Here is a 57671-nt window from a genome sequence, read left to right as displayed (position 1 = left end):
AGAAAAAGAAACTGAATAAGAAACTGAAATATCAAGTTAAGTTACATATCTATCGTAAAAAAATAGGGATGACTCAAAAGGATATGGCTAAGTTTCTTGATATAAATGTACGAACATATCACTTCAAAGAAAAAGGACTACAGGAATTTAAGGGTAGTGAGTTGTACAAACTGGCAAAACTGTTTGGAGTAACAATTGAAGAACTTTTCATTTTTGAGTTTGAGGATGAGTTTGAGGATGGTAGAAATGAAAATGAGGTAAATTCATGTGAAGAAAAAATGATGGCATAATGTATTTAATAGGCGATTTGTTTATTTTACTAGAATTTATTTATAAGAAACACCTAAAAATTGTTGAAGGAAATGGTGTATGAAGGTATGACGTAATAAGATGGCTTGAGGATAGTTCGTTATGACAATCAAAAATTTCAAACATTCAAGTAAGGTATAAGCCTTACATTGAAGTTTTTGCTTGTTAACGAACGGAACGGAAAACGTTTAACAACAAATCACTAATTTTTTATAAAGCCATAGATGGCTTTTCTTATATGGCAAACGATTAAACAAAAATGTGAAGTTCGAAAAATTGAATATCCTTTTGCTTTTTCTCAATCCTTATTGAGATGCATCAGCCTTCTAATCCTATTTTCTTTAGTAAATAAAGAGAAAGGGTGCATGAATGATGCAGGAAACAGTATTGAGTAAATGTAATGATTATTTCCAAACCATGTTACACGGTGAATTGCTATGACCGCTTCGACAGCAGTTCCTTATGGATCGCCTATAGTATGGGGTGGAAGTGATTTATTTACCCATATGTTGATAATCGGACCGACTAGGTGTGGTAAAACTTCAACTTTACTAAAGCCAATGGTTTATCAAATGTTAAAGGCAAGGAAAATGGGTATGCCACTTGGTTTATCTTTAGTAGAGCCAAAGGGTGATGTAGCATATATGGTAAGGGAAATGTGTGAGGTTATGGATATAGACATGACTCATATAGACCCTACACGTGAGGACACAGGCAAATTTAACCCATTTGAAGGTGAAGAAGATGATGTTGCAGAAGCAACAGTTGTTGTATTAAAAGGTCTTTTTGGTAAACAGGATGCGTTTTTTGCGACAGTGCAAGAATTATCAGCAAGAAGTGTAACAAAGATGCTAAAACGCCTACATGGTGATGATATGGACATTACAGATGTTGTATCAACACTACGTGATGAAGAACTAATGGAAGCTCAAGTAGATGAATTAATAGATCGTGATGGTTTGGATGATTTAACTTCATTTATGAAAACTGAATTACTTGGAACAATGCGTGACAAGTACCGACAATTTGTAATCGGTTTAAGGGCGCAACTTGAAAACCTTTCTTCAAACAAAGCTCTACAAAGGGTAATGTTAGGTAAAAGTAGTATCTCGATTGACAATCATTTTGAAACAGGTGGAATTTTATCAGTTAATACAGCACTTGGTATGTTACGTTCTTCGGGTGATGCGTTTGGACAATTCGTAATCATGCATTTACAAAATGGTACGTTTAGACGTAAAGGTACTGAATCTACACGTGTTCCCCATTTTATGATAGTCGATGAATATTCTCGTTACATTAATCCCGATGTAGAAATTTTCCTAAGTTTAGCTGCGGAGTATCGTGTAGCAGGGATTTTCGCTACTCAATCATTAGGTCAATTAGAAATCGAAGCAGGTAAGATTGGTGCAAAAGCTATGAAACGAGCTATTTTGGCATCATGTCGTAACAAAATCTGTTTCGGTGGGGTAACTTATGAAGATGCTAAAGACTTTGCTGACGTATTTGGTAAAGACAAGATAATCATGCGTCAAAACACATATAAAAATACGGTTATTATGCCTACATTATTCCCCGACAGCTATCGTGATACAGAAGTTGAAGAATATCGCTTTGCTCCAACCGACTTGCAAGACAATATTCCACGCTTTAATTTTGTACATCAGCTAATGAAAGAGGGCGTTGTACAAAAGCCAAGTATAGGACGTGGTGAGTTCGTTCCGCAAGATTGGAAGGATAAGCGTGAATGGGAACAAGGGTTTGCTAAAGCCGTTAAGTCTAACACGACTCGTGATAAAGAGAATGAACGTGAAATTTTTGGTCTAGTGCGTAAGTTTTGGCATGGATTCACTGCAAAATCTGAGACAGTAGAAAATAAAGCTACCGCTTCTGAACCTATGAATCCATTGCAAGAAGCGAGATCAAGACGTGGCGGTAATGATTTCTCCCATATGACTGAACAAGCCAAATATGAGTTTGATGTAAATGAATTGGAAAACAATCGTCCTCATAATGCCAAACAAAGAGGTCTAGTAGATGTAAATGGGAATAATCTAACATCCTTGAATATGAATCCGACATTAGACCAGAGTAGTTATGTTGCTAACCATGAGGAATCTTCATTTGTTATGGAGAAACAACCAATTAAAGAAAACCAAGTAACCTCTAATTCCATCCATGATGAAAATGATGGTTTGACGACTCAACAAATTGCTGAAATTGAAAGCATGAGAAGTCGCTTGGGTGATTCTGTTGCTAGTGCTATGAAAGATGCCATTATGCAAGAAAACGCTCTAAAACAGAAAAAACAACAAGATCAAATTGTTAGAGAACAGGATTATTTACAACAACAGCAAGAGGAAACAGATAAACATTTGCATGAGGATGCCCATTTAAACCATAGTATAAGCGATTATGAAGGAAGCGGTGACGCTTACGATACAAAAGCAATAGCTCCTATGCAGGAAGAACAAAGCTCATTTAAATTCAATTTGAGCGAGGAAGAAATGTCTAATCCGATTGCTACTGCTTCAAGTTCAAGTGAAAACAATGGTGAAATTAATTTTAAAAAGAAATCTAGGAGTAAAAAATCTCAAGATGGTAATAGCACTGTGAAAGCACCAATTGTTGAAGGCTTGAATACAGCAATCGAAGGTAACACCGCTAATAATCAGCAAGGGAATAAAACGAAAAATACAAATCGCTCATTTGTAAAAAATGATGGTGATGATGATTCTCATGAACATGAAAATAAAAATGAAAAAGCGATTCGCAATAATACACAGAAGAAGCGAGATAACTTTTGGTAGTAGTTAGAGAAATGTATTACAAAAATGATATATAAATGATATATAAACACGCAGAATGAAATGTGCAATTGTTACATTTTAGTTATTTTTTATGCATTTTATTTCACTAAAAGAAAATAAAATCATAAAAATGTATAAAATATCAATAAAATGATTTCTTTTAGACAAATAAGACTTTTATTATTCCAGTATTTGTACTATGATATTTAAAAAGAAATACCTTTTAAAATTCACTGGTGTATTTCTTGGAAGTCAAAAAAATACTACATAATTAGAAGCGAGGTGAATGTTACAGCTTGAATTGTAATGCAAACATTTCCAATCAAAGAGTATACAAAAACTCAAGGGAGGTTGTTTGAAATGGGATTAAAGAAGCTGTTTCAAGGTTTCTTTAAACAAAAATCATCTTCCCTTGAAAAACAGAAAGATGAATTGAGTTTCAAAGCATCACAACTAGGTTTTTATGTAGTAGAACAAGATGAATTTGCGAAACCACTACGATGTGTAGAACACCTACAGAAACTAATTTCTGAGCAAGCTTCAACCGCTTCAACAAATGGTGATAACGAAAAGTTAACAGATTTATCTTTAGAACAGTTACAGACTAAACTAAAGAGGATTATGTCTCATTCATATACCTTATTAAGAAGGTTATCATGGTCTGTTAATAGGGGTTCAACTACTGCGCTATATTATGCTAATACTGTCACAGGCTTCATTGCTGACACACTTCATAATGCCCCATCTATGTTAGATGGGAGATATTTTCCAAACATGAGTGAAGCAGAATGTAAGGAATGTTTAATCAAATTAATTCAAGAATATTTAAGTGTACAAGCAGTCTTGCGTGAACACTTAAATAATAATACTGAGTTAGATGAAAAAGTTAAACATTATATGCGAGCTTACTACAACGAATTAATCTGACGGAATGAAAGGAGTTGTTTTTATTGCAATCAAGTTATTTTTCTGAATTAGAAACGAAATATAATAAATTGTTTATGGAACAACAAAGAATAAGCATATTACAACAAGAAGTTATTTCTGCAAAAGATGAAGTTATTATGACATTGCATGAAATATCGGCTATCAAAAATCAGCCAAATGTAATGCAAGAAACAAAAAGTAGCATAGTTGGTGGAGTTATTGGTGGTGGAGCTGTTGGTGGTACTAAAGGAAGCGGTGCAGGAAGTGTTTGTAAGTGTACATTAACTTCTACCCTTGCTCAGATACATCAAAGTGAGAGTGAAGCAGAAGCAGTCCAAGCAACACTTTTATTTTTAGAAGGTATCTTTGGGAAACAAGATGCGTTTTATACTTCAACACAATCAACACTGATTTTAAAAGTAGCTGAACTGACCAAGCGTCTGTATGGTGATAAATTTATACCCTCTGATTTCATTAAAATTCTTTCCAATCAAGAATTATTAAAATCAAAGGTTCAAGAATTAAAGGCTCTTGAAGGTGAGAGTTCCTTAATATCGTTCTTTGAAGATGGAGAGCTTCTACAAACATATGTTTATCCAATGACGTTAGGTATCATTGCTTCTACTTCTCTTAGTTAGAATGTACTTTAAAAATTGAAATGAAATTTATACGAAATGAATAGGAGTGAATTAATTATGACAGAAAGCATTCAATCATTTTTAATCGAAGGTTTTGACCAAACCAAAGGTATTAAATCTTTCGGTTCAAGTTTTGAGAGTGATTTACAAAAAATCATCTCTGCTCAACAAAACGAAAAAATCCTGCAAAGTGAAGTAATTACAATTGATACAACTACAATCACAGTTGATGGAGAAGTTAAAAAAGTACCATGTGCAGTAGTCTATATTGGTGACTGTAAAGGTATTCTTCCAATCGTGAAGGCAGATGTACGTGTTGATGATGACGGTGTTTATAACGAAAGAGATTTACGCAACTTGCAAGGTCGTACTATTGCATTTGTTGTAGAGCGATATGAATACGATGAAGGAAGTCAAACTTGTACGTTCTTAGCTGACCGCTTAACTGCACGTCAACAAATGGCAGACCTTTTATTCCGTAAACTTGAAGAAGGCTCACATGCTATTGCGGTTGTACACCGTGTAACTGAAACTGTAGTTATAGCCGATATTGGCGGTGTAGACGTGTACATGAATGCACGTGATATTCGATATGGTTGGATTGATGATTTACAGAAAGAAGTCAAAGTTGACGATCAATTAGAAGTTGTAATAACTAAAATTAATGCTGAGAAACGCAAAGTAGAAGCATCTGCTCGTTTGGCACAGCGTAATCCGTGGGATAGCATCAATAAAAAATATCATCGTCAAAAAGAATACACCGCTACAGTTTCGGGTGTACGTCATTTTGGAGTCTTTGTCCGACTAGAACATGGTTTAGATTGCTTATGCCCACACTTAAAATTTGAAGCGTTGAACGTTGGAGATAAAGTCACTGTACGTCTAATCCGCATTGACCAAAAAGAAGAAAAAATTGACGGAAAAATCGTCAGAGTACGCTAGTACACACTATGAAAGTTGGGTGATTCTTACATGACATCAGCATCAATATCAACGTATAAACCTCATAAGTGTGTATTTGCCGAATCACTCGAATGGTCTTTTGAAAGTCAAATTATCCCCTCAAATAAGAGAATGAATGAACGAGCAGTAGTTAATATTAAAAACAAGAAAGTTTTCAATCGAATATTAAGTGCTATTCAGTTTATTCACTACACAGGCGTTGCAGAAAGTTCGCAATTATTCCGTCTGTTTGGTTTGAAGCAGGTAGATATTAAATACTTAGTTAAAAACCGTGTATTGGTACGACATGAAATCAAAACATCAGCAGATCGTAGGAAAAAGGGGCAAAATTTCAGGAAATCTATATATACGCTTGATGAAGGTGCGAGGGTGTTATGTGATACGGTTTATCGTGAGCAAAACTATTGGTTAAGCTTTACGACTCAAATGGTGCTTAAAGTATTAGCATTTATTGAACTGTTTATTGTTTTTAAAGAAGCCTTCCCACATTCAGAAAATCTATTCGTAGACGAATCCGCTACAATAAAACCATTTACAGGCGTAATAGATTTAAACGGCAAGCTGTTTCATGTTTATGTCGTGAGAGGTAAAACAAGTGATTTAGAAAGCTACATTCGGGTTAATAGCAATAAAAGTATTCGACTTTGCCTACTTGTCGAAAACCCTAATCATATTAAGCCACTAATACCAAGACTTACTTCAAGTAAAATGATGGTTCGAGTGATTGATGAAAATGAAATCGCTCAAGATGATGCAAAATTAGAAGAACTATTTTATTTTATTCAAAACGGTGGATTGATAAAAGAGCATTTGGTTATGGATTGATTAAGGAATGTATACGGCAGTAGAAATGAAACCAATTTAAATTTTCGATGTTGATAGCCTAGTGATTTAACTAGGCTATTTATGTACAGCCCTATTAAAAGGGCTGTTTTCTGTGGTAGATGGGGTTTTGTTATATGTCTTGTGGGATGGAGGGAATAACGATGGCAACTTTTGTAGCAAAAGAGAGTGGAGTACAAGATGTACACGTTTTTTGGTTGCGTGAATACGATGCAGTTGTAGCTCATTCGTTGGATGAAGCAATATCATGGTACAAAGATTTTACAGGTTTATCGGACGATGATTTATACGACTATAATGAAATAGAAATTATTCCACCTAATTATAAAATGCAAAAAAGTGAAGATGATACTCAATTAATATCTGTTAAAGAGATAGTAGAAAAACATTGGAACTTAAAGCCCTTCATCATAACAACAACTGGTGGTCATTTTCATATTAAGTTAAATCATTTTTTTGAGGGATGGAATGCAGAAACTAAAAATGATTTTTTCTCCAATCATAACCTTGATAAAGTAACAATAAAAACAGCATCGTATGTAGAAATAAAATTAAACAATAAAAATAAAGAATGTTATGTGACATTTAAGAATGATTCATTTGAAGCAATATCAAAGATTATAAAAGACGATTGGTGTGCAATAATGGATTCTTTATATAAAAATAAGTGGTATGGGAAATATGAATTAATAAAATGCGTAAAATTCATAGATAGTTATTGAAAAAATGAAGATATTTTTTATAAACATTACAAAATAGGCAAAAGCATGAAGTATTTGTGAATTTTAAATCGAAGGAGGTTGTTTGTGTTGTCAACATCGACAGAACAAGTAAAAACAAAAGTAAATTATAAAATGGTGTCATTGAATGACAGTCGTATACAACATCTTATTGGAGATTTAGAAAATGAATCCTCTTTAGAAATTAAGAAAAAAAGCGAATGGCTTCTTAAACACTATAGGGATTTGGTCGCTATATCTGCTAATTCAGCCAAACAGCAGTTACCTGTATATCATCAAGGTGGTACACTACATGCAATCGGTACATTGTTTATAAATACCAATCCTCAAGCCGTCTTAGATGCACTAAATATGTATAGTGAAATGCATACTGGAAGTAAGGATACGCATACCGATGTAGTACAGGAATCAAATGGAAGTCATGTAGGTAGTGCTTTAGGTTGTTCTGTTGGTAGTTCTAAGGAAAGCAATATATATACTTCTGTTAATACACCTATAGGAAAGGGAAGTAGTTTAGGAAGTGAAGGAGGAATGGTGCTTACTCACGTAGATGTAACACATCAAACAAATATTCATTTGCTTAAAAATGAAATTTTGGAAGTTACAATTTTAACTAGAGCGTTGTACCGACTTGTTGATGAACGTGAACGACAATTACTACAGTACAAATACCTTGAAAATGCATTACTGGACTATGAAGTGGTGCAAAGGATGGCAATAAGTGAGCGTCAATATTACAGGACTAAAAAAAGTGCGATTTTAAATTTTGCGGAATGTATGAAAAAAATGGGGTATTGGGTTGTGTCATTTGAATAACTTGCATATATTTGTATAAAGTAAGTAAATGATCTTACGCCAAAGCGTGTTTTGTACGTACTTTCGAACGTCTTTTTTCTTGTAGATTTGAGTGTTTGTGCTATAATAAAGACAAGAAAGACCGAATGGTGCTGTAACACCAAACGGTCACATGTAACAAAACAAACGCTTTAAGAGCGATTGGTCTAAAATAGGGAACAGTAAACTGCCTCTACCTTTATCCCAAAGGTATGTCAAGGGCGGTTTACTTTTTTTGTGTGAAAGTAAACGACAAAGCTAGTACAGCTACGATTAATGTACCAAAGCTAATCATAAGCGTGATACCTTCATACATTGTCATGGCATCCCCTCCTTTCTCTCCACATAAACAAAGATGTGAAGCGGATAGAGATAACCAATCGCCCATAAAAACCTCTATTTTGCTACTCCTTAATTATACCATTTTATTAGGTAGAAACATAGTTTTTTCACCTATAAAAGCCCAATAAATCTAGTGTTTTCAAGGCTTTCCATGTATTTAAATGAATTTAAAAACAGTGGGTTTTATATACATTTTACGATAGGAATTTTCTATTCAACACATGAATTTCAGTGAGTAATCATCTAAAAAAATAAAAAAAGCCAATCCACAATTATTGTGAAAAGGCTTTTTAGATAGATAGTATCCTTCAACAGTTAATAAGATATTATCATGATTTAGAACTTTATTCAATCCAATAAAGTTTTCTTTTAGTGAAAAGTATAAACTGAATATTCTGTTTAATGTCAGTAAAATGGCATAAAAAAATAGGGTGAAAAAATACAAATTTAATTTTAAATCTATATAATAGTAATTATAAATACTTAGTTTAAAAGGGTTTTTAAATTATTTTTACTAAGTGTTTTTTCTGTTTTAGTGAAAGGTTTGTGTATGCCTTGTACTTCACTTTATGGCAATTTAACATTCATATATTCACTAAACGAAATATTGAATTGAAAGGAGGTTTTGGTAATGGAGAAGGCACAACATGGAGATTTAACTCACACTCAATCTCCTATGTCATTTGCAACAAGTACACAATCAGAAAGTACAGATGTTGTTATGAGTACTGAAAAGGCAAGTGTTTTAACTTTACGTTGCTATAAAGTGGCTGTATGTCTTTGGGCTAATATTGAAGCGGTATTAAAAGAAAATATTCAAAGTGAAGTGTTCGTTACATCACACAATATAACTAACGAAGTAAAGCTTTATATTGAAACCGATGATACAAACTATTTGAATCCAATCTTAGATGAATCAAATTCCAATGAGGAAATTCTTATTTTCCCAACTACACTTCAAAAATATTACTGCTCTGCCCAAAATGATGAAGATTACTCTAATGAATATATTCGACATCTAATCTCCCAAACGCTTGAACGTCATTTGTTGGCGAAGGCACAGGCTGTAAAACGTGAAGATTGTGATGAATCAACGGTTCTCCGCTTCCCTATGTATTCATAGGAGCATGTAAAAAGAATATTTAGTCTCTGACTACTTCAATCAAAAGTAGATAAAAAAATGTGTTTAGAAAACTTGAGAGGAAGTAGTACATGGGAAATCAAATGAATGAAATGATGCAAAAGGGTTCAATCCAAAATAAGTTTTTTATAGTCACAATGATGCTTGTATTAATTTACAGTATGTTTGTTGCTTACATTGTCCCTGTTGAAGCTTCAACAGCAGATGAACCAACACTTACAGTATCACCTACAAAAGATAAATCAAAGGTATTAAAACATCTTGAATTAGCGTCGTTTACAGAATCGTTTACTTATACGATTGAAACAAAAGTGCCTAAAGATGGTAAAAGTTTCGCAATTGAAAATCGGATTGCTAGACAATTGAGCATTGTTCCAGATTCCGCAAAAATCAATCTTGCAGGTTTAAAAGCAACAATTGCAGATGAAGCAAATACTGTTTCAGTAACATTAAATGAAACTGAAATCGCTAAATATGCAGGAGAGAAAGCTATTTTAACTTTTGATGCAAAATTAAAAATTGGTGCTAACTTCTCTGAATTTAAAGATGGCAAAGTACCAAACGTAGCTAAAACTTGGGTTGATGAAAAGAGCCAAGACACAAACGAAGTTACAGTGAAAGTGCCAAGCTACAAAAAATTAGTGGATGGCAAAACACATGTTGAATTACCAACACGCTCAACACCATTCACATATACAGTTGAAGCTAGAATTCCTACTGAACGAAATTCATTTGTTATTTCAGATAAATTCGAAGATGTATTGGAGATCGTTGGTGCTGTAACTACTAATTTAGATAATAAATCAGTTGAAATCACTAACTCTAACGGAACAAAAGAAACGGTTAAAGCTCCAAAAGCTATTGTAGAAGGTAATACGGTTAAGTTTGAAATGGATGATACACAAATTAAAGCATTTGGCGGTACAGACTTAGTTATTACGATTCCTTCAAAAATTCGTGACAACGCTGTTTTAAAAGAAAATGCTCCTATTATTGAAGTTGCTACGATTATTGTTGATGGTGAGTCAATCAGCTCAAGCTATGCCACTGTTACAGTAAAAGAGCAAACTAAATCAGAAATCACTAAAACTGTAAATGGTAAAAATGAAATTACCTTAACAGATAATAAGGATGCATTTACTTACGAAATTCGTACAGCAGTTCCACAAGATGCGAAATCATTCAAATTAGAAGATATCCTTGTAAATGATTTACAAATCATTGGTACTGAATTGAATTTACGTGATGTTGCAGTAAAAGTGGAAGGTCAATCCGTTAAAGTTGAATTAAATGATGCCAAAGCAAAAGAGCTTAGTGGTAAGGATGTAGTTCTTACTATTAAAGCCAAGCTAAAAGAAGGCTTTGATATTACAAAATACAAAAATAACAAATTGCCTAACACTGCATCAGTATCATCTAACGACAATAATATTAGCAATTCAAACACTGTATATGTAATTCCGTTTACAGGTGAGGAAGTTGCGAAAAATCCAACGTTAACTGTAAATGGTAAAGATCAAATCAAATTAGAATCGTTTGAAGAACGTTTCGAATACATGATTAATGTTCCAGTACCAAAAGATGCAAAATCAATCTCAGTAACAAACCAATTAGCAAACGAGCTAAAAGTAATTGGCTACGCAACAACTAATATTAAAGATGTCTATGCTACTGTCAACGGTAATGAATTGTCGTTGAAATTAGGTGGAAGTAAAATCAAGGATTTTGCAGGTCGTAATTTACAACTTAAATATACAGCAGGTGTGAAATCAGATGCAGACTTATCTAAATTCTTCAATGATGGAAAAATCCAAAATAAAGCTACTGTCCAAGTAGATAACACTACAACAGATACAAACGTGGCAATTATTGAAGTACCTCAAATCTCTAAAACAGTTAATGGTAAGAGCGAAATCACTTTAACTAACAATAAAGACGAGTTTACTTATCAAATTCGTGCTGTTGTTCCAAAAGAGGGTAAATCGTTTGTCTTAGAAGATGTCCTAGTAAATGAATTACAGGTTGTGAGTACAGAAGCTAATTTACGTGAAATTCCTGTAACAGTAAGTGGACAAACAGTAAAAGTAGATTTTAACGAAACAAATGTTAAAACTTACAGTGGTAAGGAAGTAGTTCTTACTATCAAAGCTAAAATTAAGGAAAATGCTGACCTTACTAAACTTACTGAACAAAAATTAGTAAATGTTGCTACCGCTACTACAGATGCAAATAAAAAAGTATCTTCTAACAAAGTAGTTGTTATTCCATCAAAAACTTCTAGTGATGATGGAACTGGAACATTACCATCTAATTCATCTCAAATTACAAAAACAGTAAATGGGAATAAAGATGGCATTGTCTTAAAAGACAATGAAGAAACATTTGTTTATGAAGTTAAAACAAAAATTCCAAAAAATGCTAAATTTATGGTTGTCAACGATAAATTAGCAGATGAACTAGAGCTTCTAAAAAGTTCAACAAACTTAAATGGCGTTGAAACGAAATTCAATGACCAACGTGTTAACGTAACATTGACTCAACAACAAATCGAACAGTACGCAGGCAAAGAAATGGTAATTGAAATCCAAGCACGTTTAAAAGCTAATTTCAATTTAAGCAAGTCTCAAATTCCTAATACTGCAACACTGCAAGTCGATCAAAATAAGCCTGTTGAATCCAATACAGTTAATGTAACTCATGCCAATGGATTAGCCTTCGAAAAAACAGTTAACAACGCAAAAGAAGCTACAATTTCTAATGCTACTGACTCATTTAAATATGAGGTAAAAGTGAATGTTCCTTCGAATGCTAAAACATTTGTTGTTACAGATGAATTAGAAAAAGTATTAGAACTAGTCAATGCTAAAGCAACTGTTAACCTTGATGGAATTGAAGCAAAAGTTGATGGGCAAAAAATTGTTGTTCAATTAAATGAAGAACAAGTTAAGAAATTTGCCAATAAACAATTAATCCTTACTTTTGATGCAAAGGTTCTTGAAGGCGCAGATTTATCGAAGTATAACTCAAAAGTACCTAATACTGCTTATTACCAAGTCAACAATGAAAATAAGATGTCTTCTAATACAGTATTTGTGAATGCACAGGGTATTGATGGGGTAGGCAATGTTGAGAAGACTCCTTCTGATACATCGTCTGAACCACAAACTACAACAACAACTGAAACAAAAACTGTTGTTACTGAGGAACAAGCCGAAACATTACCGCAAACAGGTAATCAATCAACTAACGTTGTACTAGTAGTTGGTGGTCTTCTAGCAATGGGCGTAGCCCTTGCAATTGCTTTTGTGTTACACCGCAGAAATCAAATTGCAATTAAGTAACAAAAAGATATATTTCGACTTGTAAAGCGAAAGGACGCAACTGTAAAAGTGCGTCCTTTTTTAAAACAAGGTTATTTAAAACTGAATTTAAATTTAGTAGAAAGGAAGATTTTCAATTATGTCGTCAATTTTCAAAAGGTTTTTTAAAAACGATGAAGATGATGAATGGGATAACGAACATGAAAGTCCTTATGTAAATCAAAATCATTATCAGACAAATACTTACGAAGCGGAAGGGAGCAATCAACATTATGACCAAAAGAATCAAACATCAGAACACGAAAGCAAGGAAGCAGATTTTCCGAATCAAGAGAATACGTACCAAGAAAAAATTGAGCAATTCAGCACGAATGAAAATGAAGCCCAAGATAAATATGATGAAGACGAAGAAGATCACCGCTTAACGTTTCGAAAAAAGTTGGTTTTTGTCCTACTCGGAGTTGTATTTTTAATTGGCATTATTGCTGTAGCATATCAACCAATAATTAATTACATTGTCGCCCCCTCACAACTAGAAAAGCAACGACTAGATGCCTTTGCTTTATCATCAGATGAAATGAAAGCAAATTTAATTAAAGCTCAAGAGGATGGTACAGAAGAATCATTTAATTTTGAAGAAGTTCAATTGTTAGATACGTTGACTGTATCAACCACTATTAATAAGAAAAATGTAATTGGTGGCATCTATATACCTTCTGTGGATGTTAATATGCCTATCTTATACGGAACAAATCAAAAGAACTTGCAAAATAGTGCTACAACAATGAAGCCCGACCAAGTAATGGGTGAAGGTAACTATGCGCTTGCAGGTCACAATTCACGCAATCCTAAAGCTTTATTTACGCCAATCCGTAACTTACAAAAGGGTGATGCTATTTATATTACTGATAAAGATAAGTTATATAAGTATTCAGTCGTAGCAAGAAAGGTAGTTCAACCAACGGAAGTTAGTGTGATTGAAGATATAGAGGGTCTTCAAATAATTACTCTTGTATCATGTTACAGCCTAGATGGTAAAGATCGAATTATCGTTCAAGGGGAGCTGGAAAGTGTTATTGATTATGTAGATGCTAAAAAAGATATTTTAAAAGCATTTAATGATTTGTAATAGTGCAATTAATCATTGTTAAATGCCGTAGAAGGCGGTTTTCGGCATCGCATGAGGAATTAATCAAACATGTTTCAAAAGAGGGCGTAAACAGCTTCCTGCAATGCTAAAAGTGCAATTGAATTAATGCAGTCTATAAAACTATAAGAATTTATAAAAAATACTAGCTTGGAGAGGTGGATATTATGAGAAAAAAGGTAGTAAGTTCAAACGTTTTGAAATGTCATGTTAATCCTTATGGTGTCGATTATAAAAAAATGGGCATGGTGCTTGATAACATGCTAGATTACATTCCGAATGATTACTACAAGAAATTGCAACTAGGTAACATGAAGTATTCATTGAAAAAAGGACAGTATTCATTAGATTCATTGGTTGAAACATTACGCTGTTTAACAGAAGGGAAACGCAACAGGTTTAATTCTTTGTTTTCATTGATAATCAAGGTGGAGCATAAGCGGTTGAAAGAACGTCAACAAATTCTATATTCTTCTTTACCCAAAAAAGGGATATAGGGGGGATAGTCGTGGACGAAAAAAAATACTTCACTAACTCTCATAAAGATGATTTTTTAAAAGATATTGCAAAAATAATGAGGAAAGAACCTGTACCTGTTATAAGGAAAATTGAAAAGGTTTTTGCTCATGTGGAAGCGTCACATTTTTTAACTGAGAAAAAGGAAATGGCAATTTATGAGCCGACAGATGATGTCATAAAAAAGCTTACAGTTGAGGGATTAAAAATAGTGTCTTTTGGAAAATACCTAAATTTATTAGAAGCGGAATTGCTTTTGTTAAAAAATAGACAATGCAATGAAAAAATTAAAGTACACTCTACTGTGATCGAAGAAATAATAAATTGCATATCAAACCATAAAAATAAAGCATATTAATTTCTTTCAATCCGAATTAGAAATTAATATAGAAACCAACAATCTGTTTTATTGGCACTTTAAATGTGTTAAGTAATGCATAGAACCGATTGTTGGTTTCTATTCATTCATTAAAGAATTAATTAAGATAACATAAGTTTTTGGAGGATGGGCAAAAACCCCAACTATGATTGTATGAAGTATTCTATGGTACAATCTGTTAATTAATTACAATACTTTCTAAAAGGAGGATATATAATGAAAGCAACGAAATTCGTCGTATCATTAGCAATACCTATTCTATTATTAGTAGGTTGTGCGGTAGAAAATAAAGAGTCTACTCCTAAGACTGAGCAGTTAAGCAAATCAACAATGAAAACAGAAATATCAGAGAAACAGTATCCCTATTATATTTGTGAACAAATAGTAGAGTTTCAATACATGAAGGATTTATTCATAGTAAACTCGATGAAAGCTATGGAAGACAAAGAAAAAGAAAAAGATATTTTAAAAACAGCAAACAAGATGGATAAGATTTTAGACAATATGGAATATATAAAAGTTCCAGATAAATACAAAGAGATTCACAAAGACATACAAGTAGGGGTAACAGATGCAAGAAAAGCAACAAAGCTTATTAAAGACGCTAGTAAAGAGGATAAACCGAATATGCAAGAAGCTGTACTAAAAAGTACTCCACATTTATCGGGTACAGATGGGGAAAATTGGAAAAATGCACTTTATGAGTTAAGTAAGGAAAACAAAGATGCTTATGTTAAAGCACTTGAGAAATTAACGAAAGAACATTCGGAAAATGACTTCCGCTAACGATATTTATAAGGGAGTTATGCGTAAAATTAGTTCTTCAATGTAGTGTAGTGCTTTAATAAAAAAGTTACATTTTAAATAAGGGGCGACTTCCAATAAGACCTCTATATAAAAATCCCCTCTAAGTACGTTTTAAACGTCCATAGAAGGGGATTTTTAATTAACTATTAATGGATTAGACATACCATAACATGAGAACCTAAACAACTAGCACAAGCAACAGCACCTACAATATTCCCACCAAATATTACTGACGCACATGCAGCACTACAAATTTGTTTTGTTAGTTCTGGGGCATCATACCAATAGTTTTTTAAGCATTCCCATGAATCACTCCAATAACCTGCTTTAGCACTATTAGTTGATAAAAGGGAAACCTCTGAATTTTCATCAAAATATACTTGCTTATCAATTACTTTATTTGTACCTACTTCAAGAGTCATACCAAGCATATCTTCGTTATTTAATGTTGCATAGGTAACATTGATCTCATTACTCTCTATATCAAGAGTTGATTTCATTATGATAAATTCGCCAACTTCACCCGTTGTTTTATCATAAGAAGTTAATAATCGTATATCAAAATTTTCATTGTTCTTTTTATAAGGAATCATCAAACCATCTTTATTCTTACCATAATCCATGTACTCAGTGTTTTGCCAATCAAAGTCATCTCTGCTGTATTCACTATGATTGAACTTTCCTGCAATATCTAAATCCTCTTTTACTTCATTTACAACTATTGAGTTGTTAAGGAAGCCATTCTTTTCAATTTGTAAAGGTGCTTGCTGTGAACAACTATTACAATCAGTAGTTTCACTTGTTTCTTTAGCCAAAGCACCTAAATTCACAGATAGGGGTTGAAATGCTAAAAACATAACCATTACAAAAAAGATTAATTTTTTCTTCATTTACTATTCCTCCTAAATTTAAATTTACTTTTTGAAAAATTTGTACCACGGAACACCTATAAAGAAAACGGCAAACAATAGGATAAGAAAATCATAGGTTTGTATCCCATCTGAAAAAAGGATAAGCAATACGGCTACAAATGCCAATATTCTAAGTAGGACTGATTTTTTCATTTAAGACCCCCATTCTTTTCTGTTATTTCGGGAACGGTTGATATATAAAAACCATTCATAGAAAATTCTAACATTAAAAATATATAATTACCATAAAAATACCAATTATTTTATATTCTTTTATGCTATGAAGTATATTCTGTTCTATTATATAGGTGTAACATTAGGTCGTAATCACAAGAACTAATGTGATATATATTGTACATAAAGTAAATTATATGTTACAATGAATGTGGAGGTTAATATATGAAGAATCAAGTGAAAATTGCACGTGTCAAAGCAGATTTGACACAACAACAATTAGCCGATGCAGTAGGAATATCGAGACAGACCATACTACGGATAGAGAAGGGAAGTTTTAATCCATCCTTGAAGCTTTGTTTACAGATTTGCTATACACTGAATGCGAAGTTGAATGAACTATTTTGGGTCGATCAAGAAGATTTTGAATAGGGAATAAAAAACTTATTTTTTCGATAGAAAGGCAGGATATAAATATGAATCAATGTAAAGATTGTGGTAATCAAAATAATCTTGAAAATGTAGGTAGTGGGGAAGATTGGAATGGTGAATTTACAGATTACGAATGCAAAGAGTGTAATGGAATTACAAGGGTTTATGATGATGAAGACAAAAAAATTTTTGAAGGGAGTCAGAATAGTGAATATGAATGAGAAAGTTTCTTTCAATACAACTAAAAAAAATTTAGAAAGATTAAAAGCATTATCCACTGAAAATGAAATGCCAATAGGTAGATTTTTAAAACAACAATTAGAAAATTATTTCGATGAAAATAATTTAATTCAAACAGAAGAAATCAAATTTGATAAATCCTTAAATGTTGTTAATTTATCTCCGAAAGCAAAAGTTGCACTAGAACACTTATATAATGAAATGTTTGATAAAATTATTGATTCTAATGGATTGAATATTGCTCTAAAGCGTTTGAGCCAAGTTAATAATCCTATATCCAGTGAAGATTTCTTAAATATTTTTGAATCCGAAACAGAAGCCGATATCAGTGATGAAATTAAAGTTGCTATAAAATTTTTGAAGGATAAAGGATTCTCAAACAGAGTTATCTTAGTAAATTGTGTACGTGAAGTCGTTCACGAAGATGAAGCGGTACAACAAGCACTTTCTGTATTAGAAAAAGAATTTGTGACATTTGATGATAAGGATTTCGATAGGTTAGTAAAGCTGTTGTATAACTTTTAAATGTGAGCCGAGCAACTAAATTTTTTTAATAGTAGATGTAATATTATTGAATATAATGAAGGGTTTGGTGAGGTTGTGAGGTCTTATCGAGTGGTTATCCAAGAAGAAAAAGATGGAAAAGTAGAAGTGTTCGAAAATATTAGCCATAGTCAAATGCTTGAACATTTTTCTAAACATCATGATACGGCTTACCGCTTCAAAACATATGGAGCGAATGCAGGGGGGTTTTGGGAACTTGAATTAGTGCTTGAACACGGAAAGACACTTAAAAAACAAGCCAATCCACCTCAAGTATCTTACGGTTTGGGTAAAGATTTTTCGTTTGCTGATTTCTTTGAAAAACTTGCAAATGCATCTCCATCAAGAAAAGAAAATTTAGGTTCATTACTAATGGATGTTATTAATAATGAGGACATATCAAAACCTAAGTTAACAGTAGTTAAAAACGATTAAGGAGAAGGGAGGGCTTTATGTGGAAACACCTTCTAATGATGAAGAATATGTAATTACCTATATTGATTTGGACACAGATAGAGAGCATCTATTATCTTTTAATTCTAAAAAAGAAGCGGAAAAAAAGTTTAAAGAAATAAAAAAGAATAAAAATTATATATCTGAGTTCCTTATGACAAGAAGCCAATATGACCAATTCCAATTAGATGTAATCATAATGGGTGAGTCAGATGAGGGGGAGTTTTAACATAGGGGGAAGTGCATTGGAAGAAAAATTCATTGTTACAACGGAACAGGTAGATAAATTAATATCCTTAACTCACTCTACGTTAGACATATTAAATTGCGAATTACTAATTGTAGATAATATGCACTTATTTAAAGAGACAGATTTCTATAAATCGTTAAATGATAAAAGTAAAGTCACGCTAGAAAATTTTATGTACTACACAACTTCACTATTTATTGCTTCTCATAATTTAATTGTAATCCTGCTAAATAATCTTAAAGGCGAAACAATAAGGGAGAATGCAATTTATTTTTCAAGCACATTATTTCACGAACTTCGTCATGCATGGCAGTTTAAGAAGGAATTATTTGATTTCAAAGAAGCAATGCAACCGAATGATGAAAACTACCTTAAACAACCGCATGAAATGGATGCACTAGCCTATGAAGTTTTTGCAACAAATAAATTTAAAAATGAGATTTGTGACTTATTTGAAATAGATCAAAATTGGGTCGTAACATATCCGTGGTCGTAATATAAAACCTCAAATAGAATGGAGATGACAGTAAAAGAATATGCATTATATCCATATCTACACTAAACAAATAGATTCATTTAATACACATGCTATCTTCCTATCAGACAAACAAGAAAAACGTTTTGTAGAGAAACGAGAAAAGGCAATAAGTGAAGGTTATGAGTTGTTTTATGATTGTGCAACATCTTTAGAACATGCAGTAGCTTATTGTGAAGAATTTGAGGTTTCACCCGATTATTGTGTGAATTGTGGTACGTATACATCAACTTGGTTATATAGAGGGAAAAAAATGGACTTGCGTTATGATGTATGGCGTGTTTTCAATGGATACCTATGTGAAGGCTGTGCAACGGATTCTTCTTTATTTGAAGTGGAATTTGTATCTAACTACAAACCTAAATTAAGTTAATATTTGAGGAGGAATAAGTATGGAATGTTGTCAATGTGGAGGAGTAATTGACTTAGATCAAAAAGGTACATACGAATACGATTATGTTGGCGATACATGGTGCAAACCATGTATGAAGGAAGAAATAGAAAGAGATTCTTAATAGAGAAAGGAAGTTTTTTTATGGAACAAACATTTGTAATTAGAACGGATGATAATAATTTTAAAGAAGCCCTTTCGATGTTCATATCTGAACACAGTGATAAAAACAGGCAGGCTAATTTTGAAATCTACGACTTGAATCAAGAAGGCGGAGATAAAGTAATGGAGATTGTAAATGAAAAACCAATTATTGAAAAGAAGAAACGGAACTTGTTTGCGTTAAGGTCAAAAAAAGGTGATATTATAACAAGTTGCGACATCGAGAACCCCGATGAAGAAGTGACTTATACAACAAAGGAAGAAGCGAACCAAGCGTTAATACAGCTTGAAAAGTCAATACCAAAAGGGATTTTCAAAGTAGTAGAAATCTAATTCTTATAGTAAGTTACATGCAGAAATCGGAGGTAATTATATGTACACATTATTCGTCAATAAGGCAGGAAACGAGTTGCAAGTAAAAAAAGCTCAAAAAGCACTTTTGGATAAAGAATATACAGATGAAGTTACTGCTTACAATGATTCTTATTACATTTGCAAGAATCGAAAAAATTAGTTGAAAAGGCTTTAGAAATAAAAGAACAATGGGTGAAAGAAATAGAGCAACAGTTAGAAGCGGTAAAATCAATTGAAATAAAGTGATTTCTAAGTGAAAAAGGAGATTTAGATAATGAATAGGACTGAACAAAAAGAAAGAGTTACAGAAATAATTGAATTAGCAAATGATATTATAAAATCCATTCTTGGAAAAAAAGATTGGTTATCTAAAACATTTGGGATGAACAAGTACTAAAGGATGCTATCACCAATCAACTTTTTCAAAATGAGCTTGAACAGCTATATGAGTTAACAGACGATTTTAGAAGTGATATTGAATCATATTCTTCTGATTTATCAGAAAGTCGTAGAGAAAAGTTAGAAGTTCGCTACAATATGCTAGAAGATGTTTTAGAAAAATTCAATCAATCATCTTCACAATATGATGATATCTCAGATGTCGTAGAGAATATTCAAGAAGCAATTACCGAATTAAAACAAATGAAAAGGTAATTAGCCTAAAGTTAGAAAGGTATGGTTTAAAAGAATGGGAACTAAGATGAAGTCAATGCCGTATCAACTTAAACAAAAACTAAGACAATATGATAAAGCTGTAAGAAAAGCAAAAGTCTTACATGAAGAATTGTCAAAAGAATTTAGTGATTATAATGTTCCATATGATTATCTTGTAGCAAATGGGGAGGATTTCGGTGAACACCCACAAACAGAAGGCTTGGCATATGTTAATAATGCAGAAGGTAATATTGAAGATAATATAGAGGAAATTGAAAAGATATTTCTATATTTTACTAACTTGGATGAACCGTATGAAGAAGATTGAAAATAGATGGATAAATCAAAGAAATTGGGAGGAGATCAACCAATGAAGATACATTTAAAAAATGTAGAAGATTTAACTAAAGAGATACTTACTAATGAATACAATAGTATTCAAAATCCAAATTTTACAGAAGAAGAATTAATGCTTTGTTTAAAAAAATTCTCAAAAAATGATATGCATTTTATGGTCACTTCTGATACAAATGGTGTGTCATTCGTATGTCTAACAGGCAAAGCTTATATTAATCAACAATGTGTATTAAATTACGATTATGACAGTAATGTTCAGACTGTTAAAGATATGATTTCAAGTTTAATAGTCGAAAAGGTATTTGTACCATTAATTATTGATTATTGTTATTGTTCAAAAACAACTGAAACATGGATGATAGAGTTAATCTGATTGTCTATAAGGAGGAAATAGAATGAGTGGAATTTATTTTATAAATGAACAACATGAAAGGAATTTTAAAGAAACTTTAATCAAGTGGTCTATGGCTAAAAGTGATGCTGAATATAGATCAGCTTGTTACATTTTAACTGTGCCAATGATTTATGAAAAAGTTGAAAGTTTAATACCTGCTTATGAAAAGCCTGTCGATTGGATATGGCGATGGGAAACAGCATATAACTCAGAATTAAGAGAAAGTCTTGAAATAACAGAAAAAATAAATGTAGATTACGATTTAACAAGCTCTATGGTAGGTATGGGAAAACTTGCATTGAATTTGTGGAATAGTTACCCACATTTTAATTTTTTAGATTGCATTTCAAGTCTGGATTCTGAAAATTACAATGTAGTGAAATGTGCAATTGATATAAGAATGCGTAAAGTTTAGTGAAAAAATACGATTGGTTTCGAAAAAACATTATAAAAATTGTATTTCAGTTGAAAGAAAATGCGTAACAAAGAGGAGTTGTGTATTTATGAAAGGGAAACAATATGAAGGTTTTGTTCAAGGGATTGCATATGCAGCAGCGCGAGTAAAAGAAAACAATATGGATGCTTACGACTTAATAAAAGCTTCAAGCATTCCATTAAAAGATTTCAAAAAGTATGTAGCAGAAGAAGACTTGGCAGAAATAGAGGAAGAATTAAATATTGCTACACAATAATGTTTTATTTTTTACTGAACAATTTGATAAAAGTGAGGTGAAAGAATTATGGATTTTATGACACGAACAGAAGCACAAAAAGCACTTGAAGTAGGGAAAAGAGTGTACTTTCATTGGCGAGGGAAATCCGTTGAAGTAAATAAAGAAACCACTCTTGCTGATTTACGATGGGCATTGGCGGACAAAAAGGCAGTGTTTGCATTGAGAGTTGTTGATGTAACGAATGGTCATTATTCGATTATTTAGCACAATACCAACATCAGTTAAAAGGGAGGGTAATGATGGCTGTCAGAAAACAACGTGCAACAACTAGGAAAGAAATAATGGAATCAGATATTGAAGTCGCAATAAAAAAAGCAAAAGTCAGATATAGAGATGAAAAGTTGTTCTATATCTTGAAGTATCAATTTTATTTTTTTGCATCTGGGTATCCAGAACTCGATAGTGATAAAAATGAAATTTATTATCAAAAATGGGTATTTGATGGTAAATGGAAGAAAGTTGATGATAGATGTTCTTGATTGAAATAAAAATTTAAAAAAAGAAGTGATTAAGGATAAAATGGGAAAAATTAGCTAAACAGAGTTATAAAATACTTCTCCTTCTAAACTATGTCAGAAGGAATTGTGCAGGAGGATTATATGAAAATAGGAGATATAGTTGTCGAGTGGTCTTATGCAGGTTGGGGTGATAAGGATAAACACTTTATATCACATACAATCACGAAAATCACACCGACAGGACGTATTAAAACAGATACAGGAATTGAGTTGGATGAACATTTAAGACTACGTGGTAAAAATCGTCGTCCTTATAAATCGTATTTTTCACTATTTAACGATGAAATTAAACAAGAAATCAAATGGCAACGCATGAAAGATGCAATTAAGAAAAAGATGAACGACTTAGATGTACATTCTTTGGATGAAAATGAACTAGAACTGCTATTAGATGCACTTAATCGCATTGAAAGAAGAAAAGAGACTGATTGAGGAGAGAATATGACCAAAAAACGTATGGTAGTTGGCAATGTAAAAAAATAGAAAATCATCTACACAAAGCATTGTCTGAACTTGAACAAGCAAAAGTATTATTCGACTGTATGAGTTTTGAAGATCAAGAATCTATTCGGAAAATGAAGAAAGTGAATAACTATTATGACGAATTACTCTTTATATGGGGGCATTTTAGAGATAAGGCAGAAGATATGAAATTGAAGAAAGGAGTGTAGTACGTGGAGAAGGGTATTAGCTTAACTGAACTTTGGATAGGAACATCAATCATCTTTAGTTTGATACTTTTTGTTTTTGGCATATTCATATTAATAATAGGGCTTTATTTTAAAATGAAGAAAAAGGCAACAGTTGGTGTGAGGAATGGGTCACTTTCAATGGTTATCTCTGCTGTGCTTCTAATCGCTATTTGGTATATGTCTTCAAAAATGCTATAAACTTAAAAAACTAGTAGTGAGGTGGGAAATGGTTAATTCATTACCGTATGTATTGCAGGGTTGTTTTTCCCTAATTAAAAACACAATTAAAAAACGATACGCCAATAATATCAATACATTAAAATCAGATGATGAATGGTATAAAAATGTAATCATTGAGTCAAATAATCAATTCAGTTTTTTATACAATGGAGATTTTGTGTGCAGTGATTTAGAAGCAATTGTAGGGTACATAAAATCTAAATTAACATTGTCAGATATGCGCTATATAAAAGAAAAATATGGAGAATTACATTATTACTATATTGCATTAGAATTTGTAATTATACCAATCTATCAGCGAAGCTATGATAAAGCACTTAAAGAATTGGAAGGATAGTAGGAATGGTAATAGAACTTGTAATGAAAACACAAAAAAGAGCAGTAGTTCCACCTACTACTCAGCCAAGCTATACACAAATTTATAGTAACATATTATAACACAAATTACAAAACATGATAAATAGATTAAATAGGGAGTGAAAAATGATGGATACTTGTAAAAAATCTAATAGCATCTCTATACATGATGTGTTCTTTTATAGCAGTTTATTAATTCTTAATGGTTCAGCTATACTAGTTTTATCATATTCTTCTTTTGCAATAGCATTTGGAGTAACATTCGGAACAGTGGATATGACATTATCAGATGTAGCGGATATGTGCATTCAATATATCATCGTCATATCAACATTTTTAATTATCAATTTAATTTTGATTTTTGCTTATCGTTCGAAAAATTTATCTAGAAGACTATCGAATCCATTTAAAAGGAAAAGAACGATAGGAGAAATAATGGCACAAGAAGATAAAATAATTGGGAGAGATATAGATGTATAAAGGAACTGATTTGTCTTGGATTGAAGCGGAAGCATTGATGCTTGTAAAAAAACATTGGGGTATTGATTTTATTCCAAACATCGTTTTCGATAGAAGTACAGATGAAGAATGGGATAATAATTTTGGTAAAGACGATGATAAATGTACTTTGTTAGGTGTATATTGGAGCAAAGATATGACAATTGAATTTAATACAAAGCAGAATAGCAAAAGAACTTTAGCTGAAATCAAAAAAACACTTTTGCATGAACTATGTCATTGGTATTTACACTATAATGAATTACCATATCATGACTCAGATGTTCGTTTTGGTCATGAATTAATTCGTACAGGATTGCGTCCAAATACTACTCCTGCTCATTACAATGCCTATAAAGAAGCAAAAAAAGATACACGATATCATACTTTTGAGTTAGTTGATAATGGAGAGGAAAAAATAGTAACAAGATTGTGTCACAAACGAAAAGATCAAAATGATTTTAAAAAAGATTTAAAAGATGTAATGAAACGTTTAAAGGCTGAATTTATAAAGCAACAAGAAGAATATGAAAAGGGTGAGTATGATTCTGTTGATGATATTTGGGTTGGAGAGGTTGTAGGTGCTTTATGCGAATGGCATGGATATGAGGAAATGGAATATCCTATTTACTCTATAGTTATTGGAAATGAAAATGGAAGATTCGAAGATGAAGATGATTTTAATAGTGTAATTGATTCACTTACGAATATAAAATATGTTTAATTTTTCAATAAAGTAAAAGGAGATTTATATGATATTGGACAAGTTTTTAAACCGACGCAAACTTAAAAGTCCTAAGAATGTTGTAGCTTCAATTTCCAGTAAAAGATCGAAAGCAACTGGCACTAATAAAGAAAGGTTATCATTTATTACTGTAAGAGTGGAAAATCGTGAGTTTTTATTTTTCTCTAATATAAATGAGCATTATAAAATAATTTCATATCCTTTATATGCAGTTGAGCTAGTAAATAAAGTTGATACTTCACAATTACTTTATAATTTAAAACAAGATTCTAAAATGTATTTTGAAGTTAATGGACAATATTTCCCTACATCAATATTAAATAAATTGCTTTAGCAATATGGGAAGGGATTTATTAACTTAATCAGAAATAAATGAGGGTGAATGTTAATGAAATTTGACTTACGAAAACCTTGCCAAGACTGCCCTTTTGTGAAAGGAAGTAGCACAAATATAAGTTTAGCAGAAGGTCGTATCAAAGGTATTATAGATGATATTACCTATGAAGATACTTCCTTTACATGTCACAAAACTCTTGGTTATGATGGGAAAAAAGTACCCCAACAACATTGTGCAGGTGCTATGATTTATTTAGAAAGAATAGGTGCAGAAGGAAGACCCAATCAGATAATGCGTATTGCAGAAAGAATGGGATGGTATAAGCGTTCTAATTTAGAATTGAATTTTGAACCTCTAATCAAAGAAAGTGAGTACAAATAACAATCTGTACAGTTTAATAGAAGCAGATTACAGTATTAAGTAATGAGTATATGGTTCATGAATTTTTTAGGAAATGTAGGTAAGAACAACATGAATAATCATCAAATTTTAATATTTAACTATTTTATTAATAATTTAGCTGTCCTTGAAAAAGGAAATTTTGAAAATGTTCCAAAAGATATCGTTAACGCTATACAAATAGTATCCGATGAACAATATCATGAAATAGTTAGTAAATTGTCTAACTATATTCTTGAGGAAGGAAATAAGTGGATAAAAGAAATGGACGGCTTTGGTCATGTATCTTAGAGAGTTAAGAGCAGGCAAAACAATTCTATTAAAACCGCTTCTAAAGGAGAATTAATATGATAGGGATAAAGGGTAAGAATTTTCTTGATGCAGTATGGGAAATAGCTTCTGAAAGAGGATGTGCATGTGAAACAGATGATAGGTTTTCACAAGATTGTTTGGGAGAATTAAGATGTGATGGATGTAATAATATTATTGTTTCACAATCAGAAGTAGATGATTTAGAAAAAAATAGCTTGTTACCAAAACCTAATATATCAAAGGATAAATTGAATAATTGATTTAATCAATAAAGAAACAGGTCTAAATAAGAAGACCTGTGATGTTTAGGATATTGAGTTTAAAAACAATGCAATCGTAACAACATTAGCAACTAATCCTATAGTTGAGAGTATAACCGATAACACGATCATTAGTTTTTTCATAAGTTAACGCACCTCCTAATCTCTTGATGCTTTATTCTAGACTGATAGAATATAAAATATTCCAAAAAACATGTCTTACTACAAGTTTTTGTGTCGTATATTATCAAGTTAATGAAGAACCTGCAAAAACGATTTATATAATACTGGGGTGTTTGACATGTGTAGATGGCTAACATGTTTTAAACATGGTCTTTTTATGGATTTAACTTCACTTTAAGAAAAAATATCAAAACAAATAATTTCGTAATGAAATGTAAGGAGGGTGGTTACTTATGATAGGGGTAGGAATTGGTTTTATTTTGAATGGCTTAGTACCGATCATTGTTACCAAAAAATTAAAAGGCGAAATGAAGGAGGAGGTAGTAAAAATTCATAGGGGCTTTATGGGCTGTGGTGTAGCTATATTATTTCTATACAGCATAGGTTACTTTTTTGATAAAACCTATCAGATCATTATTTCTGCATTGCCTGTAATGGTATTCGCCCTCTATATGCTTAGTTATATTAACAAGCTACTTAAACAGGGAAATGTTTAAAAAGAATCAATATGAAGGGGATAAGCAAAATGAAATCATTACAGATGCTTGTTACTATTATTTGTTTTATTTTAGGAATGGTGGCAGTTTTATATTTTGGGCTAACATATCCAGTTGAAGATAGAGTTACAACAGGAATGAAAAAAATTGGGTTAATAATTTATGAAGATGAATTATTTCTCCATCTCATAAAATTGGTGCTAACAACAATTTTAATTATAGTTTACGGTTTGATAACGACCTATTTAGTGAGCTTCAATGAGAAAAAAAACAATTTGAAACATCTTGAAGAAATGGATAAAATATTGACACGTAGGGGAGCAGGGTATTAAGAAAATATTTGTTCAATATTACGATATAAGAAATGAACAAGCCCCTTAGTATCGAATTGATGCTGAGGGAATACATAAACTTTGAATCTATACTTACAAATGAAAGGATGAAATAAAAAATGAAACGTATTTTCAAAAATATTATCTTAGTTAGTATACTACTTGGTGTTTCTGCTTACATTTTACTTGGAGCAGATATAAAGAGCTTAGTGAATATTACTCCTCTTAAAGGAAAGGGAAATACCGATGTTATATTAGTAACAGATATTGAATCATTAGATAATCTTTGGTTAGATAATTACGAAAAATATTTATATGAATACGCAATAGGTAATACAAGTAGATCGACACTAGTAGCAAATTATAAAAAATTTTATGAATCGCTATCTGCCGTAAAAATGAATAATAAATATAAAATAAAACTTGAGGAATTACTTCTATTAGAGATTAACTATATAGAAAAAGAACCTAATCTTAGTTATATTGACATTATAAGAAGGGCTGAACAATTAGGATTAGAAAAAGAACGTTTTAGAGACAGTTTAAATGTAAAGAAAGTTTTATAAAATACAGTATTCAAAATTAGATAGAGAAAGGAAGGCAAGAAATTATGGAGGATGTAAAAAAAGCTTTAGAATTATGGACAGAATTAACAGGAGTTGACCCTAACACCACTAACTTCAAGCTAGGTGATTGGGAGCTACATAAACTTAATCATGAATTAAAAGAGTCACTTAAATTAGATACAACCTATCTAACAACTTTAATGTTATTAGATAACTTTGCTACAGATTACTTAAATCAAAGGACTTTCACAGTCAATCAAATGATTATGGATTACGATAATGTATTAACTTATTTGGAAAAGAGTAAAGAGTTATATTCTATTCTAAAATCAGAAGAATTGGTTGAAAAAAAAGAGGAGTTTAAACAGTGGTTATTAGATGCTTTACATCACTATAGCATTCAAAACGAAAAAGTATTTGAAATGGCTCAATCATTTGAAGAATTAGGTTTCTTGCGTAGAGATTCCTTACGTTCTATTGAAACATTAGAAGTTCATCAATTTTATCAAGGGCAGGAAGATTCATCAGAAACAGTAAAATATGTAACGGAAGTGCATGAATTTTGGAATATAAACTCATTAATTCGTGCTATGCAAAGTGATAGTACTCTTTCGGGAATATCTTTAAATCTAATACGTGATCCATTGGATACATCTTCTTATTTTGCTTTTGGAATAAAAAACGGTGAAACGATTTCGATTTTAACGGATAGACCGACATATGTACATCCGTTACAAAAACATATGTCACGAAGACCAAATAGGGCATTTGCAGACCGTATTTTTAGAAATCATTTTCCGTATGATTTGTTAGATATTGATTTTACACACGATGGAGATGCATATGTTAAACCTAAAAACACTACAGAGCTAACCCTGTATCAAGATGAACTGCGCCCATTAAAGAAGATAAAAGACATTGAAGAACCAAATGAAGTTATTTGGATAATCATGATGTTTTCACTAATCAAGGAACGTTTTTGGGATAAAAAATTTAGAACAAAAGAATTATCTTATACAGGGGAAATGACATATAACAAGGATGCAATAATTGAAAATCGAAGCCTTGTTGATATGGACTCATATAAAAAGTTAGAAATATCTCCTGTGAAAAAAACTGAAATAACTACAGATAATTTAAAAGAGGATTGGAGTGAGACACCTACTGGAAAAAATAGATGGTTAGAAAAAAGGTTTGAAGATAAAGTAAATGAAAAATATCTAAACTTTATTGGAAATAACAGCAATGTACTGTATTTAACAAAAGAAAATGAATTTTTAACACTAACTCCCAAAGAATATGAAGAAAAGACTCGGTTTAGATCATTTGAACAAAATGGTGAAGAACTGATTAAATTAGATACATCAATGTTTGGTAGCAAAAATGATATTGAGAAAACACAGAAATGGGTAGCTCGTTATAACCAAGCAATTATAATTAATACTGAAACTAAATTGGAATTTGAAAAACGTGAAAGTGAAGTCTTAAATTTTGTAAATGAAAAAATTGAAGAAAACAGAGAGCAATTGTTAAAAGCTATTGGTTTAGGTGTTTTTGAAGCACCTTTCCATCCCGAAAAAGAAGGATTTTTGGTTTTTGGAGATTCCGAAAAAACAGCCGTTAAAAACATCCTTTCATTTACCTTAGAGACAGAAAAAAGGTTCTCCGATTCATGGGGGTCAAGAAAATTGTGCAAAATGCTTGAAAATGGGAATTATGCTTGTTATTTGACAGGAGCAAAGGCTACTATAGTTGCTACGTTCAAACCTCAAACAGCAGAAGCGGTAGCTATGTTATGTGGATGCAAAGTAGAAGAATTACCCGATGTGCTACAGCATTGGACAAAAGCTCATTTCTATAGCGGAAACCATATTTTAAGTAATATCGACCCTATGGAATGGGCAGTAAATAATCCGTGGAATAAACTCAATTTAAATGTAGAGGTATATTTAAGTAAGTCGAGCTATAATACCCTATGTAGAAATGTTAATGCAAAGCCTAATAAGTTTTGGTTAGAGTCAAATTGATGTTAATGAACAAACTTATTTTAAAAGGAGATGTAGAGATGGACGAAGTTGTATGGAATGCTAAAATTGGGGATACATCATTTTTAGATATAATGCTAGAAAATGCAAAACGCCCACGTAAATATAATTGTAAAATCATTGTTGGAGAAAATAATAAAATTAAAAATAAAGAACCGTTGCTGATCGAATACAATGGCAATAAATAAAGTTATATGTTCACATGGTGATAAATTGAATATAAGGATTGTCTAAATACCTTGTTCCATTAAGTGGCATAGATTAAGAAGAAATTTCTTAATCTATGTCACTTTTTTTAATTGAAAATAAATTAAAGATATATATTTTCTTTTCGTGAAAAATGTTGTTGAAATGTCGCCAAAATGATATTATTTTCATATGAAGTACACGAAAAGAAATGTATTATTTTCTTTTAGTGATTATAAATGGAGATGAATTGTATTCATGTCAAAAACACAACTAATAAGTATGACTGAATTGCTAGGTTTACCAGTCGGAACAGTTTTTAAAAAGGGAAATCGAAAAAGAATCTTCATTAAAGTGGAAGGCTTTTTTGTTTTTTATAAAGTACCTTCAAAAAAAGGAGAGACAAAAGGGGAGAATATTCTTATTTTTGAACGTTGGATGAAGGGTGCAGAAATAATAAAACAGGAAGTTTAAAAGAAGTTCCAAATGTGACATTAGTGACGTAAGGAAGTTGAAATACCTTAAATACGGTGACGTTGATAATTATTGATAAAACAACAAAATTTTAAATCATGTTTTATTTATTTGTGACGTTTGGTGACGTATTGATGCATGTTATTTATAAATGTGTGACGTTAAATGTGTTTAGCTAAAAAAGGTAAATTAAATGTGACGTTATTAATGGATTTATTTAATTTTGGTGACGTTTGTAAATTCATTAATAACAAAGTATTTTATTATATGAAAGCGTCATTAAGTGACGTTTATTTATTTTTAATACCATGATTTGTGACGTTAAAATTTTGTGGAAGGTGGTGAAAAAATGGATAAGAAAAAATTGGCGATATCATCTTTTATTTTAAGTGCAGGTTTAATTATGTCTGCGTGTGGTTCTGATTATGATGACAGCAATCAAAAGAAGTCTGCTAAAAAAGAGTGTAAAGAAGAACTAACTGAGTTGAGCAATGGTGGTTATAAATGCGAAAAAACTCATAGTAGTGGAGTACCTATGTGGTATTTCATGGGGAAAAGTTATACCAATGAATCTTCTTACAATAGTGCAGTATCTTCCTATAAAAATCCTTCATCACAGTCCAAGAAGGATGCAGGTATTAGTGAAAGTAATAATTCATCATCAAAATCTAATTCGAATGCCAATAAATCAAATACAAGTTCATCGAAAAATTCGATTGGAACAGGAGGAAGCAGTCGTGGTTCTTCAAGTGGAGGTTAATGAACAATCTACTTTTGATTCCATTATGAATGGGGTGATGTTTAATCACCCTCGTTTCTTTTGGAATGTTTTAAAAACAGATCAATCTACTAGTTTGAATAAGAAAGAATATCGACCCTATGTATATAATGGCTTCTTGAAATTAACATCAGCACAAAAAGAGGAAATTCAAAAAGCATCAGAAATCATTTATGACATAATTGCTCGTTCTACAAAAAGTCTCTTGAGTGTTATAGATGAACAAACTTTAAAGGGGTTGGGCTTCCCTGAGAATGCAATGCAATTAGCAAAAGTGCCGTTTTTAAAAAACGTTGTTTCTTATATATCAAGATTAGATTTAGCTGTGAATGAAAAAGGGGAAATTAAATGCCTTGAAATAAATCCTACAACACCTTTTATGATAAATGAAGGTTTTGAATGTGCGGATATGGTTTGTACAGCATTTGGGAAAGTTCCAGTTAATCTTCAAAATAAAACTCTTTTTAAACTCAATCTGATTGATCTATTAAGGAAATCTACCAATCATCTCGGTAAAGATGCAAGTATTACTCCAATCCATTTATGCACAGCAAGTGTAACCGCTTCGGAGTGTTATGAGGAATATCGTACTGTTGAGTTCTATCGTGAAGCTTTAGTTGAAATGGGTTATGAAGTTTCGCATGTAGAATACAAAAATTTAGATGTTCGTGAAAACGGTTTATTTATTAGAAATACAGACAATAAAATTGATGTCCTTTTCTTACCTGCATATCCTTATGAATTTTTATTAAATGATGATGGTGGAGGTCAACTTATCCAATTACTTGCTGAACGGCAACTTGTAGTCCTTAATCCACCTTCTAGTTATTTTATGCACAACAAAGCTTTGTTTGCACTGATTTGGGGGTTGAAGGATAATGAGGACGTTTTTTCGGAGGAAGATAAGTTAAATATAGAAAAGTATTTTATTCCTACATATTTAACACCGCATTCATTTTCTGAAACATCAACTCCATATGTTCAGAAAACGATATTTGGAAGGGAAGGTAATTCTGTATTTATTTTTGATAAAGACAATGTTTGTACCAACTCCCCTAAAGATATAGATTATATGGATTTTCCATCAATATTTCAGAAATTTGTAGACATGCCAAAACATGAAGGAAAAACGATTGTCATTGGGTCTTTTTTATTGTCGGGGTTTGCAAGTGGAATAGTTGCTCGTATAGGTGAAGCAGTTACAGATGGTGAAGCTTATTTACTACCTGTTTGCTTATAACAAATATTTTTAAAATTTAATTTCAAGGAGGAATAGTATGTCTATTTCAGTTGTAAGCGGTCAAATGAGCTATAAATTATTAACAAATAAAATGCCTGCTGTAGAGTATGCAACAGCAAAAGTGCATATTTGGATGAATATGTTGAATCGAGGTCAAAGACCGAAAAAGTGGTTAAAAGCCAATAGTAAGGGAACGAAAGTTAATTTTGATTATATTAAATCAGAAGCGGAATACGAAAAAGGATTAATTGATTTACAAGTATACATTGATGAAATAAATAGCGAGTTTGGACTAGAAATAAAAATAGCTAGGAAAGAATTATAAAAGTTGATTTAAATAAAGGAGTGTTGGAATTGTTAAATGCAATAAAAGAAGAAGAAAAAATGATATATCGTATAGTAGCACAAAGAGAACACATTACTATTACAGCCGATACAGTAACAGAATTAACTATGGATGAAGCTGAAAAAACTGCAATAGCAGATGTTTTAGGTGGCGTGAATGCATTAGTAGGTTTAAAACCATTCGTAGCATTACCAATCACAACGAAAGAACGTTGGGATGCAGGTAAAATGAATTTCTGTCCACGTTGTGGGATTAATCTAAGTGATTGTGATTTGGAAGAAACTGCTTATACCGATTGTTCAAACTGTGATGTTTCTCTAGAAGTGCATATACAGCTTCATGATGAAGTCGAAGATTGAATTAAACCCAAAGGAGGAAATCAAAATGAAATTTAAAAAAGGATTAAATTATATTGTCGTTCCTACAATAATCATTTCGTTGACAGCATGTTTACTTGAAAGAAAAGTAGTGAGTAAAGAAGTTAAGAAGATGATTGAGGATTTAAAGTTTCTAAACAATTTGGGAAAAGAAAAGAAATCTAATACAAAAGAGGAGCGAAATGCAGTAAGTAACTCTGAAAATGATGCAATTGCAATAGCTACGCAGGCAATAATACAAGCTGAGTCTACTCATTTACAAACAGATATAGAGCTTTACCAATATTTAAAAGATTGTTCGATTGATGAATTAAATGAATTAGCAAGTGAATTAATTCGAATAGGTATTTTAGATATAAGAAATAATTTTAGGGATGGTGTAAGTATAAAGTTTTTAGCTGATTCTCTGCATAATTTACCTGTTTATTTAAATCATTTCACATTATCTAGGGAAAATGTAGGGTGGCTTAATTTGGAGCAATATCATAAAGAAATTCTTTATGCTTGTACTCAACTAGTCAAGATGGATATGAATGCTGATATATGCGGAAGTATTAGGGGAGCTAAATTTTATAATGATTGGAATGACAATGGTTATATAGATCAAATAAAAAACAGCTTTAAAAGAAAGGCTGTATAGAGAGCTGTTTTTAAAAAGAAAACACTAGATTTTCAATCTATAAAGAAATTGAATTTGGGAGTGCTTTTAATTGAAAAAATTATTGAAAATTCTAATTGTAGTGTCGCTAATTGCTATACTAACAGCTTGTAACTTACTGGAATATGAAGTAGGGAATTTAAAAGAAGAATTAAATGGTAGAGAAATGTTAATACAAACTTACGATGAAAACAGTCAACTTATTGACCGTGTACAAGGTACAAGTATTGGAATAAATGCAGATAAAAAATTCTCCTTAGAAGATTCAGAAGGTAATACAGTTGAAAAATCATCAGTTCTAAATATCGTAGTGGGAGAAAAGCAAATGCTCCACGTTGGTAGTAGCCTTATTGCTCATGAAACAGGTCTTCAAAATTTGGTTGAAGAATATGCAAAACAAGTAGATATCAATAACTTCGATAGGTCAGTTCCTTTTCTCAATCGCATGGTAACTGACTTGCAAAATATTACCACAGGTAAAAGTAAAATTATATTGATTCGTAGCCAAAGTGGACAACCATTAGCAACTTTCGCAGGTGATGAAGTTAGTTATTTTTCTACGAATATTGATAAATCAACAGCATTATTAGTAGATGGGAAATTTCTATTAATCTATCGTTGTGACTACAGTATTTATGATACAGCTTTATTGAAATAAGGGTTGAACTATGGACAATTCAAATCACAACAAAATTGAAAAATATGAAGAAGGGATAGACCTTTTTGGTTTTTCATACATCACTTTCAAAATACGCATACCTAACAAAAAACGTGTTATTGAAATGGAATGGATTCTTTATATTACACCTAAAGAGTAAGGAAGGTGAATTGAATGGAATTGAAACCTAATTTGATGAAACCATATCTAAAAAATTATTACCTTAATTTGTTGGAAGAAACAATTTTAGATCACAGTATACCAATGGAAGAAAGAATATTGGCAATGGATAAACAAGAGGAATGTCTCTCTAAAATACGTGAAGAAAATCGAATTAAGGTTATTAAGTCAGGAAAACTACTAAAATACCAATCATTAAGAGTACCTGTACCATTGATTAGGTTAGAAATGAGTGAGTATGCAGTGGGGAATGGGGAGTTTTCTTTTCCCTTCTTTTTAATGAAATGGGGGAATGAAGGTATTGAAACGATTACTTTTCATGAGTTCCCTAAAGCTTATAAATTAGTACAAGCGTATGAGACTTGTTTCAATATTATCAGTGAGGATGTATTAGTAAATGATGCTTTAATTAGCCAATGGCTAGATGTAGAAGGATACAAGTGGTTTCACTCTTGTGAAGATGTATTACCAACACCCTCAGATTGGCGATATTGGCGCAAGAACGGAAATCCAATGAAAAAGAGTGGAATAATTAGCGAGAATACTAGTAAAGATAAAGTTCGAATTAAAGAAATGGATACCAATACATTGATGATATCTATAAAAGATCAAAGGTTGATAACCTTGCCACTTACATTGGTTTTTTCACAAGTAACAATTGCAGGGGTGATTCCTGTTTCTTCTCTAAAGGCTACATTTTTTCCTCCACTTAGTAAATTTAATATTGATTCAAAAGAACGTAAGATTAATTTTCCTTCACGTAAGGAAAGGGTAATCAAAGCTAATTTTTTCAACGGAGTGATCTTCAAAGTGAAAAAAGATAAAGATAAAAACAAATTAATTTCTTTGATAGATGATGCTTTTTATGCCTTCCAAAAAGAACACAAGTCTTGGTTTTAATTTGGTTTTATTAATTCTAAGAAATGGAGGAAGTGAACGTGAAGATTACGGACATCATATTGCCAACCTTAGATGAAATGGATGCAATGAGTTTGGTTGAATTAAAAGAATGGGCAATAAAATTAAAGCCGTTTTATAATACACGATTTGAAATCAGTGAAATTTATGGACATGTGGAATATAAAAAAGCGATTAGGTATTTATGGTTTGAACAAATGATTGAAAATATTACGAGTGGGATTGGACGTTGGGTACGAGTTGCGGATTATCCTAAAATTTAAAATGAATTTTAAAAAATATATAGTAAGGAGATATATTCGTTGGGCTATGATGAATGGTTGTTAATAGGAAGCGAACCAAAGTCGTCAAAGATTTTTGAAGAAATTTATGATGATGGAAATATGCTCTGTATATATTGTTTTACTAAATTGCCAAAGACGCATCCTGTAACTGTTTGTGATGATTGCAATGAAGTTAATGAATGCAAATAAATGTATTAGAAAGAGGAAAATGCACGAAATGGGACATTATTTTTTTATCTTTATGGGATTATGTTTAGGTTTGTTTTGTGGGATCGGACAAGGGTTAGGGAGAAAAAATAATTCACGTGTTTTATCGGTTGTTGCTTTTGGCATATTAGGTACGTCAATAGGCGTAATGCTAGGTGTTGTAGTGCATTTTATGCATATACAATTTAATCGGTTGTTAAATTTCTAGTCGAGGAAAAGGAGAGATTTTATGTGGAATGAAGTTAAATCTCAATACCGTCAAATTAAAGAGGGATTGTACGTTATAGCAAACAAAGAACTTGTGAATGGGGATATTGTGATTCCTAAAGGGACTGGCGGTAAAATTGTACACGCTCAAAATCAAGTAAGTGCTGATATTTGGTTTTATGATAATTCGAAATATCAAAAACATTTAAAAGTCGAAACAGACCATTTTAAATCTACTCAATTTAGAGGAGTAGTTTTGACTCTTAAAGGCACTGATTTTGCAATTAAATATAAGCACGAAGAACACAGTGAAATGACGTTTGATGAAGAACAATTAGCAACAATACCTTATTTAGATTTAACACAGTTACCGTCACAAGAGGGTAGGAGATACAACGGAAATGAGAAAATCCTTGAATTTAAGTTAACGGATATTGTTGATTCAATCGAAAGTGATTTTAGTGTGTTTGTAAATAAATTAGAACAACGTCCATCGACGGAAGACGATAGTGGTGATTTAGATTATGTATTTACAGACGATTCAATTGAACTATTTGAAATTGAGAGAGAAAAAATATTAGAACCTTTTATAAAAACAACTGGAATTTATTACAATTTTTTAGGTGGTGCAATTTATGATTAACACAATAGGTCAAAGTTGCAAATCACGTTTGAAGAAAATGTAAAAGAATGGGTGGTTATTATCAAAAAAGTTAAAGTAACTATTATCTTATTTTTGGTTTTATTAGTATTGACCGCTTGTGCTGAGAAAAAGGAAATTATAAATGATGAAGAAGTATACACAATTGAAGATATTCGTTTTGAAGAAGATTACGTTTTTATTGATACAGAACAAGAAACTTTTGTATATCCTTCTTATAAAAAATTGGACTTTAGGAAAACTAATGAACCCTCATACATTAGTTTCAAAATTATCGAAGATAAAGATCACACCTTAAATATATTTTATTTTCTTATGCGTGAAGAATTTAAAGAAAAAACAATTGAGGTTTTTATCAATGAAGATGCAGTAAAGGATATTAGTAGAAATTATGCTACCGAATTTAAAGAGACATTAATTTTTACAGATGACAGCAAATAAATGTATATAACTTGAAAGTTAAGGAGGAAAAAGTGATGGGTGTAACCTTATTTTGCTACGAAATCCACGCAAATGCAGGATTGGCTAACGATAAAATAACAGGTGAAAACGCTAAAGCGTACACAAAAGTAGAGTTTGATTTTAAACGCAAATTAAGTGACGAAGAATACAAGAAAAAACATGAGCAAGAAGTAGTAGCTATGCTATCAAAGCAATTAAACATTATAGAGGAGTATTTCAAACCAATAAGTATTATAGAGTATTTTGACAATCACGATGATGAAGAATGTTGAATGTTTTAAAGTTGGAAAGGGGAATCTTAATGAGTGTATATACAGGTGAAAATATTGTTGAAATTGAGACTGGCAAGACTCTAAAGGTAAGGCATGATCTTGATGAATCTACAGGTATTTCAATGTCTAATTCATTTGATTTTTTTGCAAATTATGTATTAACAGGAGTCGTTAGAGGTTTTCTTTTAACAGATGAAAACAAGATTTGGAAACGAAAAAGGTTGAATCAAATTCAAGTATCAGATATGGAACATGCTATTAAAAACGGAGCATTTTATTCCGACTTTAATGATTCTAATTGGAATGAGTTAGTTGAAATGGGATTAGCAACAAAGCATCGTGGATGGGATGACGATAGTGCATATTACAAAGTGACAGAAGCAGGAAAAAAAGCATTAGAATTAACAGATTATCAAGTAGGAAAGTTATTACATTGTTTCGGTTTAGATTATTCAAAGAAACCATATAGAAATTACTACTGTTGTAATGATTTTAACGATGAATGGGAAGATCTGATTGCTAAGGGATATGCAAAAAAGGATATCAAAGAGGATGGTATTTACTATCGTGGAACTTTAAAAGCGTTAAGAAAAGTGTACAGGAAGAATATAAGTATAAATTATTTTGAAGCTATTTAATTGAAAGAAAATTCCTAATAAAAAGGAGAAGTTATGAAAATATTTGATGATTTAATAGAATCATTAGAATTAGATATTTACCCTCATAGAATTGCTATTATTTCTTTATTTATGGCTTGGGTGATAGGAACGATTGCTATAGTATTGGGGTATTTAACGAATGCTTGAACCATATTGTTCAGCCAAAGGAAGGGGTATTTACATGGATATTTATAAAGTTATAAAGCAAAAGAATGAACTTGAAAAACTTTATGAAAACTGGACAAAGCAAGGTTTGAGCGACAAAGAAAAACGCATACGATTAAATGTTTATTTGGATGAAATGAAGCAAAAATTCAACAAAGACTACTGAACATTTAGAGTATTGTTAAGCAGGAGGTGATATTGTGGCAAAAACAGAGGAAACGATTAAAGTAGAAAATGCTATATGGAAAGCAACAGCAAAACAGGGAGTTTTCGGTTGTTTTGAAGTTACTATTGGTTGGTTTGGTGATGAACGAGTAGACTATATGACTTATGACACAAAAGGAATTTGGCGGTGTTTTGAAATAAAAGTTTCAAAATCTGACTTTTACAGCAAAGCAAAGAAAACATTTATAGGTCATTTCAATTACTTTGTATTACCAAGTAAAGAACTATATGAAGATGTTAAAGATGACATTCCGAAACATATAGGAGTTTATATTTGTGGGGTTATAGTAAAAAGACCAAAAAAACAAGTATTACAAGTAGATGAACAAGTTTTAAAGAACTCATTAATTCGTTCTCTATCACGTGAGGCTACTAAATTATATAAATCTGAGAATCCTAGAGTCATGGAACAACATAACCGTAGAGTCAAGAGATTAGAAGACGATGCTCGAAGGTATAGAGAGGAGTTGCAAAAAATGCATTCACTTTTATATTTAAAATTTGGTCGTAATTGGCAAGATGTGATTGGTATGTAACTAAAGATTGAACAGGGAGCTTTTTAATATGAAAGAAACATTTGTACTACAGGCTTTAGCGGTCTTAAAGGAAAACAATGAGAATCCTTGGTTTAGACGCACAACGATTGTTGAATATTGTAGGGATGGAGTTCAGTTATAGAAGGGGTGAGAAGAATGGATTTTAAAAAAGAGATTCCAATATGCTACTGTGGTGGCGATACTGTATTAATAAATAAGAACTTCTCTGTTATATGTGAAAATGAAGAGTATAACATTAGCAATGCTACTGTTGAGAAATGCAACACTTGCGGAGATATGTTTATTCAGGAGAGAACTCTAAAACTTGTAGAGAGTATTATAGGGTACTACCCTTATGGTTTTGAGAAACAAATTTTTCAATTTTTTGATTGACTATTGTTCAATATAAGGATTATTTGAAAGATATTGTTCATTAAAAGAAATATTATGTGGAGTACAAATGGTGATGGAAAGGAATGAGTAAATTGACAGAAATAATAACTACACAAATGGTTAATAAACATTTAGTGAGTAAAATACAAGAAATTCAGGGTAGATTAAACGAACTAAAAGGTGACGATGAATATGCAGAAAGTATAAAGAGGGAGATTGGTTCTATTGTTTCATTTTTAACTAAGCAAGGGTTAGAAATTGAAAAAGAAATGTCGGGAATCTTGGTACTAAAATTTATAGAAGTCAGACTAGATTACGTTGTTAAAGCATTGCATGAAGGTACTACAAAAAACTTCTTTTATTTTGACGCTGGCATATTAAAGCCAATTACTGATTACAAAGTTTTTGATAAAGAAATACTGGACAATCCCTATATAATTAAATGCTATGAGCAAATTGCACAGTAAAGGGGAATTAATAAATGAGTGTAAGACCAAAGAAATTCGTTTGTGAAAATTGTAAAAAGGAAACTTATATAGATTTAGACAAGTGCAAATGCTACCTAAACGGAGAAATGTATGGAAAGAAAGAATGTGACTTTAAAATTGTTAGAGATTGCTGAACATTTTGAGAATCATATAATGAATGTCGCAGGGGCATTAACAACATTATCAATTTTAGGATTTGTTTTAAAGAGAATGTTTAATGCAAATGGTAAAGAACTATTATTTAAAATTAGAGGATGAATGACTTGAACATTAGATAAGTAAGTAGAGAAGGAGATATAAACAATGACACTAGAACAATATATAAAACGTAGAGATAATGGTCAATCATTAGTAGAAATCCAAAAGGAAAAGCTATTAAGTGAAAGTACGGTATGGACATTAGAACTTGGTTATCAATGTTACTTACGCAAATTACCTTTAGATAAAGCGGTTTCTTTTATCGAAAATTTAACGGTAATTGACCCAACTCAATTAAAGAAATAAAAACAGTATGTTCATATTGTTAGTGAGGGATGGTGAGGATAATAGCAATTCCAATGTATTTCATAGGTGTAATACTTTCTCCGTTTATTGGATTGTTAGCAACATACATTTTCTTTAAAGATGCACACAGTATACATGAGGGTGAAATAGGTATGTTGATGTGCATAGGCGCAATAATTTTTACGATTGGGTTTACTCTCATTCCATTACTATTAATGCTGTAATGGATAATTTGAGTTAAATTTACTCATTCGTTAAAGACATAAAAATTCTCTAAGGTGGTGTCATTTACAATGATGTTAAAAAAGCTATTTAAAAGAAATAAAAAATCAAACCTGCCATTAGTTCAAGGTCTTGGGCATAGTAGTGATAAATCTATATTAAACTTCAATCCTAAAGAGTGGATAAAAGTTAATGTAAAAGAAGCGGTTTTCACAGATATTACAGTAGCAGGTTCTAAAGATATTTCTTCAACATCAGTTAAAACAACAACGTGCTATAGAACGTTATTAGTACATAAAAGCTTGAAAATATATGAAGTCAATATTGAATCGAAGAAATTCAAAGCGATCAAACAGGGGTCAAAAACGTTCATTATCCTCCAAAATGAATCTGCTTTAGAGATTGGAGGTATTATTAATTTATTTGAGGTAAGTGATGGAGAATGTAATGGCTTAAATGCACTTTATACTATTCGATATATTGAAGATATTGAACAACGAGAAGGATTAAAAGTAGTATCCATTGCTCCTTATAAAAATAATAACTTGCCACCCTCTAAATATATTAAGTAGAGGTTATAGTTTGCATTTAAGAATTTGAAATGTGGGTATAATGAAAAATATGATGTCATTAATAATTTGTGTGGAGAAAAGGTGAGTGTGTAAAATGTCTTTAGTTACAGACGATATAACAACATTGAGAACGGAATTAGAAAATGAATTATCTTCTATGAGTCCTAAAGATAAAATGACTTTAATTAATGACAAAAGAGTAAATTCTTATTTTCTATTTCTGCTTGAATACACCCAAGAAGAAGTGAGTCAAGAGACTATGCTAACAATAAAACAAGCGATAATTGGTTTAAATTTGAATGTAATGAACTGGAAATAATATAGTTTAAAAGACATTTTAAAAAACAAGACACAATAGCCGAATATTCTAGTGTAGTAGTAAATTGAAATCATAACAAATGAATTTCCTTTTAAAAAATTATTTTTGCATCGTGAATAAAAAAATGTATAAATGAGAGAACTAGCAAATTAGTAATTATCATTCCTATTTTACTTTAAATCGGAATTGGTATAAGTGTGCTAGTTTTTTTGTTGTGCAAAAGTGTGTAAAATTGTTTAAAAGTGTTTAAATTTGTTTCTAGTTATTTAGATATGCTATAATGAATACAACAAAAATGTTAAATTATATGAAATAAATACAAGGGGAATTTGCAAATGAATTATTGGTTTTTCCGATTAAAAGGATTCCAAGAAGGATTTTCAGACCCGATTAATATACAAGATGGTGTATTTGAAGCAGAAAATAGGGATGAAGCCAAAAAAAAATTATGTGAAAAATTTGGGAAACTACCTTTTAGAAAACCTAAAAATTGTATAATAGGAATGCAGTACCTTTGGCTGACAGAAAGTGACCAATATTGGTATGATTATCATAACAGTCCTGTTACTATAGAATGTAAGAATTGTCATGAAACGAAGACAATAATAGGTAAACGTAACTTGTTTTATTACCGTGATAATGTTTTTTGTTCCAAAGAGTGCAGAGAAGAAGAAAGAAATAATTACCTTTCTGAGTGGATAAGTGAAGATGACCACGTATTAACCTCACTTGATGAAAAGAACGAGGAATTAATTGGCTATGTATATAAAATAACAGATAAGAGAACTATGGACAGTTACGTTGGTCAAACTGTTAAACCACCATTATTTAGATGGTGGCAACACTTGAAGAATGGTCGGTTTGAAAATGCTAAATTAACAGACTTAGTTTTTGAAGTTTTAGAGATTGTTACCTTCGAAAAAGGTAATGATAATGAACTACTTAAATATAAGGATGGTCAAGATAAATTAAATAAACGTGAAGCCTATTATATAGAATTATTTGACTGTGTTAGTGAAGGATATAATGCAGTTCAACCATTAAATGAACGAACACTTTTTACAGAAATGCTTTAATAAAAGTGAGAATTTTAGTGGTTTATTGTAGGGGAGGGATTGAGCATGGCTTTTAATATTTATTATTACGACAGTAAAGTGAAATGTAACTACTGCAAACATCATTTCACTACGTATAAAGTACGTCCAAATCGTTTTAAAGCTATAGATGAAGATACTGATTTTATGACGATCTATGATGGGATAAATCCATTGTTATATGAAGTAGCTGTTTGTCCTTCTTGTGGTTATGCATATCATAAATCAATGACAAGAACATATGAACCGTTTATGCAACTTATAGGAGAAATTTATATTAAACAGTTGCAGAAACCAATGAATATTTGTAATGAGAGAACAGTAGATGATGCCATTGCAAGTTTTAAACTGGCGTATTTAGTTTCTAAAGCTTCGATGGAAGAACCGTTAATAATGGCGAACTTCGCTTTGAAAATTGCTTGGCTGTACAGATTAAAGCAAGATAAAGAATTGGAACGGCATTACCTATGTTCTGCAAGAGAATTCTATAGTAAATCTTTTGCAACGAACAAAGAAGGTGAAGAAAGAATACAGTACTTGTATGCTGAGTTAAGCCTAAGAGTAGGTGATATTCCAGAAGCTAAAAAAGCTTTTTCACGATTGTTAGCAGGTCGTGATGTTTCAAATAAATATCGGAAAAAGGCACGTGAACGTTGGGAGAACTTTAGATATGACAATGAAATGAACAATATCAAAAAAGAAGTGAACAATGTTCAATCTCAATCATAGGAGAGAAGTATGGGAGGTTTTAAAATGTTAGTAAATAAACTCGATGCAACCGAAGCAGAAATTTTTTCAGAATTGCATCATTTCTTATTAAGAAGGAACAACCGTATATTATCAAATGATGAAGTAGTAAATCAAACTGGCGTATCATCTGAATTGATTTATAAATGGGTGAAAAATGGCAAGTTAAAACAAAGTGTTTTCCCGAATTTAGGTGCGCCATGTGAGAAATGCGGTAAAATCACAAGTCGTCCAAAACTCTGTATAAGCTGTTCAACTACGATAATTGATACTCTAAACCAAGAGGAAAAAGATAAAGCATGGTTTGATAAAATCCAAAATCGAGATAGAAGAAGAAATACGTATCATTATAAGTGAGAATAAATGGAATTACGAACATTTTAATTCTTCATTCCTTCTCCTTATACCCCAACCAATAAAAAATAAACTAATTGATAGAAAAAGGTTAGAAAACAAGTAGCCTTCTTCAATCAATTAGTTTTTTTATCTTTATATGCTATCGTTTTATTATGTAATGAAGTGTATATTTATACACATGCGTTCGTTTGCATATTTTTTTGTGATAAAAAGTTTAAAAGGTGATAAAATACATAAAAAACCTTGAATTGACAAGGGTTTTTAGCTATGGTACAATATTACCATAACTTTGAAGAAATGGTAGTACACAAATTAATTCACGCTTTGTTCGTATTTTTTTATTCTTATTTATTCATTTAAATATACATGTGTAAAATCTGTTTCTGCTCTGTTATAGAAAAAAATAAGGAGAAATTATTTATGGAGGAAGCAGTTTTTCATTTGGATGAAGTTGCAGTAGAAGCTTACAGTAAATTAATAGAATTAAGCCAATGTAATCAAATTATACTGGCGCAAATGAAAAAAATAAATAATCCAAATCTAACTATGCTTGAACAATTAGCTGTTCAAATTGACCAAAAAGTGATGTCCAACTTAGAATATATCAAAAAAAATTTATAATGAATTAAGGTCGATAATTACAGAAAAAAGTGAACAATATTTAAAATGGTAAAAGGGTGAATAATCATATTCGCCCTCTTATTTTAAATGTTTTACTTCGAGAGGGATGTATTAGATGACTACTTTCGACTATAAAATGAAAGCAGTATGTATTGATAATGACAACGATATTTATATTGTAGATAATATGAATAAGAATTTAATCTTTACATTTGGTGTAGTTTGTCTTTCAAATTATAGAGAAGAAAATGAACATTACATTTCGATAGGGAAAATAAAAAGTGAAATTATAAATAACGAAATACATAATGTATCATGGGATGGCTTCGTAAAAAGGGATTTTTCAGAACGTTATAAAAAACAGTATTTGTTTAACCTAAATTTAATCACTAGAAAATTGATGTCTGAGTTTGAATCGTACTTAAAAGGTAAGCGTATACAACAAAATGAATTGATATCTGAATTATGTAGGTTTTTGGACCAAGAAATTTTTAATGTTAATGAAATGCAAAAAATCGTCATTAGGCAGTTAGAAGAAGGGGATAAATTACCTTTAGATGCTATTTACATTAACCTAACTGGATTGACACAAGAAAGTAATACTATATTATCTAAAATGCCGTTAATCACTAATTTCAATGTTCTCAGTGGTGATTCTACATACATGAAGGGATTACCTTCTATAAAATTTGATCGAGATGAAATGTCCTTTGTTTTAAATGAAAATACAGGGGAACAAGTTATAGCTTATAATCCTATAAAAAAAGAAGACGAATTGATTATTAAGTATCCAAAATTAGAAAGAGCAGTATGTTTTCCGATTGATTATGTGCATGAGTTTTCCTCTAATTTCTCAGACTATTTCTATCCAAATGGGGAAGCGATAATATGTCCTGTTAAGGTAGAGAAAGATGGGGAGATAAAAAAACAATTGGCAGTCGTTAAAATAAGAGTAAATACTTTTGCGTTTACAACAGCAATACAGGATTTTAAAGATATATTAGAGAACTCGAAGTGTACTGAAATAATGCATTTAGCTTGTTTGCATAGTGTGCAGTTATTCAGTACAGCTATAGAATTATCCGAGTGGCTACAAAAAAATTGGTCATTATGTAATTTATCAGTTGAAGATATTGAGTTAATTAGAGAAAAGATTTATACAGAAAAATTCGACAGTTTGTATGCACAAAGTAGATTGTATTACATGCGAAGTGAAGATGCTCCACATTATAAATACATAGCTGAACCCTTAACAGTTTTACAAGATATGATAAAAGCTTTGTATACGGAGTGGTGTAGCTAGTTTGTTTAAGACTTACTAAATAATGAGTAAGTCTTTTTTTGCTTTTGACAAAAAAATGTCATTTGTCGTATTATTAATTTAAATGCAAGACATTTATAATGGGACAGTTCTTTTAAAATAGGATTTCACATTACTAGGGAAACGTACAACCCAAACAAAGTCTTTTAAAAGACATTTTAAATTTAATGATAGAAATTTGGATAAAGAACATCCAAGCTAAATTTTGTTTATAAATGTAGGCTTGCATTTCCATATGGTAGGGGAGTTTGTTTCTGCAAAAAACAAATTAAGCTACTTTTGCATATTTGCAATCGACTTGCTTTTGTTTTGACAAAAGCCTTCTGTATATTCGCCATCACTGCGTATTTGCAAATGCGTACACCGTGAAAAAACAGAAGAAAAATCTTTATTCAGTATGATGATTGGATAAAGAAATTTGTGCAGTATAAAATTGGTCTTTATAAGTCCTATGGAATAAGCTTTTAAAACAAATATATGGTTTTTTGAATTCTTTTTAATTGTATATTTTAATTTTGTGAGAAAAAGTTGTGTATTGATCTTTATGTCTATTGCTAGTGTACAGAGCAATAAGGCTATTGTTTAATCACAGTTAGTATTTATATTTTATACCCAATATTAATAATGCTTCCTTTAAGTATAGTGTTATGGAAGCCATTAAAGAATAATGTACTAACCATCTACAAGCGCAGTAGATGGTTTTTTGTTTGTCTTTTTTAAAAAAAAGTCTTCTATATAGATAAGATATTAAAGTTATATGTATTTGACTTTTAAGGAGATTTTATCATCATTTTAATGATTTTTTACTATATAGTGCTTTCAAAAAGGAATTTTTTATTGTATATTGATTTTGTATTCACGTAAAGTGTATATATCATTTATGTTTGTTCACATAAAGTGAATTCCGTTTTGGGTGAAAGTGAATTGTGAGTAGAATGAGAAAAGCGTAGAAAAAACGATTTGAAATTTGATGGTATATTTGAATTTATTTGTTAATGTCATGTAATCCATGAAATTTTAAACGAAAAATGTGAATCGACTCGTTTATCTCATTCTCTCAATTCAATAAAAATTATATATTATGAAAGGAATGGGAGAATGAAGAATAATAAAAAAGATGCTTCAAGGCAATCTGCTAGAAAGTCGAAAATGTTAGGTAAAGTAAATAAGAGTATGATCGCAGGTGCTATAGCATTAAGCTCAATTGCTCCTACAATGGTTCTAAATATTGAAACTGCTAATGCTGCGTTTTCTGGTGGATTAGGTACAGTAAATGACCCATATATCATTACCTCCGCTTCTCAATTGGTAGAGTTAGGTAATTATGTAACGGGTTATTTTAAACTTGGAAATGACATTGATTTCGGATACATGCCTGTAACACAAATCGGTACAGATTCTTTGCCGTTCAAAGGTGTTTTAGATGGAAATGGACATACTTTAAAGAACTTTAATATTGATAATGCAACGGCAGAAGCTACAGGTTTATTTAATTATACAGAAGGTGCAACTTTTAAAGATTTAAAAATTGAGAGTGCAAATGTTACTAATACAAAAGGTGAAGTTGGTATTTTAGTTGGTAATTCTTATAATACTAGCTTTATAGATATTGAGATTTCAAATTCATCTGCCACTGTTAATCCTACTTCTTCTGTTGATACTGCTGTTGGTCTGTTAGTAGGTAAGTTTCAAGGTAATAATAAGTTACCTTCTGAAATCAAAAATATTAAAGTACAAGGAACTGTTACAGGGAAAAGTAGAATCGGTGGTGTTATCGGACACCATTATGTTGCGTCAAGTCATGTAAATATCATAGATGGTATTGATGTTGATGTAATTGCAAATGGTACAGGGTCAACTTCCTACCCTGCAAAAGTTGGTGGAGTGATTGGCGTTGCCACTGCTTCGAACTCTCCTTCTACAAGTTCATTCACCTTTAATAATGTAAAAGTTAGAGGAGAACTTACAAGTACAGCTAAAATTGGTGGGCTTATTGGTCATACTAATGCCAAAGTTGAAATGAATAATGCAATAATCAAAGCATCACTCAAAGGTTTGGAAGGTGCTACTTCAACACTGTATTTAGGTGGTGCTGTAGGTGATGATGGTAATGGTGCTCGTAGAGGTATCTTTGTTAATTCACCAGTATTAGAAATCGCAAAAGATACTAAATATGCAAGTGTAATTGTAGGTAGCAAAATATCGAGTAATCTTTCTTATATCAATCCTAAATATATGGAAACTATGACATTAAAAGGTGGAGTAAGAAGGGATAATGAAAGTGGTGCAACGTTCTCTACTTACTCACAAGCACAAAGTCTACAAAAAGCAACATATGCCCAAGCAGGATTTGATTTCAAAGATACATGGGGTATCTATGAGGGGCGAAGTGAACCATTCTTGCTATTTGCTATGACTGACGCAGAAAGAGAAGAATGGGAGAAGGAAAACCCACCTGTAGATATTTATGCAGAAGCGAGACAAGCAGTTGAAAAAGCAGAAAGAACACATCTGCAAAGTGATGTCGATACTGCTCAATCTCTAATCAATCCATTACCTACTGGCACAGAAAAAACAGAATTGCAAAATCGTTTAAATGCTGTTCAAGATGCAATCAATAAAGCAAAAGCATTAGAACAAGCTACTAAAGCGGTTGAAAAGGCAGAAGCTACACGGACTAGAACTGATTTTAACACGGCTCAAACGTTAGTTACTGCATTGCCAAGTAGCTCAGAAAAAACGGCACTGCAAAACCGATTAAATGCATTACTTTCAATTATTGAAGGAATCGAAGCCGATGAACAAGCTTTAGCAAATGCCACACGTGCTGTTGAAAAAGCGGAAGCGACACGTTCTCAAAATGATATTGACTATGCACAAGGCTTGGTAACGGCATTAAAACCAAGCACCGCTAAAACTGCGTTGCAAGATCGTTTAGATGCTCTCCGTAAATCAATTGAAGAAGAAAAAGAAAACGATGAAGCATTGGCAAAAGCAACAAAAGCTGTTGAGAAAGCCGAAGCAACTCGATTAATTTCGGATATTGATTATGCACAAGACTTAGTAACAGCATTAAAACCAAGCACAGCAAAAAATGCATTACAAGCTCGTTTGGATGCATTGCGTAAATCAGTTGGAGAAGATAATGATGCATTATCAAAAGCAACGAAAGCTGTTGAAAAAGCGGAAACAACACGCTTAGACTCTGATATTGATTATGCACAAGGTCTTGTAACAGCATTAAAACCAAGTGCTGAGAAAAATGCATTACAAGCTCGCTTGGATGCTTTACGTCAATCAATTGATGAAGAAAAAGAAAACAATGAAGCATTGGCAAAAGCAACAAAAGCTGTTGAAAAAGCCGAATCGACACGCTTAGATGAAGATATTGAATACGCACAAGGCTTAGTTACAGCATTAAAACCAAGTACAGCCAAAGATGCTCTGCAAGCTCGTTTAGATGCTTTACGTCAATCAATTAAGGAAGAAAATGATGAAGCTTTAGCAAAAGCGACAAAAGCTGTTGAAAAAGCGGAAGCTACACGCTTGGATTCTGATATTAATTATGCACAAGGCTTAGTAACGGCATTACGACCAAGTGCTGAGAAAAATGCATTGCAAGCTCGTTTAGATGCATTACGTAAATCTATTGAGCAAGAAAACGATGAAGCTTTAGCAAAGGCGACAAAAGCTGTTGAAAAGGCAGAAGCAACACGTTTAGATGCTGACATTAATTATGCACAAGGCTTAGTTACAGCATTAAAACCAAGTACAGCTAAAGATGCCCTACAAGCTCGATTGGATGCATTACGTAAATCTATTGAACAAGAAAATGATGAAGCTTTAGCCAAAGCAACGAAAGCAGTTGAAAAAGCCGAATCGACACGCTTAACTTCTGATATTGACTACGCACAAGGCTTAGTTACAGCATTAAAACCAAGTACAGCTAAAGATGCTCTGCAAGCTCGATTAGATGCATTACGTAAATCAGTCGAAGAAGAAAAAGAAAATGATGAAGCATTGGCAAAAGCAACAAAAGCTGTTGAAAAAGCGGAATCATCACGTTTGATCTCTGATATTGACTACGCACAAGGCTTAGTTACAGCATTAAAGCCAAGCACAGCAAAAAATGCATTGCAGGCTCGATTAGATGCTTTACGTAATTCCATTGAGGAAGAAAATACAAACAATGAAGCTTTAGCAGAAGCAACACGTGCTGTTATCAAAGCGGAATCAACACGCTTAGATGCTGATATTGACTATGCTCAAAAATTAGTAACAGCATTAAAACCAAGTACAGCTAAAGATGCATTGCAAGCTCGCTTAGATGCATTACGTCAATCTATTCAAGAAGAAAAGGAATACAATGAAGCATTAGCTAAAGCAACACGTGCAGTTGAAAAAGCCGAATCGACACGCTTAATTTCTGATATTGACTACGCACAAGGCTTAGTAACGGCATTAAAACCAAGTACTGAGAAAAAGGCATTACAAGAACGGTTAGATGCGTTGCGTAAATCTGTAGAAGAAGAACAACAAAATGATGAAGCTTTGACAAAAGCAACAAAAGCTGTTGAAAAGGCGGAATCGACACGTTTAATGACGGATGTTGATTATGCACAAGGCTTAGTTACAGCTTTAAAGGCAAGCAAAGCCAAAGATGCATTGCAGGCTCGATTAGATGCTCTACGTAAATCAATCGAAGCGGAAGGTACTGATAATGAAGCATTAGCAAAAGCTACCCAAGCAGTTGTTAAAGCAGAATCAACACGCCTACAAACTGATATTGATACTGCACAAGGGCTAGTAACTGCATTAAAGCCAAGTAAGGAAAAAGATGCATTACAAGATCGCTTAGATGCATTACGTAAATCAATTGAACAAGAAAAAGCTGATAAAGAAGCTCTTGAAAAAGCTGAGGATGCAGTAGAAAAAGCAGAAGATACTTTAAAACAAGAGGATAAGGATACAGCTCAAGATTTAGTAGACAAACTTCCAAATGGTAAAGATAAAGACCGATTGCAAGATCGCTTAGATGCGGTGCAGGATGCAATTGATAAAGCAAAATCTAACCAAGAAGCGTTGAAAAAAGCGACAAAAGCTGTAGAAAAAGCGGAAGCTACTTTATCCCAAACAGATATTGATACAGCACAACGTTTAGTAACAGCTTTAAAATCTAGCAAGGAAAAAGAAGCGTTACAAGCTCGTTTAGATGCACTTCAACATTTAGTTAACAAACAAAATTCGGAAAGCCTAGCATTAGCAAAAGCTACTCAAGCTGTAGTAAAAGCTGAATCTACTCGCCAACAAGCAGATATTGATACAGCACGTGAATTAGTCTTTAAACTTCCAAATAGCACAGAAAAAGATGCTTTATATGATCGTTTAGATGCTTTGCAAAAATCTATTGATAAAGAAAAAGCAGATAAAGAAGCATTAGCAAAAGCTACAAAGGCTGTGGAAGTTGCTGAATCAACTAAAATGCAAAAGGACGTTAATACTGCACAAAATCTAGTAGCTGATTTGTCTGGTAGTGAGGAAAAATTCAAACTACAACAACGTATTGATGCCATCAGTCCAGTAATTCATATTGATGAAAATGGTACAGTAACAGCAACATTCAAATCACCTAAAACTCAACAATTAAAAGTTGAAACAGATGATTTGAAAATTGAACTGGAAAATGAATATCAAAACGCTTCTATGGTAAAAGTGGTTTGGAAAACAGTTGCAGGTAATAAACGTCAACTTCAAGTCATTGTAGATGGCAAAGAAGCTGAATCATTTAAGAAACCTGCGAAAGTTTCTGTGAAATTGCCACAAGCTTACTTGGTACGTGAGGTTGCAGATGGAAGTTTAAGAGCAGTATTGTACAAGTATGAACAAGGACGATATGTATTTGAAACAAATGTTTCAAATGACGTGTACATGTTCACTACTAAACAACGTAACTTTAAAGATACAGACGGTGTGTATAGCCAAGCAGAAATTAATGAACTGGCATCACGTTACGTAATCTACGGTACTACTCCAACAACTTATACTCCTAATAAAGATATTACTAGGGGGCAATTCTCTGCACTAATTGCACGTTCACTTGGTTTGAGAACTGATAAGGCGACTACATTCTCTGATATGCAGGGTCATTGGTTTGCAGGTGAGGTACAAGCATTAAAAGATATCGGGATTATTCAAGGTAAAGGGGCAGATAAATTTGACCCGAATGACACATTAACACATCAACAAACTGCGTTAATGATCTCTCGCTTACTTGAGTATTTAGGTAGTGATGTACCACTTAATAATCCAACATTCCATGACAATTCAGAAATTAGTGATGAAGCATGGAAAGCTGTAGGTCAATTGCAATCAGCAGGTATCTTAACAGGTACTACAAAAAATAACAAGTTTGAACCTAACGCAAACTTAACAAGGGCAGAAATGGCTAAAGTGCTATACAATACGCTTGATGTTGCAGGCTATATGAAGGATTCAAAAGCTAATAAAAAATAGTTAATGAAAAGAGAAAGTCGGACACTATCGACTTTCTCTTTTTGTTTTCCTCAATAGTTTTTTAAAACAGAATTTAAAATAAAAAACATTCTATATCGAAAATATATAAAAATTATATATATGTGATTATTAATAGGAATTATTCATCCTATTAATGATTTTTTACTATTTTCTACCTTTCAAAAAGAAAGGTTTTATTGTATATTATTTTTGTGTTCACGTAAAGTGAATATTGATTTCGTGATGACAAGTAAATATTGGCGAAAAAAGGTTTTAAAATTTGATGGTAATTTGAATGAAATTTAGTTTATAAAACAGCTTTCCTACACTTCGGGGGTTAGGGGAAATGAATTTCAATATTACATACTGTAATCCATGAAATTTTAAAACCATTTTTAATTCCATTGAAATTATTTGTAACGAATCAAAAATAATGAAAGGAATGAGAAAATGAAAAATAAGAAAACAAAAACAGGTAAAAAAAGAAAAAGCAACACTGCTAGTAAAGTTGTAAAAGGTGTAATGGCAGGGGTTATTACCATGAGTGCAATTGCACCTACTATGGCTGTGAATGTAAAGGCAATGGAAGAAGTCTCCGTCTTTTCGGGTGGAGAAGGGACAAAAGAAAGCCCTTATATTATTACTGATTCTGCTCAGTTGGCGAAGATTATTGATTTCCCAACAAGTCACTTCATTTTAGATGCTGATATTAACTTTTCAAGAATGCCTTTGCTCAATCCGATTGGGAACTTTAACAATCCATTCAAAGGCGTATTTGATGGTAATGGTCACTCAATTTCAAATTATACTTTGACTTCCAATGCCGAAGGAACTTCTACAGGACTGTTTAACGTTATTGACGGAGCAACTATAAAAAATCTTACGATTGAAGATGCTGTTGTCTCAAATAGTCGTAGTAAGATGGGTGTGCTAGTAGGTTTAGCTAAAAATCCGACAATTCAAAATATTAAAGTGAAAAACTCCCATGTTTCAGCTTTAGCAAATACTTGGTCACAAACTACAGGGCTTTTAGTGGGTTCTTTAGAAGGTACTGATAACGGAACAACAGTAATCAAAAATATTGATGTAGAAGGAAATATTGATGGTTACGGTTATATTGGTGGTTTAATCGGAAAAATTAGTGGCAGTTTCAAAGAAGCCAATATTATGAATATTGATGCTAACGCTATTTTAAATGGGCAAGGTATGGAAGATAATGTTGGTGGTCTGATCGGGCTAGTAGATGCATTGAATACAAAAATTAGCAATATTAAGGTAGATGGAAAGGTAATTGGTTCAGAAGCTGTTGGTGGTCTAATTGGTCAAGTGACTGGTGTTGCTAACAACTCGGTTATAAAAAATGTTTTCACAAAGCCGATAATAAAAGGTTCAACAGATGCTAATAGCAATATCTATTTAGGTGGATTGATTGGGACAGATGGGGGAGGCATTCGTGAAGGTATTACTATTGCTTCACCATCTATTGAAAATCCAACCGCTTCACCAAACGCACATGTAGTGTTTGGAAATGCATTTACAAGCAATCACCTCTATTATGACACTAAATATCTTAAAACTATTGATCTAAAAGGTGTAACAAGTGAAAAAAGCGGTATCACATTCGCTACGTTTACAGAAGCCCAAAAATTACAACAACAAACGTATAAGGATTTTGATTTCGGAACTATTTGGGGCATGTATGAAGGAAAGAGCGAACCATTTTTACTGTTCTCCATGACAGATGAAGAAAGAGCCGAATGGGAAATAGAAAATCCCCCTGTTGATATTTATAAAGATGCAAGGTTAGCTGTTGAAAATGCGGAAAAGACCCAACTGCAAGAAGATATAAATACGGCTCAAGGGCTTGTTACAAAGCTACCTACAGGTGAAGAAAAAACGAATTTACAAAATCGTTTAAATATAGTGCAAGATGCCATTAATAAAGCAAAAGCAATTGTTGAAGCTACAAGTGCTGTGGAAAGTGCAGAATCATCTCAAACACGTGAAGATTTCAATTCTGCTCAAGAATTAGTTAATGCATTGCCTAGCAGTGAGGAAAAAACAGAGCTTGAAAAGCGTCTAAACGAATTGCTTTCCATCATTGAGGAAATTGAAACTGACGCTGACGCACTGAAAGAAGCAACCAAAGCGGTAGATAAAGCAAATTCAACAAGGTATCAGTCCGATATTGATATTGCACAAGAGCTAATCACAGCATTGAAACCTAGTGAAGAAAAAGATGCATTACAGGAGAGACTAGATGATTTAATTGAAAGAATTTATCTATATGAAGTCATGAATGCAATGCAAGCCGTTGAAGAAGCCGAAAAGTCTAAATTAAAGGATGATATTGATAAAGCACAAGAGCTAGTGACTGCTTTAAAACCAAGTGAGCATAAAGTGGAGTTGCAGGAACGTATAGATACTTTAGTACAATCTATTGAAAATGAAAATGCTGATAAACAAGCATTGGCTAAAGCAACACAAGCTGTTGAAGAAGCAGAAACAACACGTTTGCAAGCTGACGTTGATACTGCACAAGACTTGGTGACTGCCTTGAAATCAAGTGAGGAAAAGGAAGCCTTACAAATACGATTAGATACGTTGGTTCAATCTATGGAAGATGAAAATGCTGATAAAGAAGCACTAGCGCAAACAACGCAAGCTGTTGAAGAAGCAGAAACAACACGTCTACAAGTTGACATTGATAAAGCACAAGAATTAGTGACTGCTTTAAAACCAAGTGAGGAAAAAGAAGCTTTACAAACACGCTTGGATTCATTAAAACAAGCTATTGAAATGGGTGATAAAGAATCACTAACCCAAGCAACACAAGCTGTTGAAGAAGCCGAAATATCACGTTTGCAGGCTGACGTTGATAAAGCGAAAAATTTAGTGACTGCTTTAAAACCAAGTGAGGAAAAAGAAGCCTTACAAGTACGCTTGGATGCTCTACAACAATCTATTGAAGATGAAATAGAAGTTAATAAAGAAGCGGAGGCAAAAGCTTCACAAGCCGTTGAAGAAGCCGAAATATCACGTCTACAAGCTGACATTGATAAAGCCCAAAGCTTAGTGATTGCTTTAAAACCTAGTGAAGAAAAAGAGATATTACAAATACGCTTGGAAGCTTTACGACAATCTATTGCAGAAGAAAAGGAAGCCTATGAAGAAGCATTATTAAAAGGTACAAAAGCAGTTCAAAAAGCAGAAACAACACACCTACAATCAGATGTTGATTTAGCCCAAAAATTGTTAGATCAACTAAAAGTAAGTGCTGAGAAAGATGCACTTCAAACAAGATTAAATGTGGTGCAAGAAATAATTAATCAAGATATTGCAGACCAACAAGCATTATCGAAAGCAACGGATGCTGTTGAAAAAGCAGAAATTACACGTCTGCTAACTGACATTAATACTGCTAAAGTTCTTGTAGAAGCTTTAAAGCCAAGTGAAGAAAAAAATGCACTACACTCTCGATTGGATGCACTGAGTAAATCAATTGATGAAGAAATAAAAAATGAGGATGCATTAACAAAGGCAACAAAAGCTGTTGAAGATGCTGAAATTTCTCGTTTGAAAATTGATATTGAAACAGCTCAAAATTTAGTAACTGCTTTAAAATCAAGTGAAGAAAAAACAGCATTGCAATCACGTTTGGATACATTACTTCAATCCATTAAAGAAGAAAATGAACATGTTGAAGCATTAGCATCAGCAACGACTGCTGTTGAAAAGGCAGAAGAAACACGCAAACTGGAAGACTTAGATAAAGCGCAAAATTTAGTAACTGTATTAATGCAAAGTACTGAAAAAACAACACTTCAAGCTCGATTAGATGCACTGCGTTACTCGATTGAAGCGGAAAATACAGAAAATGAAGCGTTGGCGAAAGCTACTCAAGGTGTAGTGATAGCAGAATCAACACGTTTAAAGGCAAACATTGATACTGCCCAAAAATTAGTAGATGCGTTAAATTCTACTTCGGCAAAAGATGCATTACTGGCTCGATTAGATGCACTGAAAAAATCTATCTCAGATGAAAAAGAAGCTGAGATTGAAGCATTTACAAAGGCAACACAAGCTGTTGAAAATGCTGAAAAGACACGTTTAGAATCTGATATTAATAAAGCAAAAAGTCTAGTGGATAAATTACCTGCAAGTGATTCAAAAGCTAATTTAAAATCAAGACTTGATGCTATTCAAGCTACAAATGAAAAAGAGGATTCTTATAAAGAAGCATTAGTTCAAGCGACTAAGGCTGTTGAAAAGGCAGAATCAAGTTTATCGCAATCAGATATAGATGTCGCCCAACGTAAGGTAACAGCTTTATCATACAGTGCCGAAAAAGTAATTCTCCAATCACGCTTAGAAGCTTTGCAGAACTATGTGAACAAGCAAAATACAGGAGATCAAGGATTGGCAAAAGCTACTCAATCTGTAGTTAAGGCTGAGTCCACTCGTTTACAAGCAGATATTAATACAGCACGTGAATTAGTTTTCAAAATGCCAAACAGTATAGAAAAAAATGTATTAAAAGGTCGGTTAGATTCTCTGCAAAAATCCATTGATAAAGAAAAACAGGACAAAGAAGCATTAGTGAAAGCAACACAAGCCGTTGAAAAAGCCGAATCGTCAAAATTACAAAATGATATTACTAAGGCTCAAAGTTTAGTTGCAGAAATGTCAGGTAGTGAGGAAAAATTCAAACTTCAACAGCGTATTGATGCCATTAGTTTAGTGATT

At 32.2% G+C, this 57671-nt stretch carries 75 protein-coding genes and 1 pseudogene (1 of these 76 running past the window's edge); 74 read left to right on the top strand and 2 right to left on the bottom strand.

Features of this window, described 5'->3' with window-relative positions:
- The 8 genes from ABC382_RS00380 to ABC382_RS00345 form a co-directional block, all read left to right on the top strand.
- Positions 1 to 290 carry the 3' portion of a helix-turn-helix transcriptional regulator gene (locus ABC382_RS00380; protein ID WP_412926362.1) on the top strand. The gene continues 4 nt to the left of window position 1, outside the view, so the window shows 290 of its 294 coding nt (coding positions 5–294); its start codon lies beyond the left edge, outside the window; the stop codon is at positions 288 to 290.
- Positions 291 to 746: 456 nt separating this feature from the next.
- Positions 747 to 3119 carry a type IV secretory system conjugative DNA transfer family protein gene (locus ABC382_RS00375; protein WP_412926361.1) on the top strand — a complete coding sequence of 791 codons (2373 nt, stop codon included), beginning with the start codon at positions 747 to 749 and terminating at the stop codon, positions 3117 to 3119.
- A 360-nt stretch (positions 3120 to 3479) separates the two neighbouring features.
- Positions 3480 to 4046, top strand: coding sequence for a hypothetical protein (locus tag ABC382_RS00370; protein ID WP_412926360.1), 567 nt, complete (start codon positions 3480 to 3482; stop codon positions 4044 to 4046).
- A 23-nt stretch (positions 4047 to 4069) separates the two neighbouring features.
- Positions 4070 to 4684, top strand: coding sequence for a hypothetical protein (locus ABC382_RS00365; RefSeq protein WP_412926359.1), 615 nt, complete (start codon positions 4070 to 4072; stop codon positions 4682 to 4684).
- Positions 4685 to 4741: 57 nt separating this feature from the next.
- Positions 4742 to 5626, top strand: coding sequence for a hypothetical protein (locus ABC382_RS00360; protein ID WP_412926358.1), 885 nt, complete (start codon positions 4742 to 4744; stop codon positions 5624 to 5626).
- Between the two features lie 30 nt (positions 5627 to 5656).
- Entirely contained in the window at positions 5657 to 6472 is an 816-nt protein-coding gene (locus ABC382_RS00355) for a hypothetical protein (protein ID WP_412926357.1), read from the top strand.
- 161 nt (positions 6473 to 6633) lie between these two features.
- Positions 6634 to 7212, top strand: a complete 579-nt coding sequence (locus ABC382_RS00350; RefSeq protein ID WP_412926356.1) for a hypothetical protein — start codon at positions 6634 to 6636, stop codon at positions 7210 to 7212.
- A gap of 87 nt (positions 7213 to 7299) precedes the next feature.
- Entirely contained in the window at positions 7300 to 8046 is a 747-nt protein-coding gene (locus ABC382_RS00345) for an ArpU family phage packaging/lysis transcriptional regulator (RefSeq protein WP_412926355.1), read from the top strand.
- A gap of 244 nt (positions 8047 to 8290) precedes the next feature.
- Here the strand turns inward: ABC382_RS00345 and ABC382_RS00340 are convergent, their stop codons facing one another.
- Entirely contained in the window at positions 8291 to 8386 is a 96-nt protein-coding gene (locus tag ABC382_RS00340) for a putative holin-like toxin (RefSeq protein ID WP_412926354.1), read from the bottom strand.
- A gap of 651 nt (positions 8387 to 9037) precedes the next feature.
- Between ABC382_RS00340 and ABC382_RS00335 the strand changes: the two genes are divergently transcribed.
- From ABC382_RS00335 to ABC382_RS00310, 6 genes are all read left to right on the top strand, one after another.
- Complete coding sequence (locus ABC382_RS00335; RefSeq protein WP_412926353.1) at positions 9038 to 9529, top strand: hypothetical protein; 492 nt, start codon at positions 9038 to 9040, stop codon at positions 9527 to 9529.
- An 89-nt stretch (positions 9530 to 9618) separates the two neighbouring features.
- Positions 9619 to 12888, top strand: coding sequence for an isopeptide-forming domain-containing fimbrial protein (locus ABC382_RS00330; protein WP_412926352.1), 3270 nt, complete (start codon positions 9619 to 9621; stop codon positions 12886 to 12888).
- A 118-nt stretch (positions 12889 to 13006) separates the two neighbouring features.
- Positions 13007 to 13996: a class A sortase gene (locus ABC382_RS00325; protein ID WP_412926351.1), complete on the top strand. Its 990-nt coding sequence runs from the start codon at positions 13007 to 13009 to the stop codon at positions 13994 to 13996.
- Positions 13997 to 14181: 185 nt separating this feature from the next.
- On the top strand, positions 14182 to 14511 hold the full coding sequence (locus tag ABC382_RS00320; RefSeq protein WP_412926350.1) for a thioredoxin domain-containing protein: 330 nt from the start codon (positions 14182 to 14184) through the stop codon (positions 14509 to 14511).
- A gap of 11 nt (positions 14512 to 14522) precedes the next feature.
- On the top strand, positions 14523 to 14888 hold the full coding sequence (locus tag ABC382_RS00315) for a hypothetical protein (RefSeq protein WP_412926349.1): 366 nt from the start codon (positions 14523 to 14525) through the stop codon (positions 14886 to 14888).
- A gap of 237 nt (positions 14889 to 15125) precedes the next feature.
- Positions 15126 to 15695: a hypothetical protein gene (locus tag ABC382_RS00310; RefSeq protein ID WP_412926348.1), complete on the top strand. Its 570-nt coding sequence runs from the start codon at positions 15126 to 15128 to the stop codon at positions 15693 to 15695.
- A 167-nt stretch (positions 15696 to 15862) separates the two neighbouring features.
- On the opposite strand, the gene ABC382_RS00305 is transcribed toward ABC382_RS00310, so the two are convergent.
- Positions 15863 to 16606 (bottom strand): hypothetical protein, encoded by a 744-nt coding sequence (locus tag ABC382_RS00305; protein ID WP_412926347.1) that lies wholly within the window; start codon positions 16604 to 16606, stop codon positions 15863 to 15865.
- A 420-nt stretch (positions 16607 to 17026) separates the two neighbouring features.
- On the opposite strand from ABC382_RS00305, the gene ABC382_RS00300 reads away from it, so the two are divergent.
- From ABC382_RS00300 to ABC382_RS00005, 60 genes and pseudogenes are all read left to right on the top strand, one after another.
- The gene (locus ABC382_RS00300) at positions 17027 to 17233 is read left to right on the top strand and encodes a helix-turn-helix transcriptional regulator (protein ID WP_412926346.1); all 207 of its coding nucleotides are present in this window, start codon (positions 17027 to 17029) and stop codon (positions 17231 to 17233) included.
- Positions 17234 to 17277: 44 nt separating this feature from the next.
- Positions 17278 to 17454 carry a hypothetical protein gene (locus ABC382_RS00295; protein WP_412926345.1) on the top strand — a complete coding sequence of 59 codons (177 nt, stop codon included), beginning with the start codon at positions 17278 to 17280 and terminating at the stop codon, positions 17452 to 17454.
- The gene (locus ABC382_RS00290) at positions 17441 to 17998 is read left to right on the top strand and encodes a hypothetical protein (protein WP_412926344.1); all 558 of its coding nucleotides are present in this window, start codon (positions 17441 to 17443) and stop codon (positions 17996 to 17998) included. The genes ABC382_RS00295 and ABC382_RS00290 overlap by 14 nt, the downstream gene beginning before the upstream one ends.
- Positions 17999 to 18088: 90 nt before the next feature.
- Positions 18089 to 18451 (top strand): hypothetical protein, encoded by a 363-nt coding sequence (locus ABC382_RS00285; RefSeq protein WP_412926343.1) that lies wholly within the window; start codon positions 18089 to 18091, stop codon positions 18449 to 18451.
- Between the two features lie 19 nt (positions 18452 to 18470).
- Positions 18471 to 18698 carry a hypothetical protein gene (locus tag ABC382_RS00280; protein ID WP_412926342.1) on the top strand — a complete coding sequence of 76 codons (228 nt, stop codon included), beginning with the start codon at positions 18471 to 18473 and terminating at the stop codon, positions 18696 to 18698.
- 16 nt (positions 18699 to 18714) lie between these two features.
- Positions 18715 to 19215 carry a hypothetical protein gene (locus ABC382_RS00275; RefSeq protein ID WP_412926341.1) on the top strand — a complete coding sequence of 167 codons (501 nt, stop codon included), beginning with the start codon at positions 18715 to 18717 and terminating at the stop codon, positions 19213 to 19215.
- A 40-nt stretch (positions 19216 to 19255) separates the two neighbouring features.
- Entirely contained in the window at positions 19256 to 19627 is a 372-nt protein-coding gene (locus tag ABC382_RS00270; RefSeq protein ID WP_412926340.1) for a hypothetical protein, read from the top strand.
- Positions 19628 to 19646: 19 nt separating this feature from the next.
- Complete coding sequence (locus tag ABC382_RS00265; RefSeq protein ID WP_412926338.1) at positions 19647 to 19769, top strand: hypothetical protein; 123 nt, start codon at positions 19647 to 19649, stop codon at positions 19767 to 19769.
- 20 nt (positions 19770 to 19789) lie between these two features.
- The gene (locus ABC382_RS00260; RefSeq protein WP_412926337.1) at positions 19790 to 20140 is read left to right on the top strand and encodes a hypothetical protein; all 351 of its coding nucleotides are present in this window, start codon (positions 19790 to 19792) and stop codon (positions 20138 to 20140) included.
- Positions 20141 to 20435: 295 nt separating this feature from the next.
- Positions 20436 to 20558 carry a hypothetical protein gene (locus ABC382_RS00255; RefSeq protein ID WP_412926336.1) on the top strand — a complete coding sequence of 41 codons (123 nt, stop codon included), beginning with the start codon at positions 20436 to 20438 and terminating at the stop codon, positions 20556 to 20558.
- A 312-nt stretch (positions 20559 to 20870) separates the two neighbouring features.
- Complete coding sequence (locus tag ABC382_RS00250; protein ID WP_412926335.1) at positions 20871 to 21143, top strand: hypothetical protein; 273 nt, start codon at positions 20871 to 20873, stop codon at positions 21141 to 21143.
- A 42-nt stretch (positions 21144 to 21185) separates the two neighbouring features.
- Complete coding sequence (locus tag ABC382_RS00245) at positions 21186 to 21545, top strand: hypothetical protein (RefSeq protein ID WP_412926334.1); 360 nt, start codon at positions 21186 to 21188, stop codon at positions 21543 to 21545.
- 22 nt (positions 21546 to 21567) lie between these two features.
- A complete protein-coding gene (locus ABC382_RS00240) occupies positions 21568 to 21981 on the top strand; it encodes a DUF2538 family protein (RefSeq protein ID WP_412926333.1) in 414 nt (137 codons plus the stop codon).
- A gap of 88 nt (positions 21982 to 22069) precedes the next feature.
- A complete protein-coding gene (locus ABC382_RS00235) occupies positions 22070 to 22258 on the top strand; it encodes a hypothetical protein (protein WP_412926332.1) in 189 nt (62 codons plus the stop codon).
- Between the two features lie 48 nt (positions 22259 to 22306).
- Complete coding sequence (locus ABC382_RS00230; RefSeq protein ID WP_412926330.1) at positions 22307 to 22504, top strand: hypothetical protein; 198 nt, start codon at positions 22307 to 22309, stop codon at positions 22502 to 22504.
- Positions 22505 to 22539: 35 nt separating this feature from the next.
- Entirely contained in the window at positions 22540 to 22779 is a 240-nt protein-coding gene (locus tag ABC382_RS00225; protein ID WP_412926329.1) for a hypothetical protein, read from the top strand.
- Between the two features lie 105 nt (positions 22780 to 22884).
- Positions 22885 to 23250, top strand: coding sequence for a hypothetical protein (locus ABC382_RS00220; RefSeq protein WP_412926327.1), 366 nt, complete (start codon positions 22885 to 22887; stop codon positions 23248 to 23250).
- 242 nt (positions 23251 to 23492) lie between these two features.
- The gene (locus ABC382_RS00215) at positions 23493 to 23708 is read left to right on the top strand and encodes a hypothetical protein (RefSeq protein WP_412926326.1); all 216 of its coding nucleotides are present in this window, start codon (positions 23493 to 23495) and stop codon (positions 23706 to 23708) included.
- A 28-nt stretch (positions 23709 to 23736) separates the two neighbouring features.
- Positions 23737 to 24087, top strand: a complete 351-nt coding sequence (locus ABC382_RS00210) for a hypothetical protein (RefSeq protein WP_412926325.1) — start codon at positions 23737 to 23739, stop codon at positions 24085 to 24087.
- A 149-nt stretch (positions 24088 to 24236) separates the two neighbouring features.
- On the top strand, positions 24237 to 24587 hold the full coding sequence (locus tag ABC382_RS00205; RefSeq protein ID WP_412926324.1) for a hypothetical protein: 351 nt from the start codon (positions 24237 to 24239) through the stop codon (positions 24585 to 24587).
- Positions 24580 to 25329 carry a SprT-like domain-containing protein gene (locus ABC382_RS00200; protein ID WP_412926323.1) on the top strand — a complete coding sequence of 250 codons (750 nt, stop codon included), beginning with the start codon at positions 24580 to 24582 and terminating at the stop codon, positions 25327 to 25329. Before ABC382_RS00205 ends, ABC382_RS00200 begins: the two co-directional genes overlap by 8 nt.
- A 34-nt stretch (positions 25330 to 25363) precedes the next feature.
- Positions 25364 to 25684, top strand: a complete 321-nt coding sequence (locus ABC382_RS00195; RefSeq protein ID WP_412926322.1) for a hypothetical protein — start codon at positions 25364 to 25366, stop codon at positions 25682 to 25684.
- A 54-nt stretch (positions 25685 to 25738) separates the two neighbouring features.
- Positions 25739 to 26068, top strand: coding sequence for a hypothetical protein (locus ABC382_RS00190; RefSeq protein WP_412926321.1), 330 nt, complete (start codon positions 25739 to 25741; stop codon positions 26066 to 26068).
- Between the two features lie 57 nt (positions 26069 to 26125).
- A complete protein-coding gene (locus tag ABC382_RS00185) occupies positions 26126 to 26377 on the top strand; it encodes a hypothetical protein (RefSeq protein WP_412926320.1) in 252 nt (83 codons plus the stop codon).
- Between the two features lie 56 nt (positions 26378 to 26433).
- Positions 26434 to 26658 carry a hypothetical protein gene (locus ABC382_RS00180; protein ID WP_412926319.1) on the top strand — a complete coding sequence of 75 codons (225 nt, stop codon included), beginning with the start codon at positions 26434 to 26436 and terminating at the stop codon, positions 26656 to 26658.
- A 416-nt stretch (positions 26659 to 27074) separates the two neighbouring features.
- Complete coding sequence (locus tag ABC382_RS00175; protein ID WP_412926318.1) at positions 27075 to 27338, top strand: hypothetical protein; 264 nt, start codon at positions 27075 to 27077, stop codon at positions 27336 to 27338.
- A gap of 29 nt (positions 27339 to 27367) precedes the next feature.
- Positions 27368 to 27670 (top strand): hypothetical protein, encoded by a 303-nt coding sequence (locus ABC382_RS00170; RefSeq protein ID WP_412926317.1) that lies wholly within the window; start codon positions 27368 to 27370, stop codon positions 27668 to 27670.
- A gap of 119 nt (positions 27671 to 27789) precedes the next feature.
- Positions 27790 to 28236, top strand: a complete 447-nt coding sequence (locus ABC382_RS00165; protein ID WP_412926316.1) for a hypothetical protein — start codon at positions 27790 to 27792, stop codon at positions 28234 to 28236.
- 44 nt (positions 28237 to 28280) lie between these two features.
- Complete coding sequence (locus ABC382_RS00160; RefSeq protein ID WP_412926315.1) at positions 28281 to 30263, top strand: hypothetical protein; 1983 nt, start codon at positions 28281 to 28283, stop codon at positions 30261 to 30263.
- Positions 30264 to 30301: 38 nt separating this feature from the next.
- Complete coding sequence (locus ABC382_RS00155; RefSeq protein ID WP_412926314.1) at positions 30302 to 30469, top strand: hypothetical protein; 168 nt, start codon at positions 30302 to 30304, stop codon at positions 30467 to 30469.
- 256 nt (positions 30470 to 30725) lie between these two features.
- Positions 30726 to 30941, top strand: coding sequence for a hypothetical protein (locus ABC382_RS00150; RefSeq protein WP_412926313.1), 216 nt, complete (start codon positions 30726 to 30728; stop codon positions 30939 to 30941).
- A 349-nt stretch (positions 30942 to 31290) separates the two neighbouring features.
- A complete protein-coding gene (locus ABC382_RS00145; RefSeq protein ID WP_412926312.1) occupies positions 31291 to 31701 on the top strand; it encodes a hypothetical protein in 411 nt (136 codons plus the stop codon).
- Positions 31679 to 32959: a glutathionylspermidine synthase family protein gene (locus tag ABC382_RS00140; protein ID WP_412926311.1), complete on the top strand. Its 1281-nt coding sequence runs from the start codon at positions 31679 to 31681 to the stop codon at positions 32957 to 32959. The genes ABC382_RS00145 and ABC382_RS00140 overlap by 23 nt, the downstream gene beginning before the upstream one ends.
- A 37-nt stretch (positions 32960 to 32996) precedes the next feature.
- Positions 32997 to 33284: a hypothetical protein gene (locus ABC382_RS00135; RefSeq protein WP_412926310.1), complete on the top strand. Its 288-nt coding sequence runs from the start codon at positions 32997 to 32999 to the stop codon at positions 33282 to 33284.
- Between the two features lie 29 nt (positions 33285 to 33313).
- Positions 33314 to 33664, top strand: a complete 351-nt coding sequence (locus ABC382_RS00130; RefSeq protein ID WP_412926309.1) for a hypothetical protein — start codon at positions 33314 to 33316, stop codon at positions 33662 to 33664.
- A gap of 25 nt (positions 33665 to 33689) precedes the next feature.
- The gene (locus tag ABC382_RS00125) at positions 33690 to 34322 is read left to right on the top strand and encodes a hypothetical protein (protein ID WP_412926308.1); all 633 of its coding nucleotides are present in this window, start codon (positions 33690 to 33692) and stop codon (positions 34320 to 34322) included.
- Positions 34323 to 34392: 70 nt separating this feature from the next.
- Positions 34393 to 34998, top strand: a complete 606-nt coding sequence (locus tag ABC382_RS00120) for a DUF5052 family protein (RefSeq protein ID WP_412926307.1) — start codon at positions 34393 to 34395, stop codon at positions 34996 to 34998.
- A gap of 174 nt (positions 34999 to 35172) precedes the next feature.
- Positions 35173 to 36078 (top strand): hypothetical protein, encoded by a 906-nt coding sequence (locus tag ABC382_RS00115; RefSeq protein WP_412926306.1) that lies wholly within the window; start codon positions 35173 to 35175, stop codon positions 36076 to 36078.
- 38 nt (positions 36079 to 36116) lie between these two features.
- On the top strand, positions 36117 to 36359 hold the full coding sequence (locus tag ABC382_RS00110) for a hypothetical protein (RefSeq protein ID WP_412926305.1): 243 nt from the start codon (positions 36117 to 36119) through the stop codon (positions 36357 to 36359).
- A 39-nt stretch (positions 36360 to 36398) separates the two neighbouring features.
- Positions 36399 to 36569: a hypothetical protein gene (locus ABC382_RS00105; protein ID WP_412926304.1), complete on the top strand. Its 171-nt coding sequence runs from the start codon at positions 36399 to 36401 to the stop codon at positions 36567 to 36569.
- 247 nt (positions 36570 to 36816) lie between these two features.
- Entirely contained in the window at positions 36817 to 37437 is a 621-nt protein-coding gene (locus tag ABC382_RS00100; protein ID WP_412926303.1) for a hypothetical protein, read from the top strand.
- Between the two features lie 15 nt (positions 37438 to 37452).
- A complete protein-coding gene (locus ABC382_RS00095; protein ID WP_412926302.1) occupies positions 37453 to 37896 on the top strand; it encodes a hypothetical protein in 444 nt (147 codons plus the stop codon).
- Positions 37897 to 37931: 35 nt separating this feature from the next.
- A complete protein-coding gene (locus tag ABC382_RS00090) occupies positions 37932 to 38189 on the top strand; it encodes a hypothetical protein (protein WP_412926301.1) in 258 nt (85 codons plus the stop codon).
- 29 nt (positions 38190 to 38218) lie between these two features.
- Positions 38219 to 38827 carry a hypothetical protein gene (locus tag ABC382_RS00085; protein WP_412926300.1) on the top strand — a complete coding sequence of 203 codons (609 nt, stop codon included), beginning with the start codon at positions 38219 to 38221 and terminating at the stop codon, positions 38825 to 38827.
- A gap of 33 nt (positions 38828 to 38860) precedes the next feature.
- On the top strand, positions 38861 to 38995 hold the full coding sequence (locus ABC382_RS00080; RefSeq protein ID WP_412926299.1) for a hypothetical protein: 135 nt from the start codon (positions 38861 to 38863) through the stop codon (positions 38993 to 38995).
- 34 nt (positions 38996 to 39029) lie between these two features.
- Positions 39030 to 39179 (top strand): hypothetical protein, encoded by a 150-nt coding sequence (locus tag ABC382_RS00075; RefSeq protein WP_412926298.1) that lies wholly within the window; start codon positions 39030 to 39032, stop codon positions 39177 to 39179.
- 34 nt (positions 39180 to 39213) lie between these two features.
- Complete coding sequence (locus ABC382_RS00070) at positions 39214 to 39774, top strand: hypothetical protein (RefSeq protein WP_412926297.1); 561 nt, start codon at positions 39214 to 39216, stop codon at positions 39772 to 39774.
- A 156-nt stretch (positions 39775 to 39930) separates the two neighbouring features.
- Positions 39931 to 40167 (top strand): hypothetical protein, encoded by a 237-nt coding sequence (locus tag ABC382_RS00065; RefSeq protein ID WP_412926295.1) that lies wholly within the window; start codon positions 39931 to 39933, stop codon positions 40165 to 40167.
- An 83-nt stretch (positions 40168 to 40250) separates the two neighbouring features.
- Positions 40251 to 40634: a hypothetical protein gene (locus ABC382_RS00060; RefSeq protein WP_412926294.1), complete on the top strand. Its 384-nt coding sequence runs from the start codon at positions 40251 to 40253 to the stop codon at positions 40632 to 40634.
- Positions 40635 to 40745: 111 nt separating this feature from the next.
- Entirely contained in the window at positions 40746 to 40913 is a 168-nt protein-coding gene (locus ABC382_RS00055) for a hypothetical protein (RefSeq protein WP_412926293.1), read from the top strand.
- 45 nt (positions 40914 to 40958) lie between these two features.
- Entirely contained in the window at positions 40959 to 41159 is a 201-nt protein-coding gene (locus tag ABC382_RS00050) for a hypothetical protein (protein WP_412926292.1), read from the top strand.
- 293 nt (positions 41160 to 41452) lie between these two features.
- On the top strand, positions 41453 to 41953 hold the full coding sequence (locus tag ABC382_RS00045; RefSeq protein ID WP_412926291.1) for a DUF3850 domain-containing protein: 501 nt from the start codon (positions 41453 to 41455) through the stop codon (positions 41951 to 41953).
- A 94-nt stretch (positions 41954 to 42047) separates the two neighbouring features.
- Entirely contained in the window at positions 42048 to 42272 is a 225-nt protein-coding gene (locus ABC382_RS00040; protein WP_412926290.1) for a hypothetical protein, read from the top strand.
- 335 nt (positions 42273 to 42607) lie between these two features.
- Positions 42608 to 43348, top strand: coding sequence for a GIY-YIG nuclease family protein (locus ABC382_RS00035; protein WP_412926289.1), 741 nt, complete (start codon positions 42608 to 42610; stop codon positions 43346 to 43348).
- Between the two features lie 45 nt (positions 43349 to 43393).
- A complete protein-coding gene (locus ABC382_RS00030) occupies positions 43394 to 44095 on the top strand; it encodes a DUF2225 domain-containing protein (protein ID WP_412926288.1) in 702 nt (233 codons plus the stop codon).
- A 24-nt stretch (positions 44096 to 44119) separates the two neighbouring features.
- On the top strand, positions 44120 to 44470 hold the full coding sequence (locus ABC382_RS00025) for a hypothetical protein (RefSeq protein WP_412926287.1): 351 nt from the start codon (positions 44120 to 44122) through the stop codon (positions 44468 to 44470).
- A 420-nt stretch (positions 44471 to 44890) separates the two neighbouring features.
- Entirely contained in the window at positions 44891 to 45091 is a 201-nt protein-coding gene (locus tag ABC382_RS00020) for a hypothetical protein (RefSeq protein ID WP_412926286.1), read from the top strand.
- 115 nt (positions 45092 to 45206) lie between these two features.
- Complete coding sequence (locus tag ABC382_RS00015; RefSeq protein ID WP_412926285.1) at positions 45207 to 46394, top strand: hypothetical protein; 1188 nt, start codon at positions 45207 to 45209, stop codon at positions 46392 to 46394.
- A gap of 1116 nt (positions 46395 to 47510) precedes the next feature.
- On the top strand, positions 47511 to 52925 hold the full coding sequence (locus tag ABC382_RS00010) for an S-layer homology domain-containing protein (protein WP_412926284.1): 5415 nt from the start codon (positions 47511 to 47513) through the stop codon (positions 52923 to 52925).
- Positions 52926 to 53375: 450 nt separating this feature from the next.
- Positions 53376 to 57671 (top strand): annotated as a pseudogene (locus tag ABC382_RS00005) (M26 family metallopeptidase); the annotation flags it as partial.

It is taken from the genome of Lysinibacillus phoenicis, from assembly GCF_047238325.1.
GTDB classification, from domain to species: Bacteria; Bacillota; Bacilli; order Bacillales_A; family Planococcaceae; genus Lysinibacillus; species Lysinibacillus irui.
Note: the sequence above shows the minus strand (reverse complement) of the source record. Positions and strands in the feature narration are given on the sequence as shown.

Coding starts and splice junctions, on each gene's coding strand:
- ABC382_RS00375 (WP_412926361.1), top strand. CDS start 747: ATGACCGCTTCGACAGCAGTTCCTTATGGATCGCCTATAGTATGGGGT.
- ABC382_RS00370 (WP_412926360.1), top strand. CDS start 3,480: ATGGGATTAAAGAAGCTGTTTCAAGGTTTCTTTAAACAAAAATCATCT.
- ABC382_RS00360 (WP_412926358.1), top strand. CDS start 4,742: ATGACAGAAAGCATTCAATCATTTTTAATCGAAGGTTTTGACCAAACC.
- ABC382_RS00355 (WP_412926357.1), top strand. CDS start 5,657: ATGACATCAGCATCAATATCAACGTATAAACCTCATAAGTGTGTATTT.
- ABC382_RS00350 (WP_412926356.1), top strand. CDS start 6,634: ATGGCAACTTTTGTAGCAAAAGAGAGTGGAGTACAAGATGTACACGTT.
- ABC382_RS00340 (WP_412926354.1), bottom strand. CDS start 8,386: ATGACAATGTATGAAGGTATCACGCTTATGATTAGCTTTGGTACATTA.
- ABC382_RS00335 (WP_412926353.1), top strand. CDS start 9,038: ATGGAGAAGGCACAACATGGAGATTTAACTCACACTCAATCTCCTATG.
- ABC382_RS00330 (WP_412926352.1), top strand. CDS start 9,619: ATGGGAAATCAAATGAATGAAATGATGCAAAAGGGTTCAATCCAAAAT.
- ABC382_RS00325 (WP_412926351.1), top strand. CDS start 13,007: ATGTCGTCAATTTTCAAAAGGTTTTTTAAAAACGATGAAGATGATGAA.
- ABC382_RS00320 (WP_412926350.1), top strand. CDS start 14,182: ATGAGAAAAAAGGTAGTAAGTTCAAACGTTTTGAAATGTCATGTTAAT.
- ABC382_RS00310 (WP_412926348.1), top strand. CDS start 15,126: ATGAAAGCAACGAAATTCGTCGTATCATTAGCAATACCTATTCTATTA.
- ABC382_RS00305 (WP_412926347.1), bottom strand. CDS start 16,606: ATGAAGAAAAAATTAATCTTTTTTGTAATGGTTATGTTTTTAGCATTT.
- ABC382_RS00300 (WP_412926346.1), top strand. CDS start 17,027: ATGAAGAATCAAGTGAAAATTGCACGTGTCAAAGCAGATTTGACACAA.
- ABC382_RS00295 (WP_412926345.1), top strand. CDS start 17,278: ATGAATCAATGTAAAGATTGTGGTAATCAAAATAATCTTGAAAATGTA.
- ABC382_RS00270 (WP_412926340.1), top strand. CDS start 19,256: ATGCATTATATCCATATCTACACTAAACAAATAGATTCATTTAATACA.
- ABC382_RS00265 (WP_412926338.1), top strand. CDS start 19,647: ATGGAATGTTGTCAATGTGGAGGAGTAATTGACTTAGATCAAAAAGGT.
- ABC382_RS00260 (WP_412926337.1), top strand. CDS start 19,790: ATGGAACAAACATTTGTAATTAGAACGGATGATAATAATTTTAAAGAA.
- ABC382_RS00255 (WP_412926336.1), top strand. CDS start 20,436: ATGAATAGGACTGAACAAAAAGAAAGAGTTACAGAAATAATTGAATTA.
- ABC382_RS00250 (WP_412926335.1), top strand. CDS start 20,871: ATGCCGTATCAACTTAAACAAAAACTAAGACAATATGATAAAGCTGTA.
- ABC382_RS00245 (WP_412926334.1), top strand. CDS start 21,186: ATGAAGATACATTTAAAAAATGTAGAAGATTTAACTAAAGAGATACTT.
- ABC382_RS00240 (WP_412926333.1), top strand. CDS start 21,568: ATGAGTGGAATTTATTTTATAAATGAACAACATGAAAGGAATTTTAAA.
- ABC382_RS00235 (WP_412926332.1), top strand. CDS start 22,070: ATGAAAGGGAAACAATATGAAGGTTTTGTTCAAGGGATTGCATATGCA.
- ABC382_RS00230 (WP_412926330.1), top strand. CDS start 22,307: ATGGATTTTATGACACGAACAGAAGCACAAAAAGCACTTGAAGTAGGG.
- ABC382_RS00225 (WP_412926329.1), top strand. CDS start 22,540: ATGGCTGTCAGAAAACAACGTGCAACAACTAGGAAAGAAATAATGGAA.
- ABC382_RS00210 (WP_412926325.1), top strand. CDS start 23,737: ATGGTTAATTCATTACCGTATGTATTGCAGGGTTGTTTTTCCCTAATT.
- ABC382_RS00205 (WP_412926324.1), top strand. CDS start 24,237: ATGGATACTTGTAAAAAATCTAATAGCATCTCTATACATGATGTGTTC.
- ABC382_RS00200 (WP_412926323.1), top strand. CDS start 24,580: ATGTATAAAGGAACTGATTTGTCTTGGATTGAAGCGGAAGCATTGATG.
- ABC382_RS00190 (WP_412926321.1), top strand. CDS start 25,739: ATGAAATTTGACTTACGAAAACCTTGCCAAGACTGCCCTTTTGTGAAA.
- ABC382_RS00185 (WP_412926320.1), top strand. CDS start 26,126: ATGAATTTTTTAGGAAATGTAGGTAAGAACAACATGAATAATCATCAA.
- ABC382_RS00180 (WP_412926319.1), top strand. CDS start 26,434: ATGATAGGGATAAAGGGTAAGAATTTTCTTGATGCAGTATGGGAAATA.
- ABC382_RS00175 (WP_412926318.1), top strand. CDS start 27,075: ATGATAGGGGTAGGAATTGGTTTTATTTTGAATGGCTTAGTACCGATC.
- ABC382_RS00170 (WP_412926317.1), top strand. CDS start 27,368: ATGAAATCATTACAGATGCTTGTTACTATTATTTGTTTTATTTTAGGA.
- ABC382_RS00165 (WP_412926316.1), top strand. CDS start 27,790: ATGAAACGTATTTTCAAAAATATTATCTTAGTTAGTATACTACTTGGT.
- ABC382_RS00160 (WP_412926315.1), top strand. CDS start 28,281: ATGGAGGATGTAAAAAAAGCTTTAGAATTATGGACAGAATTAACAGGA.
- ABC382_RS00155 (WP_412926314.1), top strand. CDS start 30,302: ATGGACGAAGTTGTATGGAATGCTAAAATTGGGGATACATCATTTTTA.
- ABC382_RS00150 (WP_412926313.1), top strand. CDS start 30,726: ATGTCAAAAACACAACTAATAAGTATGACTGAATTGCTAGGTTTACCA.
- ABC382_RS00145 (WP_412926312.1), top strand. CDS start 31,291: ATGGATAAGAAAAAATTGGCGATATCATCTTTTATTTTAAGTGCAGGT.
- ABC382_RS00135 (WP_412926310.1), top strand. CDS start 32,997: ATGTCTATTTCAGTTGTAAGCGGTCAAATGAGCTATAAATTATTAACA.
- ABC382_RS00125 (WP_412926308.1), top strand. CDS start 33,690: ATGAAATTTAAAAAAGGATTAAATTATATTGTCGTTCCTACAATAATC.
- ABC382_RS00115 (WP_412926306.1), top strand. CDS start 35,173: ATGGAATTGAAACCTAATTTGATGAAACCATATCTAAAAAATTATTAC.
- ABC382_RS00100 (WP_412926303.1), top strand. CDS start 36,817: ATGTGGAATGAAGTTAAATCTCAATACCGTCAAATTAAAGAGGGATTG.
- ABC382_RS00090 (WP_412926301.1), top strand. CDS start 37,932: ATGGGTGTAACCTTATTTTGCTACGAAATCCACGCAAATGCAGGATTG.
- ABC382_RS00085 (WP_412926300.1), top strand. CDS start 38,219: ATGAGTGTATATACAGGTGAAAATATTGTTGAAATTGAGACTGGCAAG.
- ABC382_RS00080 (WP_412926299.1), top strand. CDS start 38,861: ATGAAAATATTTGATGATTTAATAGAATCATTAGAATTAGATATTTAC.
- ABC382_RS00075 (WP_412926298.1), top strand. CDS start 39,030: ATGGATATTTATAAAGTTATAAAGCAAAAGAATGAACTTGAAAAACTT.
- ABC382_RS00065 (WP_412926295.1), top strand. CDS start 39,931: ATGGATTTTAAAAAAGAGATTCCAATATGCTACTGTGGTGGCGATACT.
- ABC382_RS00060 (WP_412926294.1), top strand. CDS start 40,251: ATGAGTAAATTGACAGAAATAATAACTACACAAATGGTTAATAAACAT.
- ABC382_RS00055 (WP_412926293.1), top strand. CDS start 40,746: ATGGAAAGAAAGAATGTGACTTTAAAATTGTTAGAGATTGCTGAACAT.
- ABC382_RS00050 (WP_412926292.1), top strand. CDS start 40,959: ATGACACTAGAACAATATATAAAACGTAGAGATAATGGTCAATCATTA.
- ABC382_RS00045 (WP_412926291.1), top strand. CDS start 41,453: ATGATGTTAAAAAAGCTATTTAAAAGAAATAAAAAATCAAACCTGCCA.
- ABC382_RS00040 (WP_412926290.1), top strand. CDS start 42,048: ATGTCTTTAGTTACAGACGATATAACAACATTGAGAACGGAATTAGAA.
- ABC382_RS00035 (WP_412926289.1), top strand. CDS start 42,608: ATGAATTATTGGTTTTTCCGATTAAAAGGATTCCAAGAAGGATTTTCA.
- ABC382_RS00030 (WP_412926288.1), top strand. CDS start 43,394: ATGGCTTTTAATATTTATTATTACGACAGTAAAGTGAAATGTAACTAC.
- ABC382_RS00025 (WP_412926287.1), top strand. CDS start 44,120: ATGTTAGTAAATAAACTCGATGCAACCGAAGCAGAAATTTTTTCAGAA.
- ABC382_RS00020 (WP_412926286.1), top strand. CDS start 44,891: ATGGAGGAAGCAGTTTTTCATTTGGATGAAGTTGCAGTAGAAGCTTAC.
- ABC382_RS00015 (WP_412926285.1), top strand. CDS start 45,207: ATGACTACTTTCGACTATAAAATGAAAGCAGTATGTATTGATAATGAC.
- ABC382_RS00010 (WP_412926284.1), top strand. CDS start 47,511: ATGAAGAATAATAAAAAAGATGCTTCAAGGCAATCTGCTAGAAAGTCG.